Annotated in this window: 39 protein-coding genes; 16 read left to right on the top strand and 23 right to left on the bottom strand. The window is 49.3% G+C overall.

What is annotated here, in order from left to right; all coding sequences use genetic code 11:
• Positions 1-91 precede the first annotated feature (91 nt).
• Positions 92-2,434: a Tex family protein gene (locus J7438_RS13370; RefSeq protein ID WP_209276936.1), complete on the bottom strand. Its 2,343-nt coding sequence runs from the start codon at positions 2,432-2,434 to the stop codon at positions 92-94.
• 395 nt (positions 2,435-2,829) lie between these two features.
• Between J7438_RS13370 and J7438_RS13365 the strand changes: the two genes are divergently transcribed.
• Entirely contained in the window at positions 2,830-4,815 is a 1,986-nt protein-coding gene (locus J7438_RS13365) for a WD40 repeat domain-containing protein (protein ID WP_209276935.1), read from the top strand.
• 66 nt (positions 4,816-4,881) lie between these two features.
• On the opposite strand, the gene pckA is transcribed toward J7438_RS13365, so the two are convergent.
• From pckA to J7438_RS13350, 3 genes are all read right to left on the bottom strand, one after another.
• The gene (pckA, locus tag J7438_RS13360) at positions 4,882-6,495 is read right to left on the bottom strand and encodes a phosphoenolpyruvate carboxykinase (ATP) (RefSeq protein WP_209276934.1); all 1,614 of its coding nucleotides are present in this window, start codon (positions 6,493-6,495) and stop codon (positions 4,882-4,884) included.
• Between the two features lie 327 nt (positions 6,496-6,822).
• Entirely contained in the window at positions 6,823-7,692 is an 870-nt protein-coding gene (gene hslO, locus J7438_RS13355; RefSeq protein ID WP_209276933.1) for an Hsp33 family molecular chaperone HslO, read from the bottom strand.
• Between the two features lie 385 nt (positions 7,693-8,077).
• Positions 8,078-9,388, bottom strand: a complete 1,311-nt coding sequence (locus J7438_RS13350; protein ID WP_209276932.1) for a TolC family outer membrane protein — start codon at positions 9,386-9,388, stop codon at positions 8,078-8,080.
• A 260-nt stretch (positions 9,389-9,648) separates the two neighbouring features.
• Between J7438_RS13350 and pilG the strand changes: the two genes are divergently transcribed.
• The 6 genes from pilG (at position 9,649) to J7438_RS13320 (ending at position 20,341) form a co-directional block, all read left to right on the top strand.
• Complete coding sequence (gene pilG / locus J7438_RS13345; RefSeq protein WP_209276931.1) at positions 9,649-10,047, top strand: twitching motility response regulator PilG; 399 nt, start codon at positions 9,649-9,651, stop codon at positions 10,045-10,047.
• Positions 10,048-10,176: 129 nt separating this feature from the next.
• Positions 10,177-10,551, top strand: a complete 375-nt coding sequence (gene pilH, locus J7438_RS13340) for a response regulator (RefSeq protein WP_209201726.1) — start codon at positions 10,177-10,179, stop codon at positions 10,549-10,551.
• Between the two features lie 98 nt (positions 10,552-10,649).
• Complete coding sequence (locus J7438_RS13335; RefSeq protein ID WP_209276930.1) at positions 10,650-11,207, top strand: chemotaxis protein CheW; 558 nt, start codon at positions 10,650-10,652, stop codon at positions 11,205-11,207.
• 40 nt (positions 11,208-11,247) lie between these two features.
• Positions 11,248-13,317: a methyl-accepting chemotaxis protein gene (locus tag J7438_RS13330; protein WP_209276929.1), complete on the top strand. Its 2,070-nt coding sequence runs from the start codon at positions 11,248-11,250 to the stop codon at positions 13,315-13,317.
• A 129-nt stretch (positions 13,318-13,446) separates the two neighbouring features.
• Complete coding sequence (locus tag J7438_RS13325) at positions 13,447-19,788, top strand: hybrid sensor histidine kinase/response regulator (RefSeq protein ID WP_209276928.1); 6,342 nt, start codon at positions 13,447-13,449, stop codon at positions 19,786-19,788.
• A gap of 67 nt (positions 19,789-19,855) precedes the next feature.
• The gene (locus J7438_RS13320; RefSeq protein ID WP_209276927.1) at positions 19,856-20,341 is read left to right on the top strand and encodes a chemotaxis protein CheW; all 486 of its coding nucleotides are present in this window, start codon (positions 19,856-19,858) and stop codon (positions 20,339-20,341) included.
• A 134-nt stretch (positions 20,342-20,475) separates the two neighbouring features.
• Here J7438_RS13320 and J7438_RS13315 read toward each other — a convergent pair whose 3' ends face one another.
• On the bottom strand, positions 20,476-21,780 hold the full coding sequence (locus J7438_RS13315) for a hypothetical protein (protein ID WP_209276926.1): 1,305 nt from the start codon (positions 21,778-21,780) through the stop codon (positions 20,476-20,478).
• Positions 21,781-21,915: 135 nt separating this feature from the next.
• Positions 21,916-22,497, bottom strand: a complete 582-nt coding sequence (locus J7438_RS13310; RefSeq protein ID WP_209276925.1) for a hypothetical protein — start codon at positions 22,495-22,497, stop codon at positions 21,916-21,918.
• Positions 22,498-23,066: 569 nt separating this feature from the next.
• Here J7438_RS13310 and J7438_RS13305 point away from each other — a divergent pair.
• Complete coding sequence (locus J7438_RS13305; protein ID WP_209201735.1) at positions 23,067-23,432, top strand: hypothetical protein; 366 nt, start codon at positions 23,067-23,069, stop codon at positions 23,430-23,432.
• Positions 23,433-23,519: 87 nt separating this feature from the next.
• A complete protein-coding gene (locus tag J7438_RS13300) occupies positions 23,520-23,912 on the top strand; it encodes a hypothetical protein (RefSeq protein ID WP_209276924.1) in 393 nt (130 codons plus the stop codon).
• A 344-nt stretch (positions 23,913-24,256) separates the two neighbouring features.
• Here J7438_RS13300 and J7438_RS13295 read toward each other — a convergent pair whose 3' ends face one another.
• The 7 genes from J7438_RS13295 to ahcY all read right to left on the bottom strand — a co-directional run bounded on the left by J7438_RS13295 (position 24,257) and on the right by ahcY (position 34,991).
• Positions 24,257-25,174, bottom strand: a complete 918-nt coding sequence (locus J7438_RS13295; RefSeq protein ID WP_209276923.1) for an FAD:protein FMN transferase — start codon at positions 25,172-25,174, stop codon at positions 24,257-24,259.
• A gap of 94 nt (positions 25,175-25,268) precedes the next feature.
• Positions 25,269-28,283 carry an NADH-dependent flavin oxidoreductase gene (locus J7438_RS13290; protein WP_209276922.1) on the bottom strand — a complete coding sequence of 1,005 codons (3,015 nt, stop codon included), beginning with the start codon at positions 28,281-28,283 and terminating at the stop codon, positions 25,269-25,271.
• Positions 28,284-29,012: 729 nt separating this feature from the next.
• A complete protein-coding gene (locus J7438_RS13285; protein WP_209276921.1) occupies positions 29,013-30,446 on the bottom strand; it encodes a C48 family peptidase in 1,434 nt (477 codons plus the stop codon).
• Positions 30,447-30,728: 282 nt separating this feature from the next.
• Positions 30,729-31,247 (bottom strand): DUF3332 domain-containing protein, encoded by a 519-nt coding sequence (locus J7438_RS13280; protein WP_209201740.1) that lies wholly within the window; start codon positions 31,245-31,247, stop codon positions 30,729-30,731.
• 197 nt (positions 31,248-31,444) lie between these two features.
• A complete protein-coding gene (locus tag J7438_RS13275) occupies positions 31,445-32,170 on the bottom strand; it encodes a 16S rRNA (uracil(1498)-N(3))-methyltransferase (RefSeq protein WP_209276919.1) in 726 nt (241 codons plus the stop codon).
• Between the two features lie 97 nt (positions 32,171-32,267).
• Positions 32,268-33,128 (bottom strand): methylenetetrahydrofolate reductase [NAD(P)H], encoded by an 861-nt coding sequence (gene metF, locus J7438_RS13270; RefSeq protein ID WP_209276918.1) that lies wholly within the window; start codon positions 33,126-33,128, stop codon positions 32,268-32,270.
• Between the two features lie 447 nt (positions 33,129-33,575).
• Complete coding sequence (gene ahcY, locus J7438_RS13265; RefSeq protein WP_209276917.1) at positions 33,576-34,991, bottom strand: adenosylhomocysteinase; 1,416 nt, start codon at positions 34,989-34,991, stop codon at positions 33,576-33,578.
• 178 nt (positions 34,992-35,169) lie between these two features.
• Here ahcY and J7438_RS13260 point away from each other — a divergent pair, with 178 nt between their 5' ends.
• On the top strand, positions 35,170-36,048 hold the full coding sequence (locus J7438_RS13260) for a hypothetical protein (protein ID WP_209276916.1): 879 nt from the start codon (positions 35,170-35,172) through the stop codon (positions 36,046-36,048).
• An 80-nt stretch (positions 36,049-36,128) separates the two neighbouring features.
• On the opposite strand, the gene metK is transcribed toward J7438_RS13260, so the two are convergent.
• Together metK and J7438_RS13250 are read right to left on the bottom strand one after the other, a co-directional pair.
• Positions 36,129-37,292, bottom strand: a complete 1,164-nt coding sequence (gene metK / locus J7438_RS13255; protein ID WP_209201746.1) for a methionine adenosyltransferase — start codon at positions 37,290-37,292, stop codon at positions 36,129-36,131.
• A 101-nt stretch (positions 37,293-37,393) separates the two neighbouring features.
• Positions 37,394-38,356, bottom strand: a complete 963-nt coding sequence (locus J7438_RS13250; protein ID WP_209276915.1) for an ArsR/SmtB family transcription factor — start codon at positions 38,354-38,356, stop codon at positions 37,394-37,396.
• Between the two features lie 521 nt (positions 38,357-38,877).
• On the opposite strand from J7438_RS13250, the gene J7438_RS13245 reads away from it, so the two are divergent.
• Positions 38,878-40,272, top strand: coding sequence for an Npt1/Npt2 family nucleotide transporter (locus tag J7438_RS13245; protein ID WP_209276914.1), 1,395 nt, complete (start codon positions 38,878-38,880; stop codon positions 40,270-40,272).
• 37 nt (positions 40,273-40,309) lie between these two features.
• Here J7438_RS13245 and J7438_RS13240 read toward each other — a convergent pair whose 3' ends face one another.
• Positions 40,310-40,738, bottom strand: a complete 429-nt coding sequence (locus J7438_RS13240) for a hypothetical protein (RefSeq protein ID WP_209201749.1) — start codon at positions 40,736-40,738, stop codon at positions 40,310-40,312.
• A 271-nt stretch (positions 40,739-41,009) separates the two neighbouring features.
• Between J7438_RS13240 and tkt the strand changes: the two genes are divergently transcribed.
• From tkt to J7438_RS13215, 5 genes are all read left to right on the top strand, one after another.
• Positions 41,010-43,010, top strand: coding sequence for a transketolase (tkt, locus tag J7438_RS13235; RefSeq protein ID WP_209276913.1), 2,001 nt, complete (start codon positions 41,010-41,012; stop codon positions 43,008-43,010).
• Between the two features lie 509 nt (positions 43,011-43,519).
• Positions 43,520-44,395: a polyamine aminopropyltransferase gene (gene speE, locus J7438_RS13230; protein WP_209276912.1), complete on the top strand. Its 876-nt coding sequence runs from the start codon at positions 43,520-43,522 to the stop codon at positions 44,393-44,395.
• Positions 44,364-46,451 (top strand): biosynthetic arginine decarboxylase, encoded by a 2,088-nt coding sequence (speA, locus tag J7438_RS13225; RefSeq protein ID WP_286196568.1) that lies wholly within the window; start codon positions 44,364-44,366, stop codon positions 46,449-46,451. The genes speE and speA overlap by 32 nt, the downstream gene beginning before the upstream one ends.
• Positions 46,451-47,416, top strand: a complete 966-nt coding sequence (locus J7438_RS13220; RefSeq protein ID WP_209276972.1) for an adenosylmethionine decarboxylase — start codon at positions 46,451-46,453, stop codon at positions 47,414-47,416. The genes speA and J7438_RS13220 overlap by 1 nt, the downstream gene beginning before the upstream one ends.
• Before the next feature lie 293 nt (positions 47,417-47,709).
• Positions 47,710-48,948 (top strand): Bcr/CflA family multidrug efflux MFS transporter, encoded by a 1,239-nt coding sequence (locus J7438_RS13215; RefSeq protein ID WP_209276911.1) that lies wholly within the window; start codon positions 47,710-47,712, stop codon positions 48,946-48,948.
• Between the two features lie 68 nt (positions 48,949-49,016).
• On the opposite strand, the gene J7438_RS13210 is transcribed toward J7438_RS13215, so the two are convergent.
• The 7 genes from J7438_RS13210 to J7438_RS13180 all read right to left on the bottom strand — a co-directional run.
• Positions 49,017-50,033: a hypothetical protein gene (locus tag J7438_RS13210; RefSeq protein WP_209276910.1), complete on the bottom strand. Its 1,017-nt coding sequence runs from the start codon at positions 50,031-50,033 to the stop codon at positions 49,017-49,019.
• 180 nt (positions 50,034-50,213) lie between these two features.
• Positions 50,214-51,293 carry a hypothetical protein gene (locus tag J7438_RS13205; RefSeq protein ID WP_209276909.1) on the bottom strand — a complete coding sequence of 360 codons (1,080 nt, stop codon included), beginning with the start codon at positions 51,291-51,293 and terminating at the stop codon, positions 50,214-50,216.
• 232 nt (positions 51,294-51,525) lie between these two features.
• Positions 51,526-52,641 carry a hypothetical protein gene (locus J7438_RS13200; RefSeq protein WP_209276908.1) on the bottom strand — a complete coding sequence of 372 codons (1,116 nt, stop codon included), beginning with the start codon at positions 52,639-52,641 and terminating at the stop codon, positions 51,526-51,528.
• Between the two features lie 563 nt (positions 52,642-53,204).
• On the bottom strand, positions 53,205-53,900 hold the full coding sequence (locus tag J7438_RS13195; RefSeq protein ID WP_209276907.1) for a hypothetical protein: 696 nt from the start codon (positions 53,898-53,900) through the stop codon (positions 53,205-53,207).
• A 609-nt stretch (positions 53,901-54,509) separates the two neighbouring features.
• Positions 54,510-55,583: a hypothetical protein gene (locus J7438_RS13190; RefSeq protein WP_209276906.1), complete on the bottom strand. Its 1,074-nt coding sequence runs from the start codon at positions 55,581-55,583 to the stop codon at positions 54,510-54,512.
• Positions 55,584-55,700: 117 nt separating this feature from the next.
• Positions 55,701-56,513 carry a hypothetical protein gene (locus tag J7438_RS13185; protein WP_209276905.1) on the bottom strand — a complete coding sequence of 271 codons (813 nt, stop codon included), beginning with the start codon at positions 56,511-56,513 and terminating at the stop codon, positions 55,701-55,703.
• Between the two features lie 96 nt (positions 56,514-56,609).
• On the bottom strand, positions 56,610-57,671 hold a 1,062-nt coding region (locus tag J7438_RS13180; protein ID WP_209276904.1), incomplete at its 5' end, for a hypothetical protein.

The following is a 57,671-nucleotide window of genomic DNA, read 5'->3' as shown; positions in this document are numbered from 1 at the left end:
GGCTTGTCTGGCTTTTTCGTTGGCAGGCAAACATCGCCGTTAACAGTGTCTTTACGGGAACTGTCAAAACTGGCTTTTTCTCCGAGTCTGTTTACTTGCGAAGTTGTTTTGCATTGGCAAACAAGTCGGCAAAAGTACCACCTGAATCCTGCTTTTTACCACGATTTCCGGACTGACCGGCTTTCTGTGGCTTGCTGCGAGCAGCAGGCTTTTCGGTTCTGGCTTGCCGTGGTTGCTGGCGAGCTTCAGCACGCTCTTCGGCCTTATCCGACATCCGCATGGAAAGTCCGATACGCTTGCGTGCAACGTCCACTTCCATGACTTTGACCTTAACGATATCGCCGGCTTTTACTACTTCGCGGGGATCTTTAACGAAGTTTTCAGACAACGCGGAGATATGCACCAGACCATCCTGATGGACGCCAACATCCACAAACGCACCAAAGTTTGTCACATTGGTGACCACGCCTTCCAGTTCCATATTCAGCTTCAGATCGCGGATATCTTCAATACCATCCTTGAATTCGGCGGCTTTGAAATCCGGGCGCGGGTCACGACCGGGCTTATCCAGCTCACTGATGATGTCGGTAACGGTGGGCAGACCAAAGGTTTCATCGGTAAAGTCCGCCGCATTCAGGCCCTTTAAGAAAGCCGAGTCCCCGATCAGGGCTCGCACATCCCGGCTTGACTGGTTGGCAATCTTCTCTACCACCGGATACGCCTCAGGGTGCACGGCAGAACTGTCCAGAGGGTTATCACCATTCATTACTCTCAGGAAGCCTGCGGCCTGCTCGAAGGTTTTAGCACCAAAACGGGCCACCTTCTGCAGGTCCTTACGACTTCTGAAGGCACCATTTTCATTGCGATAGGCAACGATGTTGTCGGCCAGGGTACGGTTAAGGCCCGATACGCGTGCCAGCAGGGCGCTGGAGGCGGTATTAAGATCAACACCTACCGCGTTTACACAGTCCTCAACCACCGCTTCCAGAGAGCGGGACAGATTGATCTGGCTGACATCATGCTGATACTGGCCCACCCCGATGGATTTCGGCTCAATCTTCACCAGTTCGGCCAGAGGGTCCTGTAAACGACGGGCGATGGATACGGCACCACGGATAGAAACATCCAGGTCCGGGAATTCACGGGCAGCCAGTTCAGATGCAGAGTACACGGATGCACCGGCTTCGCTGACCACAATTTTGGTCAGGCCCAGTTTTGGATAGCTGCGCATCAGTTCAGCCGCCAGGCGGTCCGTTTCTCGGGATGCCGTGCCGTTACCGATACTGACCAGCTCAACCTGATGAGTCAGACAGAGGGTGGCCAGAGTACCAAGAGCTTCCTTCCATTTCTTCTGGGGAGCATGGGGATAAATCGTCGTATGCTCGACCAATTTACCCGTACCATCCACCACGGCTACCTTCACACCGGTTCTCAAGCCCGGATCCAGACCCAGGGTTGGCCTGAGGCCAGCAGGTGCCGCCAGCAGCAAGTCTTTCAGGTTCTTGGCAAACACCTTGATGGCTTCATCTTCAGAGTTTTCGCGGATGCGAGTCATTAACTCGGTTTCCAACTGAGACAGCAGCTTAACCCGCCAGGTCCAGCGCACCACATCCTTCAACCAGTCATCTGCTGCCCGGCCTTTATGCTCAAGCTTCCAGAAGTCAGCCACCAGCTTTTCACAGGGATGGGTTTCACGACGGTCTTCCGGCTCATTGGCGAGGCGGATGTTAGCCTGCAATACCCCTTCATTTCGTCCACGGAAGATGGCCAGCGCCCGATGAGAAGGAGCCGTTTTCAGTGGCTCATCGTGTTCAAAGTAATCCCTGAACTTGGCACCTTCCTCTTCTTTACCCTCAACGCCACGACTGCTCAGGATGCCTTCATTCCAGAGCAGCTCACGCAACTGACCCAGCAGCTCGGCATCCTCGCTGAAACGTTCCATCAGGATATAGCGGGCACCTTCCAGAGCCGCCTTGGTATCCTCAACTCCCTTATCTGCGTCAACAAAAGCCGCTGCTTCCACGTCAGGCTCTTTTTCCGGCGTATCGAACAGCAGATCGGCCAGAGGCTCCAGACCCGCCTCACGGGCAATCTGAGCCTTGGTACGACGTTTGGGCTTATAGGGAAGGTAAAGGTCTTCCAGGCGGGTTTTGGTATCTGCAGAGCGGATATCTTTTTCCAGTTCAGGCGTCAGCTTATCCTGTTCGGTAATGCTCTTCAGAATGGCTTCACGGCGCTCTTCCAGCTCTCGCAGGTAGCGGAGACGATCTTCCAGCGTTCTCAGCTGAGTATCGTCCAGACCTCCGGTGACCTCTTTTCGATAACGGGCAATGAAAGGAACCGTGGATCCATCATCAAGCAGCTGTACAGCACTGGCGACCTGTTCAGGTCTGGCACCCAACTCTTCAGCTATACGCTGGGAGATACTCTGCATAAAACACACTCATCATGGGAATCAAAACAATAGGACAGTTTCCAGATAATGCTCAGAAACAGCAACATTTCTGCATCCAGCCGGTAATTAATGCTTATCCTGGCCTGAAAACTCAAGCCATAAGACACGCTAATGACCAGAGAAAACCGGGCATTATAGCGAAACTGAACCGTTTGTATAAAACAAACCTTCACAGTACCGGAAAATGCCCGATCCGGGGAAGAATCACTAAACTGGAAAAATCCCTGTGGCAGGAACTTTTACCCGATCTACTGATCTACTGCTCAGGTACTGATTGCTCAGAAAAGCAGCAACAGAACGAGTCAAATACCCATAGGATGCTACTGATCAACGGTCCTGTAAATTCACTTTGCGACAGTATGACTGGAGTTATTATGGAACCATCAGCACAGAGTTACTTCAGCGGTTCGTCGGGCAATGCAGCCAAAAGGAATCTGGAAAAACACCAACAGGCCTTAAATAATGGTCTGGAGCCAATAGCCGGGTTAGTGGCTAAATTTAACAACAGTATTTTAGAAGTCTCTGCACCGGATCAGACTCAACCGTTCAAACGGTTGAAACTGGATTTACCACCCGGATGGATGGCCACCACAGATATCAGTGATCGTAAGCCGAAAATTGTCGGACTGAATTTTTCCACAAATCATGAATCGCCATACACCAGGCAGGCCGATGCATCGCAACCCCATGAACAACCTGATATTGAGATGATACCGTGCGATAGTCCTATTGAACCAGGCTCTATTGACTTCGCGAAGAGTGAAATTTTTCAATGTCGGTCAAACTGCCTTGAATTCAAACTTAAGGCCAATTTCGGTTGTTATATTCTGGATGCCAGTTTAAGCCCAACGAGTAAGAACCTCTTAATCAGTGGTTGCGACACCTTAAGAGATCATATCCTGAGAACCTGGCAACAAGATGCAAATGGCAACTGGTCGCAGAATGGGAGTATCGGGGGTTCCCAAAAAATTTTCTGTCAGCTCAACCGAGCAGAAGATAAGCTTCTGAGCCTCTGCGACGATGGCAATGTCAAAGTAAGTACGCTGAATAATGATGGCTGTTGGGAGGAGGTGGTGGCGCTTGCGCACACACCCCTTGAAAAAGGCTATCCGCCGTTGACAGCAAATTTCAGCCCGTTGCAGGATAAGATTGTGTCCTTCGACCCAAGGAATCTCAAAACCAACATATTGCGTCTGGATAGCAACGGCCGGTGGACCCCGCTACACCAGCCAGAAGAGATCAGTTACTCTTTCCGATCCCTGGAAAAGAAATCGCCTTTCAAGATCACGAACAATTATTTACTGACCTGCAAGGACAGATCAGCAACCATCTGGGACTGTAGTGATGAGAGCAATTGTCTTGTGGAGAAAGAGGTCATGCATAGCAACGGGGAAATTGAAGATGCCCACCTGAGTAATGATGAGCGGCATGCACTGATCAGAGATATAGATAAAAACGTTAAAATTTTTGGTTATGACAACAACGGTGACTGGGTAGGAAAAAAAACGATTTCGGATTGCAATTATGCCGCCTTCAGCCCCTCCGGGCGTAAATTACTGGCCTATCTCGGTCGTGGTGCCTTTAAACTCTGTAATTGCAACAGTAATGATGACACTTTGGATAAAGATCAGTTCTTCAGGCACATCGGCAGTGACACAGCCATCTTCAGCCCCTCCGAGAACTTTCTCCTGAGCTATGGCAATCAAACGAGTGACGTTTGCATTTGGGGTGATGACGGGGAAGGTAACCTGATTAACAAGGCATGGATACGTCATCAGGGAGCCATTAACAACGCTGCCTTCAACGATCAGGAGGACAGTGTACTGACCAGCAGTCTTAATGATAACACGGTGAAAATCCAGAGCCTCGACAGCCAGGGCCAATGGCAGGAACAGCTGGTGGTTCAACTTAAAAGCAGAGTCGATCACAGCCGGTTTTCACTCTCAGGGCGTCTGGCCAGTGCCCTTGGCTTTACCACAGACACTGAATCCTACATCCTTTGGCGCGATGACGATGGCAAGTGGAAGAAACATACTGTAACCATCCCTGATGGCTATGTCATCAGAGGTGCCGAATTTAATAGGGCAGATAACCACTTTCTGACCTATGGCAGCAAAGACATTCAGAAGGATCATCACAAGCCGGGGTTTGTGCAACTCTGGGGCAGGGGCGATGATGGTAAATGGATAGATGAAGAGCTGATAACCCTGGATCATCACGTTAGAAGAGCCAACTTCAGCCCCGATGGTGATTATTTAATAATTCACTGCGCCGATGATCTAACGTGCGTCATACCGAAAGGATCTACTGTCCTGCTCTGGAAGATTCCTGCCAGAGAGACAACCTTAAACAGCCCATGACGTGGGAGTATATCGGCCAGGACGGGGAGATTATAGCCCCGTCCTTTCCACGGAACTGTATGCCTATCAGCCCAGTGACGGACCGGCAGCCAACAGCGCCTTACCTTCTTCGTTATCGGTAAACTTAACAAAGTTGGTGATAAAGCGATCCGCCAGGTCGTGTGCCTTACGCTCCCATTCTGCCGGGTCCTCATAGGTGTCCCGAGGGTTCAGAATACTGCCATCAACGCCAGCAACACTTTGCGGTACATGCAACCCGAAGAAAGGCAGCGTTTTGGTTTCGGCCTTATCGATAGAGCCATCCAGAATAGCGTCAATGATCGCCCGGGTTGCCTTGATGGAGATGCGTTTACCAGTACCATTCCATCCCGTATTTACCAGGTAAGCTGTAGCGCCATGGGCTTCCATCTTCTTAACCAGCTCTTCGGCATACCTGGTTGGGTGCAGTGACAGGAACGCAGCACCGAAGCAAGAGGAGAACGTCGGTGTTGGTTCCGTGATACCACGCTCAGTGCCCGCCAGTTTCGCGGTAAAGCCGGAGAGGAAGTGGTACTTGGTCTGCTCAGGGGTCAGACGGGAGACCGGCGGTAAAACACCAAAAGCATCGGCAGTCAGGAAGATCACTTTTTTGGCGTGACCAGCCTTGGAAACCGGCTTAACAATGTTATCGATATGATACAGCGGATAAGAAACCCGGGTATTCTCGGTTTTCGAGCCATCATCAAAGTCAATGTTACCCCGGGCATCAACGCTTACGTTTTCCAGCAACGCATCACGACGAATGGCGTGGAAAATCTCAGGCTCATTTTCTTCTCTCAGGTTAATGGTCTTGGCATAACAGCCGCCTTCAAAGTTGAACACGCCGTCATCATCCCAACCGTGCTCATCATCACCAATCAAGGCACGCTTGGGATCGGCAGAGAGTGTGGTTTTACCGGTTCCGGACAGGCCAAAGAAAATGGCAGTATCACCCTGCTCACCCACATTGGCAGAACAGTGCATGGACGCTATGCCCCTGAGCGGCAGAAGGTAGTTCATAATGGAGAACATACCTTTCTTCATTTCACCGCCATACCAGGTACCACCAATCACCTGAATCCGCTCCGTCAGGTTGAATGCCACAAAGTTTTCCGAGTTGAGACCGTGCTCCTGCCATTTCGGGTTGGTGCATTTGGCACCGTTCATGACAATAAAGTCCGGTTCAAAGTCCTTCAGCTCATCTTCGCCGGGCCGGATAAACATGTTCTTGACGAAGTGAGCCTGCCATGCCACTTCGGTCACAAAGCGCACACTCAGGCGTGTTTCAGGATTAGCGCCACAGAAACCGTCAATAATGAACAGACGCTTGCCGGACAGTTGATTGGTTACCAGTGATTTAAGATCTGCCCAGACTTCTTCAGTGATTGCCTTGTTATCATTTTTACCCTGGTCTGACCACCAGATGGTATCCCGGGTTGTATCGTCTTTGACGATGTATTTGTCCTTCGGAGAACGGCCAGTGAAGATACCGGTATCCACCGACACTGCCCCCATTTCAGTAACTACCCCTTGTTCATAGCCTTCCAGCTCCGGACGGGTCTCCTCCTCAAACAGCGTTTCATAGGAGGGGTTGTAGACCACATCAAGGACATCCTTGATTCCGACAGCAGCCAGAGCTTCCTTTACGTTTACATGGGCCATGCAAAGTTCTCCTGCGGCAATACGCTCAACTTAACGTTTTGTGTTGTTAGATTATGGTAATTCTTGTGGCGTGCTATGATAGGGTATTGGATCTATTATTGAAATATAACTCTGGAATTACAGGTTATAGACCCCCTCATAACGCCTCTTGTTAATTGAGTCTGGTAAAAACGTTAAACCTTTGTCGGCTTAAAAGTATTGCCCCGGGTCAAATTTATCATCAGTTACCGGAAGAAAACACAGACGATCACTGTCGCATTTTCCTCTGACTGGTCAGAAATTCAATGGAATTCCTGACCGGATCGGAAGGAGAGAAATCAGAAAACTTCAGTGAAGTTGTGGTTTTTCGTTAAAGATTGCATCGATGTCAGCTTTACCAAAAACATATTGGTGATTGCAGAACTGGCAGTCCATCGCCACCTGACCTTCTTCTTCAATAATTGACTCAATTTCTTTGCGATCCAGAGTGCTGATGATTTTTGCACTTCTTTCCTGGGAACAGGTGCAGACGAAACGAACAGGCTCCTTGTCAAAAATACGGACAGTTTCTTCATGAAACAGTCTGACCAGCAGTGTTTCATGATCCAGCTCCAGCAGCTCAGCATCTTGAGTGGTTTCAGCTAGAGCCGTCATGCGCTTCCAGGATTCAGCGCGAACGTCCTCGGAAAGCTCGACACTGGCAGGCAGAGCCTGCAACAGAAAACCGCCACAGGTCTGGCCATCACAGGCCAGCCACAGGCGGGTCTGCAACTGCACAGATTGCGTAAAATAGTCTTCAAGACTGGCTGACAGCGTTTCCTTTTCCAGGGGAACAATGCCCTGGTAACGCTTACCTTTGACCGGGTCCACGGTAATCAACAGGCTTGCCTTGCCCAGAAGCTCCTGAAGCGTTCCCTCAGAAAGGTCATCCTTGAATTGCGCAACCGCTCTGAACGACCGCTGGTCGGTACATTCCACCATAAGCAAAGTTAATGGCCCGTCACCCCTGGCCTGAAGGGTAAGCAGCCCATCAAATTTCAGTGTTGTGCTCAACAGAAGGGCAGAGGCCACCAACTCCCCCAACAGGCGTCTGACCACCTCGGGATAATTATGGGCAGCCAGAGCATCAACATAACTGTGGTTAAGGGAAACAATTTCACCGCGAATATCGGTATTTTCAAAGATAAAGCGTTGTACTGCGTTATCAGTTCTGCTCATGAGCAACATTCCGTTTCGGGCTTATCAGAAAACTGACGACAGCATCACAGCTACCGACCAAATACAGGCAAGCCACTGATTTACAAAGACAGATAAAATTGGAAGCGGCGTATTATATTACGATTCAGACAAAAACACTTCGCCCTGTTTATAGCTTCTCTTTCTAAATCGTTGTTTGGGTATAATCGAAGGATGTCAGATTGACCGGGGAAAGGACATATCAGAAAGGTCAGGTGTTCATAACACAGTGTCTACATCACCCCATTTCACACCTTCCAGGCCAAAGATGAAGTATGGGCAGCTGATCCAGCCCAACAGCTATAGTTGCTGACACTCAGGATGCCCCCCCTCCAAGAGGCTGAATGGTTTGAAAATACGGCGTTTTCTAACCATCCAGATGCCAGCTTTTCGGGATAGAAAATTCCACATTTTCCAGTAGCCTGCCCACCGCCGCCAGAACACGGTAACGGGCATAGGTTTCCTGATAGATGGCGGAGGTTAAGCTATTGCTGGACTGAAACAATTCATTCTCGCTGTCCAGTAAGTCCAGCAGTGTCCGCTTACCAATGTTAAATTGCTCCCGGTATGCCGCAACCGTATCCCGGCTGGCATCTTCATGAAGCAATAAATACTCGCGTTGTGCGCCAATAAACTGCAGAGCCGCCCAGCTGATACGCATTCTTTCTTCGACATCTCTCATAACCCTGGCTTTCTCGGAGCGACGCTCTTCTGCCTGATGGGCACTCTCCAGCAAACGAGCCTGATCACCGCCGCCGCGGAACAAGTTGTAGCGAAGACGAACCATGGCGACCGTGTCACCATAATCACCCAGTTGGCCATCGGCATTGCGCCTCCAGCTTTGGTCTAACTCAGCATCCAGTGATGGCAGATAACTGCTTTTTCGGGAAGAATAAGCGTACTCCGAGGATTCAACATCCATTTCAGCAGCTTTGACACTGGGGTGATCCTGCTTGCTATTTTTAATGGCACTGTGCAAATCTTCTGGCAAATCAAGATGTGCAAAACCAGGGAACTCCAAATCACCGGGACTATGCCCAACCAACGCACGGTACTCACTTTCAGCATCCATCAGATTATTTCTGGCACTGATGAGATTGGCATTTGCTCTTGCCCGCCGCCCCTCTACCTGGATCAAATCAGAGCTTCGGGCAACCCCCTGACGGGCACGACGCTCAATCTGATCAAAAATTTCGTGATGAATGCCCAGGTTTTCTTCTGCCAGTTCAACCAGATCACGACGCTCAAGCACTTTGAGATAAACATTGATAACCTGCAGCGCCAGATCTTCCAGAGTAGAGTAGAGCCGCCAATGCTCAGCCTCAGCGCCTTTACGGGCACCCTTCACGTTGTACCAGGTATTAAAACCCGCAAAAAGGTTCTGCCTCAGAGAAAATGAGGCTTCCTTGCGGGTGAGCTTGTCCCCATCGGTATCTGGACTGGTATCCTTTTGCTGTCTGCCGATACCGGCCGCAAGATCAATCGTTGGCCAGAAATCGGCAGCGACTGCATCGATATTTTTTCTCTCAGCCTTTAGACGACTAAGAGCAACTTTTGCCTCAGGGTTTGAACGCAGAGCCTGACCCAGGGCTTCTTCCAGAGATTCAGCTGAGACGTCAGCATTCCATCCAAGCAGGCCTGAAAACACGCTGATCAGCAGAAATTGAAAACGGTTCATGGAGGTCCCTGTCTCTTTCGTACGGAGATTTATTATCTAGATACATCGCCATGAACAGTCGGGACTTTACAGTGGGTTGGAAAAATCGTGACCTGGAACCATCACGTTTCTGGTCAGCAATGACCAACTTATGATAAAAAAGGATATTAAACGGTCCAGATATCCGATTAAAACAGAATTAAGCCATTGGGAACGGACCAACAAGAAAAGAATGGCAGCGAACCATTGTCGCTTCTTCTGCGGATTGCCAGGGGTAAAACATGCAAGGTAGCGGAACAGACCTCAAGGTCATGATCATCGATGACAGCAAGACGATTCGTCGTACAGCTGAAACACTTCTGACAAAGGCGGGCTGCCAGGTGGTTACCGCCACCGATGGCTTTGACGCATTGGCCAAAATCGCCGAGTCCGAACCGGACATCATCTTTGTCGATATCATGATGCCTCGTCTGGACGGCTATCAAACCTGTGCGCTGATTAAAAATAACAACGCATTTAAACAGATTCCCGTCATCATGCTCTCCAGTAAGGACGGTCTCTTCGATCGTGCCAGAGGACGAATTGCCGGTTCAGATTACTATCTGACCAAGCCATTCAGCCGTGATGAACTGTTCACAACGATTCGGGAACACTGCCCTGAGTATGCTCTGGCCGTTTAAACGTACGTGAATGGAAAGCCCCTGACGACGTCTCTGCCAATGAGGCCCGGAAGGGGTTCAGAAAATAAATAAAAGCAAGTAACCAAGTTTGGTGCGGCCCTTATTCAGGCCAAAAAACCCGGGGGATTTATGGCTAAGGTATTAATTGTTGACGACTCACCAACCGAACTGTACCAGCTGAGCGCAATGCTCGAGAAACATGGTCATACCGTAATGACGGCTGACAATGGTGCCGATGGTGTCGCCCTCTGCCGGGAAGAGCAGCCTGATGCGGTATTAATGGATATCGTCATGCCCGGCCTGAACGGCTTTCAAGCCACCCGGCAACTCTCTAAAGATGGCAGCACTGGACACATTCCGGTCATTATTGTCACCACCAAAGACCAGGAAACGGATCGCGTCTGGGGCATGCGGCAGGGAGCCAGAAACTATCTGACCAAGCCCATTAAGGAAACCCTGCTGCTGGAAACGCTGAACGAAGTCCTGAGTGATGCTGCGGCCTGAATCAGGCCTGGCTACTCCGAAAAACCCTTTCGGACAAGAGGGCTATCCCGCATTCGTCACGGTCAATTGTCAAGGGAACAATGAAGGAAAGGAGTACTATGAGCAACTCCAGTCATCCGTTCGACTATCTGGAGACACTTGAGCAAAGTGCTTCCCTGTACAGTGCTCAAATCCCGGTAGAGCAAACTGATCTGAGCTATTGGCAGGGTGTCAGCTTTGTGCTGGATGGCCAGCATTATATGGTTCAGGTTGGTTCAATATCTGAGATTCTTCCCGTTCCCCAGACAACGCCATTGCCCGGTGTGCAACGATGGGTCAGGGGATTAGCGAATGTCCGGGGACGTCTGATACCCGTCGTCAGCCTGGGTGACTTTCTGAAAAGTAACCAGGCCAGTTATGTTTCCAGTCAACCCAATCACAACAACCGGATACTTGTTATCGAGAAGAAAGACATTTCCGTTGGCCTTATCGTTGATGAAGTAAAAGGTATGCAGCAGTTTACCGCCAGCAGCCACGCAGATGAGATACCGGCGACCATTCCGGAAAATATTCATCCATTTACCCAGGGCTCCTATGTCAAAGATCAACACTATGTCGTATTCAGTGTTGAGGGACTCGTTACCAACGAGCGTTTTCTAAAGGCCGCCAGTGAATAAACAGGATTTTGATTTCACTTCAGAAATCGGGGAATAAACCATGAAAGGCAATCAAGCGAATACGGGACAGGGAAGCAAGGCTAACAGGGCCACGATCACTTCGATCACCATGCTGGTGCTGTCACTGTCAGTGATGACAGGTTCATTTATCTATAATGACCAGCAGTCCCAGCTGCTGCACACCCATGAAACCAAAGCCAGTGAGCTTCGGGTCCTTTCCCAGCAGATTGCCAAAAACGCCTCAGAAGCAGCCTCCGGTAAAGAAGAAGCCTTTCCGCTGCTGAAAGAAGCAACAACGATGTTTGGCCAATATATTGATGATCTGAACCGTGCCAGCCTTTCTGTTATTCCCTTTATTGACACGTCCGGTAGCGCTACCGCCCAGCAAATTGAAGCCCTGGATTCTTCATGGTCTGAAATGAAGATAGAAGCCGACAGTATTCTCGCGGCAGAAGACACCGTACTGTCTCTGCATGAAGTTGCTACCACACTGAGTGAAACCATTCCCCAACTGCAAATTGAATACGACGAGGTGGTAGAAATCCTTCTGGATAACAATGCACCCTCAGACCAGATTGCCATGGCTCAGCGCCAGCCCTGGCTGGCAGAGCGCATTATCAGCAGTGTTGCCAAGGTTCTGGAAGGTGGCGAAGACTCCATCATGGCCGCTGACAGCTTTGGCCGTGATGCCAAGCTCTTCGGGCGGGTACTGCAGGGTATGCTGGAAGGTAACCTTGCCATGCGCATCAGTCAGGTGACTGATGATGAGGCCGTTGACCGTCTTATGGAGATCTCCGACCTGTTTGAATTCGTCGATGGCAGTGTTGATGAGATTCTGGAAACCTCTCCCGAACTGTTTCAGGTACGCACCGCATCCGACATCATCTTCACCGATTCACAACAACTGCTGCAGCAAACATCGGTGCTGGCAGACACCCTGTCCACATCCACCATTGAACAGAAGACACTTGAGCTGATCATCATGGCCTCCGGTGGACTTTCCCTTCTGTTTGTCCTGTTCACGGCCATGTCCATCATTATGGATACCCGCCGTCGTCTGGAAGAAACCAAAACCCAAAGCGAGGCGACCAGAGCCCAGAACGCTGCTAACCAGAAGGCCATTCTGCGACTTCTGGATGAAATGGCGGACCTGGCAGACGGTGACTTGACGGTTAAGGCCAGTGTTACCGAAGACTTTACCGGGGCCATTGCGGACTCCATTAACTTCTCCATTGAACAACTGCGCGCCCTGGTTAACACCATCAACCAGACGGCCGTCAAGGTCGACGCAGCTGCCCAGGAAACACAGGCAACCGCGCGACTGCTGGCCGAAGCTTCCGACCACCAGGCCCAGGAAATCGGTGCTACAACCCAGTCCGTGAACCAGATGGCCGAGTCCATTGACAAGGTCTCCAGCGAAGCCTCCGACTCCGCCGATGTGGCCGAGCGCTCGGTACAGATCGCGGCTAACGGTGGGTTGGTGGTACGAAACACCATCGATGGCATGACCACTATCCGCGAACAGATTCAGGATACCTCCAAGCGAATTAAACGGCTGGGTGAGTCCTCTCAGGAAATCGGTGACATTATCTCGCTGATCAACGAGATCGCCGACCAGACCAACATTCTATCCCTGAACGCCGCTATCCAGGCTTCCATGGCCGGTGAAGCAGGCCGGGGCTTTGCCGTGGTTGCCGACGAGGTGCAACGTCTGGCAGAACGGGTATCGGCAGCCACCAAACAGGTCGAAGCGCTGGTATCGACCATCCAGACTGACACCAACGAAGCGGTCATTTCCATGGAACAGACCACCTCTGAAGTGGTACACGGAGCCCGTCTGGCCCAGGATGCCGGTGTGGCACTGGAAGAGATCGAGCAGGTGTCCAACAGTCTGTCAGGCCTGATCCGGAACATTTCTGAAACCGCAAAAGTCCAGGCACAGTCAGCCTCACAGATCTCCAGCCGCATGGTGGCCATCCGGGATATTTCGATTCAAACCTCCTCAGGTACCAAGGCAACCGCTCAATCCATCGGTGATCTGGCCGGTATGGCCATGGAGATGCGTCAGTCGGTTACGGGTTTCAAACTGCCTGAAACCTCAGAGTCCTGACACTGACTCCGCAAGAGACGAGAGTATGACAACAAGCATAATGCCCGCCGCTCGGGCGCTCTTGTTAAACAGAGCGTTAAAAAGAGCGCATACAACAGCGGGAATGGTAGCTGGAAACGGGAGCCAGGCATGGTCGAACAGCGTGAATACATAGGTCTGGACTGGGTTATCGGAGAGATTGAAGGCACCCTCACTGAAGCCCGTCAGGACCTTGAACAGTATGCTGATTCCACAGATGAGGCTGTGTTTCTGGAGAATTGTCGTACCAAAATCCAGCAAATTCACAGCACGCTGAAGATATTGAAACAGAAGGGAGCCCGGTTACTGACCCGGGAAATTCTGCTGCTATTAGATAGCCTGAATAAGATTCCGGCGGATAACAGTCAGCAACGGCTGGTGGTACTGATTCAGGCAATGCTTCAGCTGCCAGGCTATCTTGTCCATACCTCCCGATCTGGCAACGATACCCCCAGCCTGCTGAAGCACCTGCTCAATGAAATGCGCCAATTACGGGGGCAACGGGCGCTGTCTGATATTGATTTTTTTGCACCGGCCATCGTTCACACCATTGCACCAATCCCGGAAGCACAGCTGAACAAGCTGCAGGCCAGCGGCTTTGCGGTTCTGGTACGGAAAATACGGCAGAAATATCAGCTGTGTCTTGCCGGCATTCTCAGGGACAGCAAGCGAGACCAGCAACTGACGGTCATCAGTAAAATATTTGCCAAGCTGCAAAACCTTTGCTGGGACTCGCCAATTTCACCGCTATGGGATGCCTGCACTGCCTTCTCCGAGGGCCTCAAGGAAGGCTCTATTGCCATAGACAGTCACGCCATCAGAATCCTTCGTGAAATGGACAATGAGTTCAAGTGTCTGGCCAGTGAGGAAGCCAAACGCCTGAACACCCCGCCCTCGGAAGAGATACTGAGAGAGATTCTTTATCGGATCGCCAAAGCAAACAGTGATCATGCGCTTATCCTCTCTCTGAAGCGACGATACTCTCTGGACCAGGCCCTGGAGGCAGAGCCGCAGGATGCCAATCTGCTCAACATTGATGCAGCGACATCGGTGGTGAAAGCCATCAAGGAAGAGCTCACTCATATCAAAGATGCCCTGGATCTCTACCTGCTGAACCCCGGGGGCAATCAATCCAGGCTTCGGGATCAACTGGCCACCTGCCAGCAAATCTCTGACACATTAGGCATGCTTGGCCTCGAATCGTTGCAGAACATCATGCACAGAGAGCATCAACATCTGCAGATGATTCTTACTGGTGGCCACTCGCCCGAAAAAGTGAACGATACCCTGATCAATACGGCTGCCCGGTTGCTTGAAGTGGAGTCCGGACTGAACCAGTTCATGGGCCTCAACCGATCGGTAACCGGCCAGAGTTCCGTATCAGCACAGATAAACGATATTCACCAGAAAGTAATTTATGAAGCCCGGAAAAACCTGAAAGAGGCCAAAGGCGCTGTGGAGGGCTACCTGGGCAGTGATTATAATCCGGAGTTCCTGGTCAAGTTATTACCCCTGATGAAAAGCATCCAGGGCAGTCTTGCCATGATTCCTCTGGACCGTGTTGCTGAGTTAATCAGTCGCTGTTCAAGGCATATTCAGCAGCAATGGCTGGACAAAAACCTCAAGCCCGGCCTCGATGAGCTGGATGCAATGGCCGATAGTTTATCCAGCATTGAATACTATCTGGAACAGTTGGGTGGCGGGGCTTCTGCCTACGTTGAAAAAACGCTGGATATTACCCGGAAAAGTATTGATCGGCTTGAGTCATCCGTTACCGTCACAAAAGCAGAACCTGCCGCGCCAGCCATTTCATCCACCCCGAAACCTGAAGCCAAAGCTAACCCGTTCGCTGCCCACCTGCTTTCCGATGAAGAGAGAGCGGCCCCGGAGGAACAAGCGGCTGACAATGACGTTATTGAGTTTCACTACGAAAAGCCTATGTCGTCAGCTACCGGAGCGGTTGCTGCCAGTGAAAAAGAAGCAGACTACGGCCCAACCATAGAGTTCTCAACCGACAGCCTGAGCCCCTCTCAGGCAGTTACCGGGAAACAGGACACGACTTACTCCCACTCGATCGATATAGTCCACAGGGAGAACCTGATTCCGGCAGCGGCGTCGATTGAAAACCCGCTAACAGTGAGTGATGAGCCGGCACAGACGGTTGATTTTTCGGCGAATGAAGAAAATCTGCCGGACCTGGAAAGCTACTCTCCTGAAGAAACATTCTCACTTTCTGAGATTGCGCCCCCTTCATCAGATCAAACCTTAACCATACATAACACCCCGGACAGCGATGACATCGCTGGGGATCTAACACCGTCACACCACTCTTCCCCGGAGGACACCCTCTCTAAAGAAGACACCTTCAGTCTGTCAATGAATGAAGATGACGACGACGACCTCCATGAAGTTTTCGTCGAAGAAGCGACAGAAGTTCAGCAACAGCTCAAAGCGCTATTGCCACAATGGCACAGTAATATCCATGATGCAGCCACCACCAATGAGATCAGAAGAGCATTTCATACGTTAAAGGGCAGCGGTCGCATGATCGGTGCTGACGTTATCGGTGAGCTGGCATGGTCATTGGAAAACATGCTGAACAACGTGGTCAAAGGCACGATTAAAGCGTCTGAGCCAATAGCTGAGCTACTCCATGAAGTGATCGCCATGCTGCCTGAACTGGTGAATGATTTTGCCGGGGACAGTCAACAACTCACCCCGGAAGTTCTGCTGTGCATGGAGAAAGCAGATGCCCTGGGTAAAGGAAACCACTTTGTCGTTGATAGTGAGGAGCTGGTAGAACCTGAGCAGCAAGAACCGGCCATGATGTTTGGCAACATTATCGAGGACAGTGCCAAAGAAGCTCTGCATAGCGACGTCGATGAGCTGGATAATGCACTGACAGAGCCTCCGGAAACCGAGGCAATCAGTAACGTTGCAACTGAAGAGCAAACCGTTGAGCTGGATAGCGGGTTTGATCAACAGTTAATGGCAATTTTTGACACTGAAGCCAGAAGCCATCTCAGTGTCGTCAAAGAGTTCATCGATAGTAGCCATCAAATGGGTGGCGATATCCAGATCACGGATTCTGTCCAGCGAGCACTGCACACCCTGAAAGGCAGTGCCTTTATGGCAGACATTACCCCCCTTGCCGAGCTGGTTGCCGCTATTGAAAAGACCATCAAGGAATTCCGGGCACACCTGGTGCCTGCTGATAGTCAGGTCATCAGCATGCTGGAACAGGGGGTAGACCTGATTGAAGACGCACTGCAACAACTGCAAACCAACTCCCACCCTCTGGACCTGAAAGTTGATAGCTTTCTTAACTGGCTTGATGCGCTTCATAACCAACTACTCAGCAACAGTTTGCATGATGAGTCTGCCTCGGAGCCTGCACCAGTAAAGCAGCCAACAGGCCAGCAGGCAGCACTTTTCCTGGCCAGCGACCTTGACCTGTTACTGGATGCCAGCAGCCATCTGAAATCATGGGTTAATGGTACGCCCCACGAGGAGCTTGACCGGTTCAAGTTTGAACTGAAGGTGCTTGCTGAGAATGCCAATGAAGCAGGTTTGTCGGCTATCACAGAGCTCTGTGATGTGTTACATGATGTCTGCACTTACCTGGAGACCCATGAGACCCGCCTTCCCCAACCGTTACTGTCGCCATTTACGGACGGCTTCGAAGCCCTGGTTGAAATGATGAACCAGGTGGCTTCTCAGCAAACGCCGGAACCGCCACACGCGATTTTCAGCGCTCTGCGTGAAGCACTGGAGTCTTTGCTGTTTGAGCAGGCATTGAGTCAGGCAGATCCCGACCTGACGTTCGAAGAAGACCTCGAGGATCATGACTTTGATGCCCTGCTTGATTTTGATGCAGAGACAGAGGCAGCAGAAGACATCGACTTATCGTTCTCTGAAGATAATCGTTTCAAACCGATAGCCCAGCCGTCCTGGATTGCTTCAGTCCCGGCAGAAGGCACATCTTTTGCTCCGTACAGCAATGGGTCAGAGCCCGAGCCGGAGCTGCACAAGCTGTTTATCGAGGAGGCTTATGAGCTGCTCGAAGACTCAGCACAGTCTCTGGAAACATGGCTCGGCAATACCAGCGATTTACAACCGGTTCATGAACTTCAACGATGCCTGCACACCCTGAAAGGGGGAGCAATGATGGCAGAACTCCATGAGCTTGGAGAACTGAGCCATGGGCTGGAAGATATCTATGAATCCATTGCCAATGGCAGCTGTGAGCCTGAAAGCGCCCCTCTGGCGCTGATTCAGAAAACTCACGACATCATAGAGACAACACTGAAAACCCCTGACAACGGGCAACCATCCCCTGACGTACAGCGCATGCTGGAAGAACTCAGGCAATGGAAGCATAGACTGAACGCCAGCCACTCAACCGCTGAAGAGCCTGATACTCTTCCGGACTACCTGGGGCAGGCTGCGCCAGCCAAACCTCTCGCCAGGACCTTGGATGAAGATACATGGGTCAATAACCTGTCAGAACTGCCCGCACCTGATCTACCGCAGCCGATGCCCGGTCAGGTACTGGAACCCGTTTCCACCACCCGGGTAGCGCCCCAGGCCTCTGCCGATGGGGAAGAGACAACGCTTCAGTCATCACTGAGTGAAATGGTCCGCATTCCCCCGGAACTTCTGGAAACTCTGATCAATCTTGCCGGGGAAACCAGCATCAGCCGTTCCCGCATTGAGCAGCAGACGACAGATGCCGCCCGAACCCTTGAAGAGATGAATCGAACCATTCTGCGGGTTCGGGAACAGTTGCGGCGACTCGATATCGAAACGCAGAGCCAGATCATCTCCCGGCACCAGGGCGATCTTGGTGATAACCCTGATTTTGACCCATTGGAAATGGACCAGTACTCAGAACTGTCACAGCTCTCTCACTCGCTGGTGGAGTCCGCCTCTGACCTTATGGATTTGCGCGAGGCCTTGCAGGAAAAGACCCGGGATACAGAAACGCTGCTCCAGCAACAGTCCAGAACCCAGATTGAGCTCCAGGAGCAGCTGATGAAAGCCCGGATGGTATCGTTCAGCCGACTGGTTCCCAGGCTGCGCAAGATTGTCCGTCAGGTGTCTGATGATCTGCACAAGCCCGTTGAGCTTGTGGTCAGTAATGCCGAAGGTGAGATGGACCGAACCATGCTTGAGCGCATGCTTGCTCCCTTGGGACATATGCTCCGAAATGCCATTGGTCACGGCATCGAAGACTCATTGGCAGAAAGACAGAATTCAGGCAAACCTGAGGCGGGACAGATTACTTTATCGATACGACGCGATGGTGCCGATGTGGTGGTTGAGTTGTCCGACGATGGTCGCGGTATCGATATTGAAGCCGTGAAAGCCAAAGCGATTGAACAGCAACTGATCAGTCCTGACGAACCGGTAACGGATCAGGAAGCCATCGAACTGATCATGAAGTCCGGATTCAGTACCGCAAGCGAGGTGACCCACCTTTCTGGCCGCGGTGTCGGGATGGATGTTGTGAATAACTCGGTTCGCCAAATGGGCGGCAGCATACAGGTTAAGTCTGAGGCCGGGCTGGGTACACAATTCTCTCTCAGGTTGCCATTTACCCTGTCCATTAACCGGGCGTTGATGGTGGAAGTAGGCAGCAGCCTGTACGCACTGCCGATGCATGCCATTGATGGCATCTCCATGGTGTCAGCAAAAATGCTGGCCGATTGCTACCAAAACAGAGCGCCACTCATCTATGGCAATGGTACCGAGCACCAGCTGATCTACATGGGCGCTCTTCTCGGTGCTGGCAGCCCCAAAATAAGTGATGGCCAGTGTCCGGTAGTCATGGTGCAAAGAGGCAGTGAGAATATAGCGGTTCAGGTTGATGCTATCGTGGGTAGCCGGGAAATCATTACCAAGAGTCTGGGCATTCAGTTCTCCGGTCTTGCCGGGGTAAACGGTGCAACCATTCTTGGTGATGGTCGAGTTGTGGTCATCCTTGATCCGGCGGCACTTTACCGCAAACATCAGCTGGTCATTCAGGAAGCCAAACCTGACACCGTGGAAAGGCATGAACCGGACAGCAGTGATCAGGCCATCAGAGTGCTGGTGGTGGATGACTCGGTGACCGTAAGAAAAGTCACCAGTCGTCTGCTAAGCCGTCAGGGATACGAGGTGATCTCGGCACGGGATGGTGTGGAAGCCATGACCCGTCTCGCTGAGCAGAAGCCAGACATTATGTTGCTGGATATCGAAATGCCCCGTATGGATGGTTTTGAGGTGGCCAGCGCGGTCAGGAATGATCCTGAACTTCAGGACCTGCCGATTATCATGATCACCTCCAGAACCGGTGAGAAACATCGTCACCGGGCCTTAAGCCTGGGTGTCAATGAGTACATAGGCAAGCCTTTCCAGGAAGGGCCATTACTCGAAGCGATTGAAAAACTGATTGAAGTTGAGACAGCGTGATAACAGGGCTTCCCGGGAAGCCCTGCCCTTCACAACAACCGCACAGTAGCAGAAAGAAGAGGAAACCATGTCCGGAAGCCACAAGCCCATTTCGTCCGTGCTGATACCCATGCAGCAGCGCCCCCTGCTGATACCTTCAGTATGTATCGCCGGTATTCAGGACTACAGTCGTCCGGAAGCCAATTACCCGGAAACCGAATGGCTGCTGGGTGATCTTGACTGGCGGGGTACAAAGATCCCGGTGATTTCCTTTGAACGACTGAACCATGGACGATTTGCCGAGTTCTCTGCCACCAATCGTATTGCCATAATGCATCGCACCAGTAAAAACGATAGCCTGCCATTCTATGCCATGGTGGTTCAGGGAATTCCACAACCATTAACACTGGTACGGGAAGAAGTGCGGAATTCAGCAGAAGAAAAAGGCCCAATGGAAAAATATCGGATTATTATGAGAGACGTTCCTGCTTCAATTCCGGATCTTTCTCTTGTGGAACAGAAATTGACATCCTCCAGCGATTTGGCTGTAGGAGGTTGTCAGCGAAACGAATAAATCCAGGCCGTTGAGTATTTGCCAATTACTTATCCACAATTAATTACTTATCCACAGTTTAGTGGCGAAAACTGTTTACAATTTGATAGTGGGACCATGCGTTTAATAATCAGTTCCCTGGTCCTGTAACTTATCTACCGAACTGCATCACGAACGTTGAGATAAAGGCGGACAGGATCAAAAGTTCTTTTTAACCGATTTAAAATACCAGATGTTAGTGATGTTTTTGCTATAAAATTCAAATTGCTATCTTTTATAATGGTTTTGTATTTCTGAAATACTTCAGATCTCGAATTGGCTCGCTGTATGATTGTTGCACCACACCATTTTGGTGCCAACAACCTTTGCTTCACACTAGCGTCAAGTTTTGCTTCCAGAACTTGTTGGCAAAAAGCTTCCACACTGTGAGCTTTGCCTTCAAAAAAAGCACTGTAGAGACCCGGCTCCAGGGGGAATCCAACGTAATTAGCTGCTATCAGATTCTCTTTGAACTGAACGCTGAGATTACTTGCTAAAACCAGTTTACAAAAAACCTTAACACACTCACTGTGATTTGCTGCCATGGCTTCGTGCAAAGCAGGCGCTCGATAATCTGGCCCGTCTAACTCGTCAATAGAAGAGAAATCGATGGCCATTAGCAGTTCTTTTTGCCACCAATCAGGGTAATTTGTTGATAGTATCCATTCGCAATAGGTGCGGGCAAGGTCAGCATTGCCTTTTCTCATAGCCAGAAAAAGACCTGGCGTGTTGCTTTCGGGGACTTGGGGTGCCAACAGTTTCTGCTTCATTTCAACGTTCAGGTTACTGCATTGTACCTGATCGAAAAAGGCGCTGATGCAGTCGGCATGACCTTTTTCGAGCGCTATGTAGAGACCGGGAATACCATCAAGGTTTATGGCTTCCAGCAGTATTTGCTTTGCCCACTTTTTGCGGGGGCTGCCCAGTATTTGCTGACAATACTGGGTGACAAGTTGAGCATTGCCAGCCTGGAAAGCATCAGACAGACGGGAAGAAACCTCACAATCACTATTGTTGAACACGGGCAAAGACTGATTCTTGCCAACTGACTGATTGGTTAATGCCACTGCATTTGCAGACGGGCCATTTACCGCAGTATTACTAGCATTGGCTGAAGGACTCACTTCGGCTATCACGACCTGAGGTGCAGTACCTTCAAGCACAATTGCCGCTTCGTGGGTAATTAATTTGCTGACATTTTTCTGGTCCAACCGGGGAAAACCCGGTTCACCCAGCTGAGGTTTGACTAATTCAGTTTGATCAACAAAAGCTCTGGTAATTCTGCTGGTTTGGATTTGCTTTACTTCATACGAACCCTGGAAAACAGAACTGGTAGATGTATCATCCGGACGTGGGCTTCGATCATCAAAGATGAAATTAATACCTGCACTGGAATTATTATCCTTATTAACTGCAAACATACGAATTATTTCTCTAACTGATTATGGCGACTCAGGCAATCCTGTACATGATTAAATCATCATAGTGCAATATTTATTCTTCGCAAACGATTCAATAATCCCAAAATTTTTTTACGCGATGAGGTTTTTGGGAAATCACGAAATTGAACAAAAATAATCAACGGACCGCTGCATAAGGCTCTTTGGTCTGAACATCGAACGCTGGAGGCTTAAAGCGCTACCATCAATCCAGGAAGCATCTTGCCCCACTGTTTCTTTGAGGGGAAAAGAAAAGGCACCGTTTTCATCTTCTAATTTTTCCGCAAATCTTCCATAGTGCCTGGTCACCATCTTATCAGCAGGCACAAGGGAAAACTCAGTAACATTCAATTCATTTGACCTGATATCATCAGGCTCGGGACGAACATACTCTGCACAGCTGGAATATTGACTCATTAATGCAAAGGTTTTGGTCAGCACCTCGTGCATTAAACAACCAAAAAATTCTGATCGGGCATGGGAAGTGGCAAAAATATCATTTGAGGTGTGCATCAGTAATTGGATCAGGAGTCTCCACTTGAATAAAACCCCTTTAAAATACAGATCATCCATTCTGTGCAGGGAGTTGTAATAAATATCGGTATCTAAATAAATCATCCCGTCACACGGACTGGTTCTTTTATTGGTATCACTCGAAGCTTGATTAATACCATCGAGCAGCTCAGTGCCATAAAACACAGAAGCACCCTTAAGACATCGCTATAGGCACAGGCTGTTCTTGTTATCTCAACCTTGGACATTGTTTCAAATCCATTAAACATCCAGCGCTCAATGTCGGCAAAGCCTATGTTATTTAATAGTGGATTGATACGGTGTTTGAACCGTTATGGTTGATGGCGGGATTCCCGTAGGCAGTGCTTCATCATACCGCAGACATGAACTGGAGCAGGAATTTTTAGCAAATAAAACCACTATTCACTAAAAATTTCCGACTTTTTATCCTCAATTTTCTGCCATCCTCGCTACGGGGTCGCCTATTCTCGGTCAGCCTCCTACTACCTACTAAGAGGTGCTGCGGGATATCAAAACCTTGGGCGAACTGAGACTGGTTATCGATGTGGATGGCTGTATTTTTGAAATTCATGGTGTGGTCTACTCGAAAGGTCAGCCTGAAAATCCCCATGACCGGCTATGCCGGTCATGGGGATTTGGAAAAAAGGATCCAAATTGAACTTTGCACCTGTTGGTATTGTCGGTAATGTCAAAGTGCCAAACACTTTCACTTTTAAGTACTCAGGTGTTTTACAATGCAACCTCTCTTCTTAAGATATAATAATCCAACAAATCCTCCGGATTCCCTGCCATTATTTGAACAATCCGAAAAGATTCTCATAAAAGCCGTCGATTCATTTCTAGGCGGAGTAATTGCTTCCACAGCATCTCTGGACATTCATCGGTATTTTAACGGGCCTGCCGAGGATTATGCCCGGCAGAATTTGGTTGGTTATGAAAAATTTAAATATGATGGTCTTCAAAATGGTGAAATCAAAGTAGTCAAGCTTTTTGTATATCCGTTAATTCTATTTGTTGCCCAGGGAGGTCTGGCTGATTGTAGCACTCTGGCTAAATCGATATACGACAGAGTATGTAGCCGACTTGCATCACATTCATGATCAAAATTGAAGTGCAAACTCGCTCTTTAAAGAGCGTGTCAAGTTAAGACTGTCACAAACCAGTGAGTTTCAATTGAGGGTTTACCCGTGTTGCCCATCTCTCATCCTTCAGCATCAGCCAATTGTCAAATGCCCTCCGGGTTATTCCCGGAATTTAAAAAAAATATCGCAAGTGGTGTCTTCTCAATTGCCATTGGCGCGGTGACAGTTGCTATCTGTAACCATATTGATACTGTTTTTAATGTACCGGCACAAGAATCACTTGCCAGGAGTCTGGGGCCTGATAAATACAATGAATACCTGGACCTCCGGCAAGATGCGTTAATATTTGCTGCTGAAGCAGCGGTATTGTCATTTTTTGTTTTTTTCGCTAACCCTCTGGACACTTTGAACAAAGCAGGAAAATCTCTTTACGACAGGGTCTGCAGCAATTCTGTGCCTTCCAGCACTAGTGTTACAAACCAGAAAAAATGTAATTGAATGGCTTATTCCTGATAATGAACAAAGAAAAATAGTCATCTTTAATTTCATGAGTCCACAGAAGAATTTTATGAAACATCCGGGCTAAAGCCCCGGAGTCTGTTGACGTTTCGTTGTAAGTTCAGCGGGACGCTCAGGCTGGTGCAGATGGGTGCCATCCTAGGAGGCTGTCCGAGAATAGACTGCCCTACTGCGGTGGCAGCAAATTGGTCTAAAAATTCCGTTTTGTTCGGCAAATAGCCCCGCTATTCACCTCACAAAACGGAATTTTTATCCTCAATTTTCTGCCATCCTCGCTACGGGCGCTATTCTCGGACAGCCTCCTAGATGGTGACAGTTTCTATTCAGCGCAAAGCAATATAACGACCATGGTCAACCAGTCCATCGGTCACCTGAACGGTGCCATCCTTTGCTACAACAACGGCTTCAATAAATGCCTGTTGACATAAATAGTGCAACGCATCATCCGCCGAGGATAAAAAGCCGGCAGTACTCCAGATTTCACCATCAACGGAGTGTTTGGAAATAATGGTCAGACTGGCAATATCCGTGGCAATGGGCATACCTGTTTGTGCATCCAACAGGTGGTGGTAACGCTGACCATTGACATCAAAATAGCGTTCGTTAATGCCAGAGGTGACCATGGAGGCATCGTTCAGTGGCAGCGCACGAATAATGGAGCCCCGCTGTGCCAGAGGGTTTTGAATACCTACATTCCAGGCCCGGTTGGCATTGGTGGGTGAGTGACCGATGGTGACCACATTGCCCCCCAGACTGATAAAGCCGTAGTCAACACCGGCGTTGACCAGCGCTTGTTTGACCTGATCGGCAAAATAGCCTTTAGCGATGGCCCCCAGGTCGATCTCCATACCGGGTTGACGTAAAAATACCGTTCTCTCCTGTTCGTTCAGGACAATGTTATCAGGATCGACCAACGCCAACCGTGCAGATATCTCCGCCGCTGAGGGCAGTCTGGCATCCCGAAAGCCGATGCGCCAGAGCTTGACCAGAGGGCCAATGGCAATATTGAAGGGGTTGTGTCTGTCCTGGCTTGCCGCCTTAGCGACGTTGATCAGGTGAAAGAGATCGGAAGCAACCGCGATTGGTGCAATGCCTGCATTCTGGTTGATGCGCATCAGTTCCCCATCTGGTTGATTGACCGTGAACCGCTGGGCGTATTGGGAAAGTTGGTGATAGGCCGCTTTGAGCAGCTGCTCACCATTTTGATGATAAACGACCAGATCAATCAATGTTCCCATCATCTGGAATCTGGTCTGGTACTTGTGCATGAAATAGTTCGCTGCTAAAAAGCCCGCCACTCCGCGAGGGCAGGCTTTTGGTTGTCGCCGCTATACCTTAAACAAGGTCCGCCGCGCTTTCACCGGCAATACGGCCAAACGTGAAGATATCGATCAGGGCGTTACCACCCAGACGGTTACCGGCATGGATACCGCCAGTGACTTCACCCGCTGCGTACAGGCCAGGAATGATGTTACCGTCCTTACCAATCACTCGCGTGCTGGTATCGATCTTCAAGCCACCCATGGTGTGGTGAATAGAAGGCTGACGTGGTGTGGCGTAGAACGGTCCCTGCTCCACCTTCAAGCCGAACGCACTCTTGTTGAATTCAGGATCGTGACCCTGCTCAACACACGTGTTGTACTGCTTGATGGTTTGCACAAATTCCGCCTGTGGCACACCGATCTTGTCAGCCAGTTCTTCCAGCGTATCCGCTTCCACGATGATGCCCTCGCTGATTTCACGGGCGATGGTTTCATCGGAGGTGTTGGCTGCTGTTTTGCGAATCTCGGCATCGGCAATCATGTAAACGGTGCCGCCGTTGTCGAAGAAGGAGTCTGCCAGCTTATCGCGGCTGCCGCACTCATCGACAAAACGCTTGCCTTTCTGGTTAACGAAGACAAAGTTCTCCGGTGGTACAATCAGGCCAGTCAGCAGAGCACCGGACTTCGGATCACCGATTGGCATCAGCTGGGCAAAGCCCATTCCCACCAGCTCGGCACCGACTTTTTCGCCCATTTCGATACCATCACCCACCAGCGCAGGGGAGTTGGTGGTTTTGATATCGTCAGCAATATTTTTCCAATAGGTGTTGTACTTCTTGATCATCTGGGTATTGGCACCAAAGCCGCCAGAAGTCATGACCACACCGTGGCTCGCTTTTACGATCAGCTCATTACCGTTGGCCTGGATCGCCTTGACACCCACAACCTTGCCATCTTCAACGATCAGGTCGGTAGCCCGGGTATCGGTGATGATACGACCATTCTGTTCCAGAATGCGCTTTTGCAGCTTATCAACAAACTCAACGCCTTTTGGACGCTTTGGCTTGTGGGCACGACGCCACAGGGCACCAACAGCGATATCCACCAGGCCACGCTCAAACTCGATACCTTTCTCGCTCAGCCAGTCGATGGACTCCATGGAGCGGGAAGTCAGCTGCTTGACCAGATCGTATTGACCATAAATGGTTTCGCCATTCAGGTCGGTACGCTTACCGCCCAGGTAGGTCTGGATGCGGTGCAGTTCAACCGAGTCGAACAGGTATTTCTTGCCATGGTCGTGCTGGTTGAAGTAATCATCCAGCTGTGACTTCAGGGTACGGAAATCGTCCAGATATTCACCGACGAACTCAGACTCTGGTGTCTGAGCCAGGGCCATCAGGGTCTCTTTTTCACCCGCCAGTGCCGCGAAATCACCCTGCCACGCGGGTTCAGCAGCATTAACCCAACCACCAGTACGGACCGTATTACCACCGATAGCCGGGAACTTCTCCAGCAGGATAACCGACTTGCCTTTATCCAGGGCTGTCAGTGCCGCACTCAAACCGGCACCGCCACCACCGATCACTACCACGTCGGCGCTCTCTTCGATGGTTTGCGCGGTCCACTCAACCGCTTTGCGAGCTTTCACACGCAGAGCCTCGGAGTGACCACCGGCAAGATCAACCGCATTGGAAACACCGTCAATCACCGCCTGACTGCTGACGGTTGCGCCGGAGATCACGTCAATATTGAGCGTCTGCTCATCAACGATCTGCTGTGGAATACGCTCAAAGGCCGGGTTGGCAATACCATCTGACTCTCTGGAAGAGTCCACCACAATCTCAAGAATCTCATCTTCAGAGAAGGTTACCGTCACCGGCAGGTCACCATTGTGACCACGGCCGTAAGCGGTATAAGTGCCAGGCTGGAAACGGATCTCAATACCTTGCAGCTCTTTGATGCGCTGATGTTTTTCCGCTTCTGCGGCACTGTCGACAATCATGTAATCCATGATGTCCCACAATGGCGTCGGGATCAGCAGAGCTTCCTGCTGAGCGATATCGGCGAACTCGGCGCAGGTCTCATTGTTCAGAGCCTTGGTTGCCCAGGTAGGTTCAACCAGGTAACCCTTGCCTACGGCCACCATATCGTAACCCTGGGACAGCGCTTTTTCCCCGTCGGCAGTCTGGGCAATACCACCCACACCGATAACCGGCACGCTGGCAACCGCCTCAGACTGCAATTGACGATACTTGTTGATCAGTGGCTCTTTGTCTTCCGGGTTTACGATGGAGTTACGTGCCCAGCTGCCCATAGAGAAGTGGAAATAATCCAGGCCTTCTGTCGCCAGTTTATCCAACAGGAACATGGTATCTTCAAAGCGGATACCCGGCTCTTCAATCTCTTCAGGTGAGAAGCGATAACCGACAATGAAATCAGCCTTGTTATGAGACTGTGCCACCTGCTTGGTTTTGGCCAGAACAGCCAGCGGGAATGTGGTGCGTTTTTCAATATCGCCACCCCACCGGTCATTTCTGCGGTTGGAGTGTGGCGAGAAAAACTGCTGGATCAGGTAAGTGTTGGCACCGTGGATTTCAACACCATCAAAACCGGCGACAATGGCACGGTTCACGGCATTGCCGAACAACTCGATCATCTCTTCGATTTGCTCTTCGGTCATCTCCAGCGGGGTTTCCGCATTATCACGCAGAGCAGCGACAGGGCTGGCCGAGATCGGTTTATGGCCACCATTAAACTCGGGCGTTGCCATACGACCGGCATGGTAGATTTGCAGAATGGCTTTTGAGCCTTTGGCCTTGATGGCATCCGCCAGTTGCTTCAGGCCAGCAATTTTGCCATCAGTATCGATACCCAGTGCGCCGGGGAAAGCTCTGCCGTAATTTTCCACAAAAGCACTTTCGACAATTACAGCACCGGCATCACCAGAGCGAGCGGCGTAATAGGTAATCATCTGCTGGGTGACGCCGCCATCAAAAAAGGCGGATTGAATCGTCATCGGAGCCATCACGATACGATTCTTGAACTTGTTACCTGATTGAAACAGAACTTCGTCGATCAAATGAGCCATCAAGACTTCCTTATTTCACCCCAATGACCGTACAAACGTTTGCTCACTGGGCTGACTGTTTATGGAGTAAATACTTTTGTTAAGACCAGTATCAAGACAAGGGCTCAAAATTAAGCCCAGCGAAAAATCATCGGCATTTTTTCACACCATCAACTTTGCATGTATAGTGATAAACACCCATATATCCCGTTGAGTTACGTGAGGTTTTTCTATAAAAATGGTTTTGGGGTGCTAATTTAGGCGATGCCGAAGACAGCTGCTGAAACAGGACCCTAAACAGGGGATAGCTGGAGGTTTCTGATAAGGTGGGCACTGATTTTTTTCGGTAATAAGAAAGTCAGTAGCAGGGAGAAGTGGGTTGGTTTCGTATTTCAACCGTATTCTCATCAACTGACAGATTAGCTTTGGTCACCATAGCTGAGGTGTCCATCTGCCTTATGACAGCAATTTCCAGTCTTCAGCTGGAGCCCGGGCAATTCATGCTTCAGGGGACCCGGCAATGGGCCTCCCACTATTCTTTGCAACTGTTGCGAATACACTTTATGGAGAGAGTGCATTAAGTAGTTAACCAAATGGAATCGTATTTTCTGACCAAGTGGGCAGTCACTCTCGGCAACTGCTCCTGCGTTGCTCTAGCTCCTGCATCCATGCAGTCGTGCGGCGTCACAACTCCGGTCACATAGCTAAGGCTATACTCGCTTCGTTGTGCCTTGCATAGTAACTGCCCACTTAGCCAGAAAATACGATTCCATTTGGCCAACTACTTATCGATCTTTTTTTTTTAGGATCCGATTGACGCAGAAAATACTGACTGTTTCCCGTTTGCCGTTTAGAACCAGTGCGTGAATCAGATGCACGGATATCATCAACTACCTCAACATTTTGTGTATTCCCTCCTGCCTTGAGAGCCGCATAGTCTGCATAAGATTTGTACAACTTGGCCAGGGCAGCGTGATTTTCAGGATGGCTTTGCCCCTTGTAGCCATACTCTCGCCAATATTGTTCCAAGGTTAAATCCCAGACCTGTTTATGCCCGATTATTGAATTCCTCTGCTCAGGTGACGCACATGCTGTATATTGGCAAAGCTTCAAGAGTTCAGCAGGCAGCATACTTACGGAAATTTTCCTGATATTTTCTTCTCCGGCTTCAGGTTTGATAGCTGCCATATTATTTAGAAATGAGCACCATCGCTCAGGATTCTTAGAAAGATATTGCACTGTTTTTATAGCAAAAATGCCGCAAGAGCTAAAATCCTTTTGTATAGCCTCCCGGGTTACTGAAAAAATAACTGAGTGATTTTCGAAGTTGGATTTTATTCTTTTTATTAACTTCTTTCTTACTGTCTTTGCCAGATCACTTTCACAGCCTACAGTCTCATGGATATGACAATATACTTTATCCTTCTGGATATACATTGATGTAACTACCGTATGATACCATGGCCGGTCTTCATAAACCCAACATATCAGACAGTTTTCTTTCTGTATCGGAACCATATTTACCGTTATTCTAAGAAAAATAGCTATTTCAGCATCACAGCTCGTACAAATCCAATCAAAAAATGGTCTTATATTTTTCTCTACCTTACTTTTTAATAGCTCATCAATGGCATGAAGTGGAATAAAGAGTTCACCATCAACTTGATGATCCAGGGTTCGTACCTGTCCATTGTCTTCGTGAAGAAATACCGGGCCTGACTGTCTTACTAGTGGATTAGCGTCAAAAGTAGTTTTGTAAGATGCGCTGCGGCCTATTTCCTTCCATACTCGCTTGTCATTTTGAAATTCAAGTTTAAATAAGGATGACTCTGAGTTCCTCAGCCAGACATCTCCCCCTGTGTAACTCTCAAATCTGATTGTTTTGTTTTCAGATAATGGTGAAATGCTCACTTGACTGCCATTAGTAATAAGCATAACTTTTCCATCTTTTTCTACTTCACGGTCGCAAACATCTAAATAGTAATCTATAGTTAACGCTTTGCTAGAGGCATTAAAAAAAAATGCCTCACATTCATCGCTATTATTTAGAATAATTCCATTCTCCAATCCAACCTCTTGAAAAGGCCGATCAAATACAAACTGATATGCATTGATTTGATCTGGAGAACCATGAAAATCAAATACTCGTATTGTGTATTCCTGAAGAGACTTGAATTCATCCAAAATAGATTCCGGAATATATTTTTTTCTTTCTCCTCTGGAAAGCCCTTCTATTACACAACGCCTACTATTAAATACATTCGAACCTGAATATGGCCTGATTCTGTCCAGGACCTCGTTTTCCAGGGGAGATAATATACTTTTTGATGAGCTACTACCTATTTCTAACATTACTGTTCCAAATCAAGCATAAAACTCATTTAGACTAACTATTTTTTTTATAGTTCCAGATTAGAAAATCCGGACACAACCAAACCCGAAAAGGGAGCTCAAGGCTCCCTTATGTTAAGACTGCCTGGCAGCGATATAATCATTCAGTTCTGCAACCTGAGCGGTAGCAACAAATTCTCCATCCATGAAGAAGCTGACTTCCTCACCGGACTTTTCACCACGCATAATGGCCTGCTGACCGTCAGTGTAGGTCACGTGCATTTCAACGGTATTCTCATCAACCTGTTTGAAAGACGCAGAGGTAATACTGTCCAGAGGTACATCAGTCATGGACTTGTCCAGCTTGTGGTTGACCTTGAAGATGGCATCAACAGGCATATCAACAACCGCTGGAGACTTGCCGGTAATGGGGTTGGTGCCGGTCCAAAACTCGATGGTATTGAAAATAAAAAAGTCTGCAGTAGCGGCAATACCGTAAACCGGGCTGAGCAGCATGAACAGTCCGGCACGACCATAACGGTTATCGACAACCGACAGGTTAGCTTTGGTCACCATAGCCGAGGTGCCCATCTGCCCCATACAGCCAGTCATTGATGCGGCAAACACAGCAATAGCCAGCGCTTTAATCGCCATCTTTTTCATGAATTATTTACTCCAACATCATCCAGGGCGGAATGAGCCGCTTGCCCGGGACAAAATAATCAAAGAGCCTGAAAAGCGACCTTTTTCATAACCAAAGACTCTCACTAAAAGGATGACGCATTATAGGATTTTTACCTCGGCTGACCAGCTATTGAACTGTGCCACTTATACTGATTCTGTAGGTACTATCAGTAATCTCCCCAGAGGTACTGCATCAGCGTAATCGCCACTACTGGCGCAGTTTCCGTTCTAAGCACACGGGGGCCTAACGCCAGTGGGTTAAAACGGTGGCCCTCAGCCAACTCAATTTCCTGAGCGGTTAAACCACCCTCCGGGCCAATCAGCAGAGATACCGATTCTGGCTGTGCAAAACCACTGAGTTTCTCTCTGGTTCGATGATGCAGCACAAAGTTCAGCTCGGTCCCCCGGGTGGTGAGCCAATCTTCCAGTTTAACGGGCGTATGTATGGTCGGTACGATATTACGACCACACTGTTCACAGGCACTGATAGCCACCTGTTGCCAGTGTTTGACCCGTTTATCCAAACGTTCTGCATTCAGCTTCACCTCACAACGCTCACTCCATAATGGGGTAATGCCGGTAACACCCGCTTCCGTTGCCTTCTGAATGGCATAATCCATACGTTCACCACGGCTGAGTGTCTGACCCAGCTCAATAGTCAGGGGAGACTGGGCATCACCCTCGATAAACGATTCAAGATAAACGGTAACCGACTTTTTGCTAACGCTCTCTACCGTTCCCTGCCAGGCTCCCCCTTGACCATTAAACAGCACCAGGGGCTCTGAGGGTCTCATGCGCAAAACACGGCCGACATGATTGGCGGCATTTTCGGAAAGTTCGATAGAGCAGTCAGCCTGAAGCGGCTGCGCTGAATAAATACGGGGGTTTCTCATGGAGGGGCACTGGGTTGAGAGTTATGAGTTACGAGGGAATAGTTAGCAAGGATAATAATACCATTAACAATTCCCTCACAACTCATAACTCACGCCATCAATCAGCAGAAATGCCCAGGTTATCGCAGATACCCTGGCAGGGGGCTGCCTGATTAAGCGTATAAAAGTGCAAACCCGGAGCACCACCTTGCAGTAACCTCTCACAGAGCCGGGTCACCACCTCTTCACCAAACTGTTTAATACTGCTGATATCATCGCCATAGGCTTCCAGTTGCTTACGAATCCATCTTGGAATCTCGGCACCACAGGCATCGGAAAAACGAGCCAGGCGGCTATAGTTGGTGATCGGCATGATTCCGGGAACCACCGGGAGATCAATACCCAGTGACCGGGTACGCTCCAGGAAATAGAAATAACTGTCTGCATTAAAGAAATATTGGGTAATCGCCGAATCCGCACCGGCATCCACCTTACGCTTGAAGTTTGCCAGATCCTTTTCCATATTGGGTGCCTGTGGATGGACCTCCGGATAAGCGGCAACCTCAATATGGAAATGATCCCCGGTTTCAGTACGAATAAACTCCACCAGCTCATTGGCGTAGCGGAGTTCGCCACTGTCACGTCCCATACCTGAAGGCAGATCACCTCTCAGGGCAACAATACGCTCTACGCCCTGGTCACGGTAAAAGTTCAGCAACTCTTTGATCTGCTCCCGGGAGTCACCAACGCAGGAAAGGTGAGGAGCGGTTGCTATACGTGTCTGGTTCTGAGTTGACAGCACAGTTTCAAGGGTTCTGTCCCGTGTTGAACCACCAGCTCCATAGGTCACCGAGAAAAATTCCGGTTGGTATCTGGCCAGACTGAGGGCATTCTGCTCAAGTTTCCGGGCACCCTCTTCTGTTTTAGTGGGAAAGAACTCAAAGCTGACAGGAGTATTATTGGTTATTGTATTTGCCATGGTATTCACCAGCAGAGGTCGCTGGCTGGTAAAGAGACATCAGCCAGCGAAAAAGACATTCAGGAGGCTATCCGAGAATAGACTGCCCTACCGGCAACCGCTCCTGCGTTGCTCTAGGAGGCTGTCCGAGAATAGACTGCCCTACTGCGGCGACAGCAAATTGGTCTAAAAATCCGCTTTTGTTCGGCAAATAGCCCCGCTATTCACCTCACAAAACCGAATTTTTATCCTCAATTTTCTGTCGTCCTCGCTACGGGCGCTATTCTCGGACAGCCTCCTAGCTCCTGCATCCATGCAGTCGTGCGGTGGCAGCAAATTGGTCTAAAAATTCCATTTTGCTCGGCAAATAGCCCCGCTATTCACCTCACAAAACGGAATTTTTATCCTCAATTTTCTGCCATCCTCGCTACGGGGTCGCCTAGACGGGCGCTATTCTCGGTCAGCCTCCTAGTACTTGTAATCGTCGCTCTTGAAGGGGCCATCAACAGGTACCTTGATGTAGTCAGCCTGGCCTTGAGTCAGCCGGGTAATCACACCACCAAAGCCTTCCACCATATAGGCAGCGACTTCTTCATCCAGTTTCCTGGGCAGTACGGTCACCGCCAGCCTGTCTGATTTTTGATCGGCTGGCAGATCAGCAAATCCTGCTTCATAAAGATGAATCTGGGCCAGAACCTGATTGGCAAAAGAACCGTCCATGATACGCGACGGGTGTCCGGTAGCATTACCCAGGTTCACCAGTCGCCCTTCGGAGAGCAGTATCAGGTGATCATTGCAGGAGTCATCCCGGACGATCTTGTGAACCTGAGGCTTGACCTCTTCCCAGGTCCAGTTATCCCGCATGAACTGCGTGTCTATTTCGGTATCAAAATGGCCAATATTACAAACCACACAGCCATTTTTCAGGGCTTTCAGCATGTAGCGGTCACAGACATGGACATTACCCGTGGTGGTCACCAGCAGGTCAGTAGTGGCCAGCAGCTCCCGATTGATAGAAGCTTCGGTGTCATCGTTAACACCATCAATGTAGGGTGATACCACTTCAAAGCCATCCATACAGGCCTGCATGGCACAGATCGGATCCACTTCCGTTACCTTGACAATCATCCCTTCCTGACGCAACGAAGCGGCAGAACCTTTACCCACATCACCGTAACCAATCACCAGTGCTTTCTTGCCCGCCAGCAGATGGTCGGTGGCCCGCTTGATGGCATCATTCAGAGAGTGGCGACAGCCATACTTGTTGTCGTTTTTACTTTTGGTAACCGCATCATTGACGTTGATTGCCGGTACTTTCAGGGTGCCTTTTTCCAGCATTTCCAGCAGGCGGTGAACCCCGGTGGTGGTCTCTTCAGAAATGCCGTGAATGTTGTCCAGCAGTGCAGGGTACTTGTCGTGTAATAGCAGCGTCAGGTCACCGCCGTCATCCAGCACCATGTTGGCATGCCATGGCTTACCGGCACCATCGAGGACCGTCTGCTCGATGCACCACCAGAACTCTTTTTCGGTCTCACCCTTCCAGGCAAATACCGGTATGCCCGCAGCTGCAATGGCGGCGGCGGCGTGATCCTGAGTAGAAAAGATATTACAGGAAGACCAGCGTACCTCAGCACCTAGCACTACCAGCGTTTCAATCAGTACTGCAGTCTGGATGGTCATATGAATGCAGCCCATGATCTTTGCGCCTTTCAGTGGCTGAGAATCACGGTATTTGGCTCTGATCGCCATCAGTGCCGGCATTTCACCTTCGGCAATCTGAATCTCACGCCTACCCCAGTCCGCCAGGGAAATATCAGCCACCCGGTAGTCCGAGCCCTTGGTGGAGCTTGGCAAATCAGCAGTTAACTCAGGGTTAGCACTCATAAAACGTATCCTGTTCTGCGTATTATCCGAATTGGTATAGATTCTAGCAGCGGCAACAATCTATATCAATAAATTTTGATATAGACTTATTGCTTGAACTATTACTGGCAATTTCAAGTCCAATGCTCCCCTTACAAAGAGCCTTGACAATCGAATTATTAATCACCGGTAAACCATCATGCAGACTTCAAACGCTGATTCATCAATTCCATATATTCGTTTAAACAACATTTCTAGTCCCGAAAATGAAGCTTCCGGAAACTACACAAAACAGGCAGAAGGAAATTTTAGTGGGCACAGAGTTGAAAAATTTGAACCGGATTCACATAGCCAGAGTCATTTATTGGATACAACAAATACACAACAAATGAAAAGTCATAATTTACTTTATGATCGTGTCAGTAAAGCCCTGGAACAGAAATTTCATGGCTCAGAGAAAGCTTCCAAAAGAAAACTGGTAGCCAAGGGTGCGTTACCAGAAATAGGTGCAAATGTTCTTGGTGGCGCTTTGCTTGGTTTGCAGCCCATTATTGTTGCCACTAGAGGCATTGCAGCAACTGCTGTTTTAGTTGGAGTTACAGTGGACTCATCAGCCTTACCTGGCTGCGCTCACGACGTGAATGCAAAACATTTCTTCCATGAAAAAAAATGGTTCCAGCATTTAGTTGGCAAAGGGCATATGGAACTGTTTTTGAAAGAAGTACCTGAAGACGATGATATAAATGCATTAGAAGCCTGCGTAGTGAAAATCAATGAACAACTATCGGAAGAGCAATTTGATAATACCTATAAATCCCTCAAAAAGGCACTACGTTGGAAAAACAGTAGAAGACTTAAGCAAGAGTTAAAAACTATGGGGCCTCATGCTTTCAACATATATCTGGACCTGGCGAAACAGCGACAAATTGAAAATCGACGTACGAATGTCTCACTCATCAGCAGTAGTCATACTGATGAGGTGACACACTTATCGGAAGAAATGGAAAAGTTACAAAAAGCCCTTCTGGATTCAAAGAAAGCTGGTATCGACAATCCTGCCTTTACCGATGACATTTAGTCTTTCCTCCAGACAGACAACAGTAAGTAGTTGACCAACTACTTATATGGGCAGCATTACCACTGCCCTGACTCCAGTGATTAAAGGCCTGCTGCCTTGCGAAGCTGTTCCGCTTTATCGGTACGCTCCCAGGTGAACTCGGCCTCTTCCCGGCCAAAGTGGCCATAGGCTGCCGTGGACTGATAGATTGGACGCTTGAGATCCAGCATCTTCACCAGTCCACCGGCACGCAAATCAAAATATTCACGAACCAGTTCAACGATACGCTCATCGGACACCTTACCGGTGCCAAATGTGTTAATGGAAATCGAGGTAGGCTCAGAAACACCAATGGCGTAGGACACCTGAATTTCACAACGATCCGCCAAACCGGCGGCAACAATGTTCTTGGCGACATAACGGCCTGCGTAGGCGGCAGAACGGTCAACCTTGGATGGATCCTTACCGGAGAATGCACCACCGCCATGACGGGCCATGCCACCGTAGGTATCAACAATAATCTTGCGTCCGGTCAGTCCACAGTCACCAACAGGCCCGCCAATCACAAATATACCCGTCGGGTTAATGTGGTATTTGGTGTCTTCATGGAGCCAGCCTTCCGGGAATACAGGCTTGATAATCTGCTCCAGCACTTCACGACGAATTTCATCCAGAGAGACATCCGGAGAGTGCTGGGTAGAAAGCACAACGGCATCAACACTCTGCACCTTGCCATTCTGGTCGTAACGCATGGTTACCTGACTCTTGGCGTCAGGACGCAACCAGGGTAACACACCATTCTTGCGCAACTGCGCCTGGCGCTTAACCAGCTCATGGGCATAGTAAATGGGAGCAGGCATCAGCACCGGTGTTTCATTGGTAGCATAACCAAACATCAGGCCCTGATCACCAGCACCCTGTTCACGCTCATCGGTTTCATCAACACCAACGGCAATGTCCGGAGACTGCTTGCCAATGGCATTCAGAACCGCAACGCACTCACCATCGAAGCCCAGGTCTCCATGGTTATAACCAATGCTGGTGACGACATTACGAACCAGCTCTTCAATATCAACATAGGTTGTGGTGCGCACTTCACCGGCAACAATCACCATGCCGGTTTTCACCATGGTTTCTACCGCAACCCGTGCTTCCGGGTCATCCTTGATGATGGCGTCCAGAATAGCATCAGAAATCTGGTCAGCAATTTTGTCTGGATGCCCTTCAGATACCGACTCCGATGTGAATAGCGAATACTCAGACATAGCCGTTTTACCCTCTTGAAAAAATTGAGTGCGCCTCTTTGATTCCATGAAACCGTCTGTTCATAAAATACGTTCAATTGAGGCGTTAACCAGGTCATCGTTCATTCGGCAAGAAAAAAACGTCGGACCTGGATCTGAAAACCATTGCGTAACCCCAGATACTGGGATTCACCGCTGATTAATCCCGCTTTATCCGCCCATTGAGCCAACTCGCCGGCACTGAAACCAAGCCACAGATCACCACAGGACTCCCGAACCCAGTCCTGGTCATGATGGCTGAGTTCACTGATAAACAGGCTCCCACCGGGCTTCAATAGTCGGGAAGACCAGTTAAAGATATCCGCCGGGCTGGGAACATGATGCAGCACCATATTGATGACGATACAGTCAAAGGCGCTGGTCATGTTGCTCAGCGACTGGATCTCGCCATGAACAAAAGTGACATTGCCAATGCCTTGCTGTTTGGCCAGCGCCCGGGAGTAACTCAGCATTTTTTCCGAGTTATCCAGTGCGTAAACCAGCTTGAACACAGAGGCGAGTGTTGGCAGAAAATTTCCCTCACCGGGACCAAGCTCAAGGGCCAGGCTCTGTTCAGGAAAGTCAGTAGTCTCAATAAGGTCTGCCACCGTTTCAGCATAGAGCTGGTGCTCGGCAATCAGCTCCTGGTGCTGACGGAATTCTTCGCTATTCCGGGCAAAAAATGCCTGGGACAGTTCCGCCCGCTGCAGGCGAATGGCCTGAAGCTGTTCGGCAAGATCATGAGGTAGCGGTATACCATCCACCGCCTGAAACAATGAGCGGACAACCCCTTCGAGATGACCTGCCGATGTGGGCAGGGCCCGACGGTAGAAAATCGTGTTGCCTTCTTTACGGGTTGAGACTAGTCCGGCCTGAGACAACACCTTCAAATGATGGCTCATGGCTGGCTGACGCATGGCAAACACACCGCTCAGCTCCAGCACACCGAGAGACTCTGTGCTCAAGACCCTCAGAATCTGTAATCTCAGAACATCACCACTGGCTTTGCTCACCGTGGCCAGCTGCTCAAAAGCATCCGTCAACACACGTCATCCTTTCCAATCACTTACTTTCCAATCACTTACTTTCCAATCACTTACTTTCCAATCACTTACTTTCCAATCACTTAAGCACAGTAAATCATTGACTCATTTACCGGGATATTCGAAGGGAGGAGTTTAGCAAGAGCCAAAATCTATATCAAAATATTTTTATATACAATCAATAGACACAAGAAATCCAATCTCTGCACTATATTTATCCAGCACTTTCTGTGCCCGAATTAAGGCAACTGCTGAGCATCAGTATTAGGAGGCTGTCCGAGAATAGACTGCCCTACTGCGGAGGCAGAAAATTGGTCTAAAAATCCACTTTTGTTCGGCAAATAGCCCCGCTATTCACCTCACAAAACTGAGTTTTTATCCTCTATTTTCTGCCGTCCTCACTACGGGGTCGCCTAGACGGGCGCTATTCTCGGACAGCCTCCCGGAAGCAATAACGGGAGGTAGGAAACACGCTGTATATGACTAAAAATTCATCCAGAAACGTTGCTGGCAATTCAAATTCAATGCTTTATCTGCAAATTGCCATGCTGTCCTGTTGCACCTTCAACTTTGACATACTCTGGAACCTGAAAGAGTCGCTGCTCATTACCCGGCTTGGTGCGGAAGCCATTCCCTTCATCAAGTTGATGGTTGTCATGCCTGTCGCTTTTATTTTTTTAATCACCTACAGCTTTCTGGCTAACCGGCTCAGTAAACGTACCCTGTTTGCCGTTGCGTTAATCCCTTTTCTGATCTGGATGCCATTGTTTTCCATGGTTATTTATCCAAACCTGGAGTCTTTCGCCCCCACCGCAGCGCTTGCCCTCCTGTCCCCACTCATCCATGCAAACCTGCAATTTATTGTCGGCATGGTCTATTACTGGCCCCTGACGCTGTTCTTTGCCGTGGCGGAACTCTGGGGGTCGGCGGTGATCTGCACCCTCTTCTGGACAGCCGTCAATGATTTCCACAATGCCCAGAGTGCCACCCGGCAATATCCCCTGATCACCATGATCGGCAGCAGCGCATCCATTATTTCCGGCCCAATGCTTTACTACTGCGTTTCCAGGGGAGTTATGGCCCCGGATTCAGGCTGGCAGGAGAGCCTGGAGATCTTATCACTTCTGTTCGTGCTTTTCGGGCTGTTGATTCTGCTGCTCAATGAATACTGCTGCCACTTAACTTCGAAAAACCTCACAGATCCCACCAGCCAGAAGACACACACCCCGACCAACCTGCCGTTGCTGGCCAGCGCACGATACCTGTTGCGCTGCCCGTACCTGGCCAGCATTGCGCTGGTTATGCTGGCTTATTGCATCGCCATTAACATGGTTGAGCTGGCCTGGAAAAGCCAGCTGGTGCAGCTGTACCCCTGTGAGGCAGACTACTCGATGTTTATGGGCAAGGTGGCCATGATCAGCGGCATAGGCAGTCTTATCTGTGGTCTGCTAACGCCAACCCTGCTGAAGATCAGTTGGTGGGCAGCGGCTTTTGCAACCCCCATCATTCTGACAGCCACGGCCCTGCCTTTTTTTCTCCTGGCCATGTTTCAGAAATCACAGGTCAGCTTGTTCGGTATCTGTTATATGGATCTGACCATGATCGGCTTGCAGATCGGCATGTACTGCCATGCCCTCGGCAAGTCGGCAAAATACACGCTGTTTGATGCCACCAAGGAGATCTCTTTCGTACCTCTTGATGCTGAGCGAAAGTACAAGGGGAAAGCGGCTATTGAGTTAGTGGTGAGTCGGGTTGGCAAATCAGGCAGCTCTTTCTTTCAACAGATTTTAATTACCCTTTTTGGCTCCCTCAGCCTTGCCATGTCCTGGCTGGCAGGGGCTTTTATACTGGCCATTGCCCTGTGGCTAATCGCCATCAAGCATTTGGGCAGACATTACCATGAGCGAACAGAACCATAAAACTGACCAACTGATGCCCGGATTGTGAAGCCTGTCTTTATTTCCAGTGCTTATCGATCAGCATTGCTCCTTCCGGAATATGGCCTGCACAACCAGGCACAGGACACTGAGGATAACCTGAAATGTTCACGCCATTCAGACCCCAGGACCAGATGCCATCCTGGCGGTAGTCATGCATCACTTCCTTATTACTGACATAGGTATTGGAGTCATTCTGCTGGCCAGCGGCCATCCGGCATTTTGTACAGTATTCGTCATGCATTTTTCCTTCTTCACCAGCAGTTTTGGCATTTTTTTTACCGTCAACCTTGATCTTGTAATCTGACAGCGCTCTCTGGTTACTCTGTGGCAAAGATTGCTTTGACTCTATCGACATGGCTCTCTTATGGACAGTTTTCTCCTTCTTTGATTCTGGCGTGGTAAAACTATCCCTGGGTAGCGGTTGGTTGCCAGCTAAGGGGCTCATAAAGCCTCCGGAATCTTACGCCCAAAAAAAAAATGTGCAGATGTGACACCACGCACCGGTGATAGTTCAGCGTTTCAATCACTTCAATAATAGGCCTGCCTTGTTTGCCATCTCACCAGTTGTTTTCAATCTCACAGGCAGCAATAGCAGATTATTTCTCTGCATCTAAAATGAATTGTTCAATAAACCAATATGGATGAAGAATGCTGCCGGTTTCGCTAAACTAGCGCGCGAATTTAACCAGACTGGATTCTCAGGAGCAAAGATTCCCATGTCCTCACGTCGTGAGCTTGCCAATGCCATTCGCGCCCTCAGCATGGACGCCGTACAAAAAGCCAAATCCGGTCATCCCGGTGCCCCCATGGGGATGGCTGATATTGCTGAAGTGCTGTGGCGCGACTATATGAATCACAACCCCGCCAATCCAGAGTGGGTGGATCGTGACCGTTTTGTGTTGTCCAATGGCCATGGTTCCATGCTGATCTATTCCCTGCTGCACCTGACCGGGTACGATCTGAGCATGGATGACCTGAAAAACTTCCGTCAGCTGCACTCCAAAACGGCGGGCCATCCCGAGTATGGTTATGCTCCGGGCATTGAAACCACCACCGGTCCACTGGGCCAGGGCATCGCCAATGCCGTTGGTATGGCCGCCGCCGAGAAGGCACTGGCCGCTCAGTTCAACAAGCCTGGCCACGATATTGTTGACCACCATACCTACGTCTTTATGGGTGATGGCTGCATGATGGAGGGTATCTCCCATGAAGTTTGCTCCCTGGCGGGCACCCTGGGCCTGGGCAAACTGGTGGCATTTTACGATGACAACGGCATCTCCATTGATGGTGAAGTGGAAGGCTGGTTCACCGACGACACCGTCAAGCGCTTTGAAGCTTACAACTGGCATGTCATTCCGGCGGTTGACGGTCACGACCCTGAAGCGATCAAAGCCGCCATCGAAGCCGCCCGCGCCGAACAGGACAAACCCACGCTGATCTGCTGTAAAACCATTATCGGCTTTGGTTCACCCAACAAAGCCGGTAAAGAGGAGTGCCACGGCGCTCCGTTAGGCGATGACGAGATCAAGCTGACCCGCGAGCGTCTCGGCTGGCAACACGCACCGTTTGAAGTGCCTGCTGACATCTACAACCAGTGGAATGCCACAGCAGCCGGTGCCATCAAAGAAAGCGCCTGGAATGAAAAGTTCGCAGCCTATCAGGCCCAATACCCGGAGCTTGCGGCAGAATTTACCCGTCGCCAGAAAGGTGACCTGCCCGCTGACTTCGCCGAAAAGGCATCGGCTTATATCAAGTCCTGCCAACAGGAAGGTGAAAAGATCGCCAGTCGCAAGGCCTCCCAGAACACTCTGAACGCTTATGGTCCGATCCTCCCGGAACTGCTTGGTGGTTCCGCAGACCTGGCGGGCTCCAACCTGACCCTGTGGAGCGGTTCCAAAGGCATCAAGCGTGACGATGCTGATGGCAACTACCTGTTTTACGGCGTCCGTGAATTCGGCATGACTGCAATGATGAGCGGTATTGCCCTGCACGGTGGTTTCATTCCTTACGGCGCAACCTTCCTGGTCTTTATGGAATATGCCTGCAACGCTGCCCGTATGGCCGCGCTGATGAAACAGCGCTCAATCCTGGTCTACACCCATGACTCCATCGGCCTGGGTGAAGATGGTCCAACCCACCAGCCTATTGAACAAATCGCCAGCCTGCGCATGACACCGAACATGAATGCATGGCGTCCGTGTGACACGGTAGAATCTGCCGTCGCCTGGAAACATGCCATCGAACGTGTTGATGGACCAAGTGCCCTGATCTTCTCCCGTCAGGGTCTGCCATGCATGGCCAGAACCGATGAACAGATTGCCCGGGTTGAACGGGGTGGTTACATCCTGAAAGAGTGTGAAGGTACGCCTGAGCTGATTCTGATAGCTACCGGCTCAGAAGTAGAACTGGCTATGAACGCCGAGGCTGCTCTCTCTGCACAGGGAAACAAAGTACGTGTAGTCTCCATGCCATCGACGGATGTATTTGATGCCCAGGATGCTGAGTACAAACAGTCCGTCCTGCCCCTGGAAGTGCCTGCTCGTATTGCGATTGAAGCCGCTGCTGCTGACTTCTGGTACAAGTACGTTGGCCTGGATGGCCGCATCATCGGCATGACCACCTACGGTGAGTCCGCTCCGGCAGAAGACCTGTTCCCATACTTTGGCTTTACTGTTGACAATATCGTGGCAATCGCTGAAGAACTGCTGGGAGGCTGACCGAGAATAGCGCCCGTAGCGAGGATGGCAGAAAATTGAGGATAAAAAGTCGGAAATTTTTAGACCAATTTGCTGCCACCGCACGACTGCATGGATGCAGGAGCTAGAGCAACGCAGGAGCAGTTGCCGCGTAGGGCAGCCTATTCTCGGACAGCCTCCCAGGTTAAATCCATTCAGCCATCCCGGTAAAGGGATGGCTGTCCTCTCATCGTTGAAAACGACCATCTGCGCTATTGGCCTTTTTTCCTCACTATCCCAACTTGCCATCCGGTACCCATGCAGGTTTAATTCAGTTCTTTTAAAATAAAACATTCCAATCTGACAATGTCGTCTTTTCCCCCGGGTGGGCCTTGCGGCAAAACGGAACAACCAAAGTTCATACCCGTGAACAACCGTTTACCCATCATGCCCGCTGCCAATCATTTGGCTATTGGTCCAATATTCAACAGATTCATCGGCATACAACGAGTATTTGCGGTTCTTTTTATTTATCTACAGGATTGGCAACAATGCACTGCGAAGATACCTATCAGGAAACACTGTATTCAGGCTATGGACAGAATTTTTCGATTGACCGGCTGCTGTTTGAAGATCACACCGAACACCAGCATCTGATCATCTTTGAGAACCGGTTCTTTGGCCGCATCATGGCCCTGGACGGCGTGATTCAAACCACCGAAAAAGACGAGTTTATCTACCATGAAATGCTGACCCATGTGCCCATCCTGGCCCACGGCAAGGTAAAGCGTGTACTGATTATTGGCGGTGGTGATGGCGGTATGCTCAGGGAAGTACTCCGGCATCAATCCGTTGAACAGGTCACCATGGTGGAAATTGACCGGGCTGTGGTCGATCTCTGCCGCCAGTGGCTGCCGAATCATTGTGCCGGGGCCTATGATGACCCGAGGGTTAACCTGGTGATTGAGGATGGCGTCCGGTTCGTCAACAATCACGGAATCGCTGACCATAGCTTCGATGTGATTATCTCTGACTGCACCGACCCTATCGGTCCCGGGGAAGTCTTGTTCTCCTCTGAATTTTATCGGGGATGCAAACGACTTCTGACTGATAAAGGCATTTTCGTTGCCCAAAACGGGGTACCGTTTATGCAATTGAATGAGGTAACAACCACCGCTCATCGTCTGGCCAGCTATGTATCGGACCTGCATTTTTACAGTGCCGCCGTTCCCACCTACGCCTGTGGCATTATGACCTTTGCCTGGGGCACCGATGACCTCAAAGCCCGTCATACCCCCCTGGTCGAACTCGAAGCAAGGTTTGCCCTCAGCGGTATTACCACGCGCTACTATACTCCATCGGTCCATCAGGCAGCTTTCGCCCTGCCCCGTTACATTGAAACAGCTATATCAGAAGCAATGGCGTAAAAACAGTAAGACAGCCTCCCGGGGGTTAAGGCAGGTAATGGCGAAAAAAACAGAGTTAACAAATACAACACCAGCCGGGAGCAGCGATGAGACTGAAGCGTTAACCGCCAGAGATCCGCAATATTCTGGCAATAAGGATCGCGAAGGGTGGAACCTTGATAAGGCACGCTCCACCTATAACATCCGTTTCTGGAGCCAGAATCATTTTGATTTGAACGATCAGGGTCATGTCACGGTCAATATCAAAGGCACGCCACCGGTTAAACTGAGTACCATTGCCAGTCAGCTGAACCGTCAGGGCGTATCCCTGCCGGTACTGGTGCGTTTTCCGCAGATTATCCATCAGCGTCTGGATAATCTGTGCCACGCCTTTAATCGGGCCATCCGTGATTACGGTTACAACCATCGATACCTGGCCGTTTACCCGGTCAAGGTCAACCAGCAGCGGACGGTGGTGGAAGATATTTTGAACAGTCAGTCCTCCAGCAAACATCCACAACTGGGCCTGGAGTCTGGTAGCAAACCGGAACTGCTGGCGGTTCTGGCCCTGGCCAAACGGGCCAGCTCAGTGATTATCTGTAATGGCTACAAAGACCGGGAGTATATTCGCCTGGCCCTGATCGGGGAAAAGCTGGGTCATCAGGTTTTTATTGTTCTGGAAAAGCTCACCGAACTGGACATGGTGCTCAGTGAAGCGGCCAGTCTGGGTGTTCGGCCCCGTCTGGGCCTTCGGGTACGTCTGGCTTTTCAGGGCAAAGGCAAGTGGCAGGCCAGTGGTGGGGAGAAATCCAAGTTCGGTCTTTGCGCCAGCCAGGTGCTCCATGCGGTGGAACGGTTAAAACAGGCTCAGCAACAGGAGTCTCTGCAGCTCCTGCACTTCCACCTGGGTTCCCAGATCGCCAATATCCAGGATGTGCGCAAGGGCGTCAGTGAATGTGGTCGCCTCTATGCCCAGTTGCACCGTATGGGCTTGCCGATCCGGTTTGTTGATGTGGGCGGCGGCCTGGCGGTGGACTACGAAGGTACTCGCAGTCAGAGTTCCTGCTCCATGAACTACAGCCTGCAGGAGTACGCCAACAATATCGTCTTCACCCTGGGCGATATCTGCCAGCAGTACGACCTGCCGGTTCCGGGTATTATTTCCGAGTCGGGCCGACATCTGGTAGCACACCACGCGGTGCTGATTACCGATATCCTGGGGGTGGAAAGCTATGAACCGGAAGTACTGACACCACCCACCGGGGATGCGCCCCTTCTGCTGCATAATATGTGGAGTTCCTGGCAAGACCTGAGTCATAGCCGGGGTGAACGCGCCCTGACAGAGATTTATCACGACAGCCAGGCTGACCTGGCAGAAGTCCATGCCCAGTTTGCCATGGGACTGTTGGGGCTTGAGCACCGGGCCTGGGCAGAAAACACCAGCCTGCGTCTCTGCCACGAACTGAAAGCAAGGCTCTCCCCCGACAACCGGGCCCATCGCCCGCTGATTGATGAACTCAGTGACAAACTGGCGGACAAGTTCTATGTGAACTTCTCCCTGTTTCAATCCCTGCCCGATGCCTGGGGTATTGATCAGATCTTTCCGGTCATGCCCCTGTCCGGCCTGAATCGCCCACCAAGCCGCCGGGCGGTGATGCTGGATATCACCTGTGACTCCGATGGCGTCATTAATCAATATGTTGACGGCCAGGGCATAGAAACCACCCTGCCAGTGCCTCAATGGCAGCCGGAAGAACCGTTCCTGATCGGTATTTTCATGGTGGGTGCCTACCAGGAAATTCTTGGGAATATGCACAACCTGTTCGGGGATACCGATGTGGCCTCGGTCCACATCAATGGGCAGGGAGAAGTGGAAGTCACCGGGTACCAGGCGGGCGACACCGTGGAAAAGGTGATGCGTTATGTCAACCTGCAGCCGGAAAGCTTTCTCCGCACCTACCGACAGCTGGTCAGGGAAAGCCTGCCACCAGGACAACAGCGTGCCATACTGGCGGAACTGGAATCAGGGCTCCGGGGCTACACCTATCTGGAGTTTATCGGAGGGAGCCTGCCGTGATGTTTTTTGAAGGCTCAGAAAAAAAAATAGAGATCGTCACCAGCCCGGAATGGATTTCCCTGAGGGCCCTGGGCAGAAGCTTCTGGGCACAGATGGTGGCCAGAGCCCGGGCAGACATCCTGACCATACTCAGCAACGAACACTGTGACGCTTATCTATTGTCGGAGTCCAGCTTGTTTGTCTGGCATGACCGGTTTCTGATGCTTACCTGTGGCACCACTACTTTGGTGGATGCTGCCCTCTACTTTTTTGAACAGACCCCTCTGGAGCATATCCGCTGCGCCCGATTCCAGCGCAAAAATGAGTACCAGCCCCATCTTCAGAAGACGTCCTTTATGGACGACGTTGACCGACTGAGCCAGCGTGTGCCCGGCTGTGCCTTTCGTCTGGGCTATCCGGATGGCCATCATAACTATGTATTCCATCTGGACAAGCCCTATGGACCAGCGCCTGATGACACCACCAGCGAACTGCTGATGTACCATATCCGGGGGGAAAATGCTGACAGCCTGCGCTGTGAGCACCAGACGATTAAAGACATCCGTCGCTTGCTTAAACTGAACCGGCTGTTTCCGGACTTTGCCCTGAGCGACTGGCTGTTTACCCCCTGTGGTTACTCCCTGAATGCGATTCGGGGCAACCGCTATGCCACCATCCATCTCACACCCCATAAAAACAGCTCATACGTCAGTTTTGCCACCAACCTTGATCTGGCCAACTCACCGATTGTCACCATACTGCTGAAACAGCTGAATCCGGGCTGCTGGGATCTGATCGGTTTTAATGCCCGACGACCAGAAGAGTTGCTGGCGGAAAATACGCCATACCAATGTCTTGCAACCGGTGAAATTCAATTAAGCTGTGGCTATTGTATGAGCTTCAATCACTTCCAGCACCCGGATCACAGGAAAGTGGCGGCAGAAAAATTATCATCAGAGAAGCGACCGGCAGTAAATGCATGGTAAGTACTATTTGTACAAGTGTACTTTTCTATTTATCGCTCAATGCTTTTATGAAAGAATTATTTATAGCCGTATAAACTATAAATTGATGCCGTTACCTGTCCGTTACCAACTATCGCTTTAGCGGACAAGACGTTCCCTCATAACCAATAAACCAGTGTCGTGCATTTTTAAGGCACTACAGCGGTTCGGCTGTTAAATCAGACAATTTTTATGCAAATGCAGCCACCGCCATTTCGGGACAAAAACCTCTTGAAACCCAAACTCCCGGCTGCCCGAAAATATGAGCCTGAAAAATGACAACGTCAACTCATCTGGTAACAACAGAGAACCGGGGCGAGCGCTTGTTCCTGATTCTGACCCTGGGGGCGCTAACAGCACTTGGGCCGCTGGCCATTGACCTTTACCTGCCCGCCATGCCCGCCATCGCAAAAAGCATGGGGGAGCCATTAAGCCGGATACAGTACACACTGAGTGCCTATACCATTGGCTTTGCCATAAGCCAGCTGGTTTGTGGACCGTTATCGGACCGGTTCGGCCGGAGAACGGTCATGTTCCCGGGCATCATCTTCTATATCCTGACCAATATCCTTGCCGCCCTGTGTACCAGCGCCACCCAGCTGATTATTGTCCGGGTACTGCAGGCGATGGGCGGAGCGGCCATTATGGTGACGATTCCGGCCATGATCCGGGATCTGTTCCCCAGAGAACAGGTAGCCAAAGCACTGTCCTCGATTCTCATGGTCATGACCGTGGCACCCTTGGCTGCGCCACTGCTGGGCGGGCAGATTCTCAAGTTCTTTGGCTGGCAGAGCCTGTTTATCTTTCTGGCGATAACCGCCTGCCTGTCATTAATTCTGGCCTTTTTCCGGGTTAAGGAGACATTGCCGGCTGAAGACCGGCTTATGGTGTCGCCAGTACAGCTGGCACTGAACTACGCCAACATCCTGAAAAACCGGGAAGCCATTGGCTGTATTCTCTGCCATGCCTTTTTCTTTGGTGGCATGTTTGCGTTTATTTCCGGCTCTCCCTTCGTCTACATTGAGCTGTTTGGCATCCCCGCTGAACAGTATGGGCTGCTCTTTGCCATTAATATCCTGGCCATGGGGATCACCAATATGGTGAATATCCGCCTGGTTGAGCAGTTCAAACTGTTTACGATTCTGCGCTCAGGCAGCCTGATCGCAGCGGTCTCTGCACTTTTGCTCCTGCTTAACACGGTTACCGGCTTTGGCAGCCTGCCCGGACTGATGATCCCAATTGCCTGCTATATCGCCTGTATTGGCTTAACGGGTCCTAACTCCAACGCCCTGGCCCTGTCCCACTTTCCAAAATCAGCCGGAACAGCAAACGCCCTGGCAGGCGCAGTGCGCTTTACCATGGGGGGAGTAGCCTCTGCTTTGGTCGGTTACTTGCATGATGGAACAGCCATTCCCATGGCAGCGGTGATGGCTGGTTGCGGAATACTCTCTATTGCTTCACTGTTGCTGGTAAAGAAAGAAGGAGAAATAGAAGCGCCTGTAACGGTAGGTTAAGGCTGACCGAGAATTGCCCCTGAACTTTCTCTGGTTCAGGGACACTGAAATAGCCCACTCACTCACATTTACGGTGTGGTTTGTGCAAAAATATTTCTACATTTCTGCACAGCTTTAGCTGCTTTTGACATACTGCGTTGCAGCTCTTCATCTGCCCGGATCAGTTCAGCAATGATACTTTTGTTAATGCGGGATAACAGCGAATCAAAAGCATCCAGATGCTCCTTCATTATTGCTCTCTCAATATCTGAAACCGGATCTGGTACGCGAATTGACCTGTCTGGTAGAACAAAGGATTTCAGGTTATCTTTAATGTTATCAAGATCCGCCATCAGTTTAAGAGTGTGATTCTGTTGCACCTCAGACACATCCTTCAGCTGTTTATACTCCCTTTCTAACAACGCAATCTTTTCAGATTTATCAATACGCTGGTGACCATTAATAATCAATTGGTCTACGCGTAAAAGTTGTGCCAATTCCAGAAAGAGCTTGTCATCAAATGGTTCTTTAGTTTTTAGAATATCCAATTGCTTCCTGGGATTAAAAAGATCGGGACAGTTTGTTAAGCAATGGATAAATATGTGATTAAGAACTATACCAACTTCTCCTTGCCCGCTGTGCAATTCAAGCTTACACGTCTCCAGATCATCTAAACCCGGTCTAACCGGTGTCGGCGCGCCCCTGTAAACCGGGCTTGTCGTATAATCGGCAGGAGTATGCGCCTTGTGGGTGGCCAACTGACTGACCGGTTCTGACTGATCTGTGCTACACAGTTCGACTGCGCCTGTATCATCAGGATCATCTGACAATGACTGCAGGCTTGCCCCTGATGGATCCACGTTATTGTGACTATTGCCAAACAGCAGGGATAATCCGGACACCGCGAAAATCGCGCCACATACCGCAGCCACAACATAGAAGCCAGTGGACAGGGCAGCCACAGCGGCTACTCCCGAGACAAAACAGGTCACTGCTTTAAGTACTTTAATAGCGCGACCAAGCCAGCGGCCAGAACCAGTAGATGCCGGATCATCTTGAGCAGCTCCCAAGCTATTTGGGGGGGCTATCGGGGCGTCAGAGATCATAAATTATATTCCTTTATTACTTTAGAATGCCCTTATTAGAGTGTGCAGCTGTTAAAAAGTTTTATTTATGAAAAAAAATAATTGCTGCTGCAACAAGCCCCGGCTGGAGGAATGCCTGGGAGGCTGTCCGAGAATTGGTCCCTGAACTTTCTCTGGTTCAGGGACGCTGAAATAGCCCACTCACGACCATTTACGGTGTGGTTTGTGAAGAATATTTCTACATTTCTGGACAGCTTCAGCTGCTTTTGACATCCTGCGTTTCAGTTTTTCATCAGCCCGAATCAGTTCAGCAATGGCACTTTTGTCAATGCGGGATAATAGCGAATCAAAAGCATCCACATGCTCCTTCATTGTTGCTATATCAATATCTGAAACCGAATCAGATTCGCTAATTAACCTGTCTGGTAGAACAAAGGCATGCAGGTTCTGATTAATGTTCCCGAAATCCACCTTTAGTTTACAAATACTATTCCGTTGCAACTCAGGCACTTCCTCCAGCTGTTTATACGCCCTTTCTAACAACGCAATCTTTTCAGATTTATCAATATGGTGACCATTAATAATCGATTGCTCTACGCGTAAAATTTTTGCCAATTCCAGAAAGAGCTTGTCATCAAATGGTTCTTTAACTTTTAGAATATCCAATTGTTCCCTGGGATGAGTCAGATCGCGACAGTCTGTTAAGCAATGGTGAAATATGTGACTAAGAACTGTATTAACTTCTGCTTGCCCGAGGCGCAATTTAATCTTACACATCTCCAGGTCAGCTAAACCCGGTTTATAGCGATTACCGGGGATTTCATTGCCCCTCTCTGACCTCGTTGTATTAACCGGATCCGAAGGGTTCCGGTAAAACATCTCCTCTCTGAAATGACCAGAGACACTTTCGTAAGTAGAGTTACGTGTTATCGGGCAAGTACCAATATAGCCGAGAACTTCTTCTTTATCACCATCATCTTCTTTATCACCATCATCTGTCGGTGATTGGGAATCGGACTCTGAAGCATCCTCAGCTTGATTAATGTTGTCAAACAGCGAGGTTGCTGGCACAACGAAAATTGCCCCCAATAACGTTGCCACAAGATAAACGCCTGTAGCCAGAATCACGACAGGCAAAGCGACTACTCCCGAAACAAAAAGGCCCACTGCCTTAAGTACTTTGATCGCTCGCCCCTTCCAAGAGCCAGAATCAGAAGATACCGGATCATTTTGAGCAGCTCCCAAGCTGTTTGGGGGGGTTGTAGGGTTTCCGGAGATCATAAATTATATTCCTTTATTGCATTAGAATTTCCTAGTTAGAGTGTGCAGCTGTTAAAAAGTTTCATTTATGAAAAAAAATAATTGTTTGCCTGAACCGCCCCGGTTGGAGGAATAGGAATGCCAAGGGATTGACCTCATTGGTGTATTTTTCGGTATAGAACGGCCTTCCCCATGAGAACCGTGATTTTTGTTTAAACAGGCTATTTCAGAGTCCCTGAAATAGCCCACTTCATTAATCTTTACGATCAGTCCCGTTTAAAATATTTCGACATTTATTAATCACTGCCTCCAATTCTGATAACCGTCTCTGCAAAAAACCATCGGAGTCAATAAAGCAACCAGGCGGCGAGCACTTTCTAATGTCGGCCAACAGTGTATCCAGGGCATCCAGATGACGATTCATTTGTGCCACTTCATTTTCTGGGACCGGATCGGGTATGGAAGTAATCCTGCGTACCGTGGAATAGCGCTCCAGGTCTTTTTCAAGGTTTTCCAGATTGACCATGTGAGTATTAGCATGCTGCAACTGCGCTTGTAATCCTTCCTCCTGCTGTTCAACCAGTTTCTCCAGCAACTCAATCTTGACAGCCTTATCCGTTTGCTGGTGACTATCAATAACCGATTTTTCTACTTTTAAATTTTTTGCCAGAAGCAGAAATAAATTTTCATCAAATGGTTCACTAGCCCTGAGATCACCTATTGGCTGCCTGTAAACAGACCCACCGAGTCCTGTCAAGCTATTCATCCTCATGTACTCAAGAATAAAACGGACATTACTGATCACATCTTTCAGTACACTGTCACACCTTAACAGCTCAATTATGGGCAGTAGGCCCACGCCATTATTGGTGCTGACATTAACCGTCGGCGGATTCACTGGCTGCAACGGTGCCGACGAGCCCCTGTAAACCGGGCTTGTCAAAGGATCGGCAGGAATATGCGTATTGTGGGTGGCCACCTGACTGACCGGTTCTGACTGGTCAGTGCTACAAAGTTCAACCTGACTGACCGGTTCTGACTGATCAGTGCTACACAGTTCGACCGCGCCTGAATCATCAGGATCATCTGACGGTGACTGTGGGCTTGCCCCTGATGGTTCCACGTTATTATGACTTTTGCCAAACAGCAGGGATAACCCGGACACAGCGAAAATCGCCCCGCATACCGCAGCCACAACATAAAAACCAGTAGCCAGGGCAGCTACAGCGGCAACTCCCGAGACAAAACAAGTCACCCCTTTAAGTACCTTAATAGTGCGACCAAGCCAGCTGCCAGAACCAGAAGGTGCAGGATCATCTTGAGCAGCGCCCAAGCCACTTTGGACAGGTATCGGGTTACCAGAGATCATGAGTCATATCCTTTTATTCTAATAATAATGCTGACTTAGATTATGCGAATGTTAAAAAGTTTCATTTATGAAAAGAAAGAATAATTCTTTACCGGAACCCTGGTTGGCAGGATGCTCACGGGGTTGATCACATTTCTGATATTTTTCGGTATGTTACAACCATCCCCATGGCAGCGTTGTCGAAACCCACTTCACCCTGATACCACTCATTTAAGAGCCTTGAGCTCTTTACATTGATCAATTGGCTCCAGTGAATTCATGGGATCTCTTGATACCCCAATTGATTCTTAAACGAGTGGTTGTAAACTCCCCCCCCCCCCTGATTTACTGATTTGTTCCGTTCAAAATATCTTTACATTTCTGAACAGCTTCAGCCGCTTTTGACATTCTGTCTTGCAGTAAGTCATCGGTTTGTATCAATAGACCAAGAGCACTTTTGTCAGTGCTGGTAAAGAAAGAAGGAGAAATGGAAGCGACTGTAACGGGTAGGTTAAGGCTGACCTAGAATTGGTCCCTGAACTTTATCTGGTTCAGGGACGCTGAAATAGCCCACTCACCCACATTTACGGTGTGGTTTGTGCAAAAATATTTCTATATTTCTGAACAGCTTTTGCTGCTTTTGACATCCCGCGTTGCAGTTTTTCATCCGCCAGAATCAGTTCAGCAATGACACTTTTGTTAATGCGGGATAACAGCGAATCAAAAGCATCCACATGCTCCTTCATTGTTGCTATAACAATGTCTGAAACCGGATCAGGTTCGCCAATTAACCTGTCTGGTAGAACATAGGCTTTCAGGTTCTGTTTAATGTTCTGGAGATCCGCCTTTAGTTTAACAGCATGATTCTTTTGCACATTATGCTTGTCCTCCAGCTGTTTATACTCCCTTTCTAACAACGCAATCTTTTCAGATTCATCAATACTCTGGTGACCATTAATAATCGATTGGTTTACGCGTAAAAGTTGAGCCAATTCCAGAAAGAGCCTGTCATCAAATGGTTCTTTAGTTTTTAGAATATCCAATTGTTCCCTGGGATGAGTCAGATCGTGACAGTCTGTTAAGAAATGGAGCATTATTTGATTAAGAACTATACCAACTTCTCCTTGCCCATAGCTCAATTCAATCTTACACATCTCCAAGCCAGCTAAATCAGGTCTAAAGCCATTACCGGGGCTTTCACCGGGGCTTACTGCAGGGCTTTCATTGCCCCTCTCTGACCTCGTTGTATTAACCGGATCCGAAGGGCTCTGGTAAAACATCTGCTCCCTAAAATGACCAGAGATGCTTTCGAAATTAGAGTTACGTGTTATCGGACAAGTACCTATATAGCCGAGAGCTTCTTCTTTATCACAATCATCTGTCGATGATTGTGAATCGGACTCTGAAGCATCCTCAGCTTGATTAATGTTGTCAAACAGCTAGGTTGCTGGCACAACGAAAATTGCCCCCAATAACGTTGCCACAAGATAAACGCCTGTAGCCAGAATCACGACAGGCAAAGCGACTACTCCCGAAACAAAAAGACCCACTGCCTTAAGTACTTTGATCGCTCGCCCCTTCCAAGAGCCAGAATCAGAAGTTACCGGATCATTTTGAGCAGCTCCCAAGCTATTTGGGGGGGTTGCAGGGCTTCCAGAGATCATAAATTATATTCCTTTATTGCATTAGAATTTCCTAATTAGAGTGTACAGCTGTTAAAAAGTTTCATTTATGAAAAAAAATAATTGTTTGCCTGAACCGCCCCGGTTGGATGAATGCCAAGGGATTGACCTCATTATTGGTGTATTTTTCGGTGTAGCACAGCCTTCCCCATGAAAGCCGTGATTTTTGTTCAAACAGGCTATTTCCGGGTTCCTGAAATGGCCACTTCAATAATATTTACGATCAGTCCCATTTAAAATATTTCGACATTTTTTAATCGCTGCATCCGCTTCTGACAACCGTTCATGCAATGAGTCATCAGCGTCGATAAGGTCAGCAAGCGAGCGCTTTCTAATGTTGGCCAGCACTGTATCCAGGGCATCCACATGACGCTTCATATGTGACACGTTACTTTCTGGTACCGGATCAGGTATTGAACTAATTTCGAGCAACGGGGAGTGGCGTTGCAGGTCTTCTTTAAGGTTTTCCAGATTGACCATTTGAGTTTTAACATGCCGCAGCTGCACTTGGGGCACATCCTTCTGCTGTTCAACCAGTTTCTCCAGCAAATCAATCTTGACAGCCTTATCCAGTTGCTGGTGATCATTAATAACCGATTTATCTACCTTTAAACGTTTTGCCAGAAGCAGAAATAAATCTTCATCAAATGGTTCACTGCTTCTAAGAGTACCTATGTGCTTCCTGTAAAATGACGGGCTGTCGACTGATAAGCTGTACAGCCTCATGGCATCAAGAGCCACATAGACATTTCTTATCCCATCGTCCAGTGAACTGTGACACCTCAGCAGTTCAGCCTTGGGCAGGAGGCCCCTGCCATTATTGGTGCTGACATTAACCGTCGGCGGACTCATTGTCTTAACCGGTGTCGGCGCGCCCCTGTATACCGTGCTTGTCGTATAATCGGCAGGAGTATGCGTATTGTGGGTGGCCAAATGACTGACCGGTTCTGACTGGTCAGTGCTACACAGTTCCACTGCGCCTGTATCATCAGGATCATCTGAAGGTGACTGTGGACTTGCCCCTGATGGCTCAATGTTATTATGACTATTGCCAAACAGCAGGGATAATCCGGACACAGCGAAAACCGCTCCACATAACGCAGCCGCAACATAAAAGCCTGCTGCCAGAGCAGCGATGGCGGCAACTCCCGAGACAAAACAGGTCACCCCTTTAAGCGCCTTTATAGCGCGGCCAAGCCATATGCCAGAACCAGTAGATGCCGGATCATCTTGAGCAGTGCCCAAGCCATTTTGAGCCGGTATTGGGTTACCGGAGATCATAAGATATATTCCTTAATTCTATTAATAATGCTCCATTAGATTGAGTGAATGTTAAAAAGTTTCATTTATGAATAAAGAATAATTCCTAAACGACTGGTTTTAAACTTCACCCCTTATTTACAGATTGGTTCTGTTGAAAATATATTTACATGTCTGAACAGCTTCAGCCGCGTTTGACAGCTTTTCTTGCAGTGAGACATCGTCTTTTACCAATAGACCAAGAGCACTTTCGTCAATGTCGGATAACAGCGTATCCAAAGCATCCATATAACCCTTCATTTGCGCTGCCTCATGCTCTGGAACAGGATCAGGTAAACAACAAAACCTGTCTTCCGGAGCATCGCGTTCAAAGTTCTGTTTAATCGATTCTAAATGAGCCTGTTGAGAAAGTGCCTTCTCCAACTGCACTTTTGGCACATCCTTGAGCTGGCGATACAAACCTTTCAACACATCAATCTTTACAGATTTATCAAGTTGCTGATGACCTGTAATAACCGATGGGTCTGCGCGTAAAAGCCCTGCCAATTCCAGAAAGAGCTCGTCATCAAACGGTTCTTTAGTTTCAAGAAAATCCAATTGTTTCCCGAGAGAAGGTGGGCAGTGAGGCATTGAGCTACGTAGCAACATTATCTGAAGAGCATTAGAAACCACACTAAACCCTTTTTGCAATGACAGCTGACACTCCACCAGTTTATGCACAGGGAGTCGCATGCCACTATCGGGGCTTGCCTGAACAGTCGCCGATCTCGTTTTAGTAACTGGAGCCGAGGGTCGGTATGCCGTGCCCGGAGAATGATAGGAAGAAGCATCATGGGGAGAAGGGTTGTGAGTCACAGTGCGGCCGAGCCAACTGCCAGAATCAGAAGGTGCCGAATCAAGAGCCGCTCCCAGATCATTTTTCTGGGCATGTATTGGATTTCCAGAAATCATTAATGATACTTCCGTTAGTGCATTTATAGGTTTTTTTGGAGTGTGTGGCCGTTAAAAAGTTTCATTTATAGCTCAAATTACGCACCATGCTGAAAATCAGCCATTATTGGTGGCATGAAAAACGGTCTCATAGAACTCTTCAAGCCAGTCATGGTGGTTGTTGACCCGTTCTGACCCGGTCGCAGATAAATCAAAATCCGGCGACAATAAATCCGATTCCCAAATGTCAATGTCAATTCCGTTCAGCCCAAAAGGGTCTTCTTTTCTGCATTCCAAGGCTGAATGCCAGGCGTTTTGTGTCTGTTTATCCACATCATAATGGTTGATCTTTTGGAGAACACTCATTAACTGCGGAAGTATCATCTCTTTCCGATAGGGTTCCAATAGTTCAAGTTCTCTATTCCCCAATATCGGAAAACGATCCAGCTCTTCCATTGCCGCTTCAAAGGTAAATTTCGGCCCTTGAAGGCTCCTGGTGGAATCCTGATCCCAAGGGAGTGTCGTGCTTGCAGGAGGTTGTTGCAGAGCGATGGCTGTTACTACGGGTGTTTTTGTTGCCTCAATCTGTACCAGCTTTTCAGCCACTGCATTTTTAACGAGCTCAGGAACAACACCCTCATTATCATTTCGGATAACCGGGCTGAGCGCCTTACATAAACTGGTGGTTAGCTGGCCGTTGCGGGCATAGTGTTCCAGAGATGCCCAAACCACTGACTTTAATGGTTTGTTGTATTTGATGATATCGATAATCTCAGAAGGTGACAGCAGAAATGCTACTTTTTCAGGCTCGGCTTTCCTGGTCTCTTTGGTTCTTGCTTTCATTTGGGCCCGTTTAGCCTCAAGCCTGATCGCATAGGGTGCCCGCTTGTCCCGAGGCTTTTCATACCATTGTTCTGTGAATTCGGTTGCCTTGAAAAATGCGATCAACTGTTCAAGGGTCCAGTTATTTATAACAAAACCGGTGTCAGTAACGGTAAACTCTGGTTTTGGAAGTACAACCGGTTCACCATCGGGTGGCATGACAGTAAGCCTTTGATTCCTGAATTGATACTCTGTTTGTTTAAGCTCGAACAGTATGGCCGTGATAAAGTGCCACAGGCGTTCCCGGCCCAACATGACGTGATCACCATCAACAACCACGCCTCTTTCATCATCAGT

Origin of the sequence: Thalassotalea sp. G20_0, from assembly GCF_017744175.1 — a bacterium.
Taxonomy (GTDB): domain Bacteria; phylum Pseudomonadota; class Gammaproteobacteria; order Pseudomonadales; family Endozoicomonadaceae; genus Endozoicomonas.
Note: the sequence above shows the minus strand (reverse complement) of the source record. Positions and strands in the feature narration are given on the sequence as shown.

Excerpts from the sequence above, each read along its gene's own strand:
- J7438_RS13370 (WP_209276936.1), bottom strand. The coding sequence starts at position 2,434 with ATGCAGAGTATCTCCCAGCGTATAGCTGAAGAGTTGGGTGCCAGACCT.
- J7438_RS13200 (WP_209276908.1), bottom strand. The coding sequence starts at position 52,641 with ATGATCTCTGGTAACCCGATACCTGTCCAAAGTGGCTTGGGCGCTGCT.
- J7438_RS13295 (WP_209276923.1), bottom strand. The coding sequence starts at position 25,174 with ATGATGGGAACATTGATTGATCTGGTCGTTTATCATCAAAATGGTGAG.
- J7438_RS13185 (WP_209276905.1), bottom strand. The coding sequence starts at position 56,513 with ATGATTTCTGGAAATCCAATACATGCCCAGAAAAATGATCTGGGAGCG.
- speE (WP_209276912.1), top strand. The coding sequence starts at position 43,520 with ATGCACTGCGAAGATACCTATCAGGAAACACTGTATTCAGGCTATGGA.
- J7438_RS13330 (WP_209276929.1), top strand. The coding sequence starts at position 11,248 with ATGAAAGGCAATCAAGCGAATACGGGACAGGGAAGCAAGGCTAACAGG.
- metK (WP_209201746.1), bottom strand. The coding sequence starts at position 37,292 with ATGTCTGAGTATTCGCTATTCACATCGGAGTCGGTATCTGAAGGGCAT.
- J7438_RS13205 (WP_209276909.1), bottom strand. The coding sequence starts at position 51,293 with ATGATCTCCGGAAACCCTACAACCCCCCCAAACAGCTTGGGAGCTGCT.
- J7438_RS13220 (WP_209276972.1), top strand. The coding sequence starts at position 46,451 with ATGTTTTTTGAAGGCTCAGAAAAAAAAATAGAGATCGTCACCAGCCCG.
- J7438_RS13240 (WP_209201749.1), bottom strand. The coding sequence starts at position 40,738 with ATGAGCCCCTTAGCTGGCAACCAACCGCTACCCAGGGATAGTTTTACC.
- hslO (WP_209276933.1), bottom strand. The coding sequence starts at position 7,692 with ATGAGCAGAACTGATAACGCAGTACAACGCTTTATCTTTGAAAATACC.
- metF (WP_209276918.1), bottom strand. The coding sequence starts at position 33,128 with ATGGCAAATACAATAACCAATAATACTCCTGTCAGCTTTGAGTTCTTT.
- J7438_RS13335 (WP_209276930.1), top strand. The coding sequence starts at position 10,650 with ATGAGCAACTCCAGTCATCCGTTCGACTATCTGGAGACACTTGAGCAA.
- J7438_RS13190 (WP_209276906.1), bottom strand. The coding sequence starts at position 55,583 with ATGATCTCCGGTAACCCAATACCGGCTCAAAATGGCTTGGGCACTGCT.
- J7438_RS13260 (WP_209276916.1), top strand. The coding sequence starts at position 35,170 with ATGCAGACTTCAAACGCTGATTCATCAATTCCATATATTCGTTTAAAC.
- J7438_RS13195 (WP_209276907.1), bottom strand. The coding sequence starts at position 53,900 with ATGTTTTACCAGAGCCCTTCGGATCCGGTTAATACAACGAGGTCAGAG.
- pckA (WP_209276934.1), bottom strand. The coding sequence starts at position 6,495 with ATGGCCCATGTAAACGTAAAGGAAGCTCTGGCTGCTGTCGGAATCAAG.
- pilH (WP_209201726.1), top strand. The coding sequence starts at position 10,177 with ATGGCTAAGGTATTAATTGTTGACGACTCACCAACCGAACTGTACCAG.
- J7438_RS13325 (WP_209276928.1), top strand. The coding sequence starts at position 13,447 with ATGGTCGAACAGCGTGAATACATAGGTCTGGACTGGGTTATCGGAGAG.
- J7438_RS13275 (WP_209276919.1), bottom strand. The coding sequence starts at position 32,170 with ATGAGAAACCCCCGTATTTATTCAGCGCAGCCGCTTCAGGCTGACTGC.
- J7438_RS13320 (WP_209276927.1), top strand. The coding sequence starts at position 19,856 with ATGTCCGGAAGCCACAAGCCCATTTCGTCCGTGCTGATACCCATGCAG.
- J7438_RS13350 (WP_209276932.1), bottom strand. The coding sequence starts at position 9,388 with ATGAACCGTTTTCAATTTCTGCTGATCAGCGTGTTTTCAGGCCTGCTT.
- tkt (WP_209276913.1), top strand. The coding sequence starts at position 41,010 with ATGTCCTCACGTCGTGAGCTTGCCAATGCCATTCGCGCCCTCAGCATG.
- J7438_RS13215 (WP_209276911.1), top strand. The coding sequence starts at position 47,710 with ATGACAACGTCAACTCATCTGGTAACAACAGAGAACCGGGGCGAGCGC.
- J7438_RS13210 (WP_209276910.1), bottom strand. The coding sequence starts at position 50,033 with ATGATCTCTGACGCCCCGATAGCCCCCCCAAATAGCTTGGGAGCTGCT.
- J7438_RS13280 (WP_209201740.1), bottom strand. The coding sequence starts at position 31,247 with ATGGCGATTAAAGCGCTGGCTATTGCTGTGTTTGCCGCATCAATGACT.
- J7438_RS13365 (WP_209276935.1), top strand. The coding sequence starts at position 2,830 with ATGGAACCATCAGCACAGAGTTACTTCAGCGGTTCGTCGGGCAATGCA.
- J7438_RS13315 (WP_209276926.1), bottom strand. The coding sequence starts at position 21,780 with ATGTTTGCAGTTAATAAGGATAATAATTCCAGTGCAGGTATTAATTTC.
- pilG (WP_209276931.1), top strand. The coding sequence starts at position 9,649 with ATGCAAGGTAGCGGAACAGACCTCAAGGTCATGATCATCGATGACAGC.
- J7438_RS13305 (WP_209201735.1), top strand. The coding sequence starts at position 23,067 with ATGCAACCTCTCTTCTTAAGATATAATAATCCAACAAATCCTCCGGAT.
- J7438_RS13245 (WP_209276914.1), top strand. The coding sequence starts at position 38,878 with ATGCTTTATCTGCAAATTGCCATGCTGTCCTGTTGCACCTTCAACTTT.
- J7438_RS13290 (WP_209276922.1), bottom strand. The coding sequence starts at position 28,283 with ATGGCTCATTTGATCGACGAAGTTCTGTTTCAATCAGGTAACAAGTTC.
- ahcY (WP_209276917.1), bottom strand. The coding sequence starts at position 34,991 with ATGAGTGCTAACCCTGAGTTAACTGCTGATTTGCCAAGCTCCACCAAG.